This window comes from Paraflavitalea pollutisoli, from assembly GCF_029360705.1.
GTDB classification, from domain to species: Bacteria; Bacteroidota; Bacteroidia; order Chitinophagales; family Chitinophagaceae; genus Paraflavitalea; species Paraflavitalea pollutisoli.
This window is the reverse complement of record NZ_JARKMX010000008.1, coordinates 1,040,962-1,098,632: the sequence shown is the minus strand read 5'-3', so window position 1 is coordinate 1,098,632 and position 57,671 is coordinate 1,040,962. Positions and strand designations below refer to the sequence as shown.

Annotated in this window: 44 protein-coding genes (2 of these 44 only partly in view); 21 read left to right on the top strand and 23 right to left on the bottom strand. The window is 52.8% G+C overall.

The window, feature by feature from the left end:
• A protein-coding gene (locus P2W70_RS18265) for a DUF3857 domain-containing protein (protein ID WP_276482946.1) crosses the window boundary here: on the bottom strand, positions 1-765 show its start. The gene continues 1,185 nt to the left of window position 1, outside the view; the window shows 765 of its 1,950 coding nt (coding positions 1-765); it begins with the start codon at positions 763-765; its stop codon lies beyond the left edge, outside the window.
• A gap of 5 nt (positions 766-770) precedes the next feature.
• Positions 771-2,705, bottom strand: a complete 1,935-nt coding sequence (locus P2W70_RS18260; protein WP_276482945.1) for a DUF3857 domain-containing protein — start codon at positions 2,703-2,705, stop codon at positions 771-773.
• A gap of 326 nt (positions 2,706-3,031) precedes the next feature.
• Between P2W70_RS18260 and P2W70_RS18255 the strand changes: the two genes are divergently transcribed.
• Positions 3,032-3,967, top strand: a complete 936-nt coding sequence (locus tag P2W70_RS18255; protein ID WP_276482944.1) for a TraB/GumN family protein — start codon at positions 3,032-3,034, stop codon at positions 3,965-3,967.
• Positions 3,968-4,048: 81 nt separating this feature from the next.
• Here P2W70_RS18255 and P2W70_RS18250 read toward each other — a convergent pair whose 3' ends face one another.
• Positions 4,049-4,465, bottom strand: a complete 417-nt coding sequence (locus P2W70_RS18250) for a nucleoside-diphosphate kinase (RefSeq protein WP_276482943.1) — start codon at positions 4,463-4,465, stop codon at positions 4,049-4,051.
• A gap of 89 nt (positions 4,466-4,554) precedes the next feature.
• Here P2W70_RS18250 and P2W70_RS18245 point away from each other — a divergent pair, with 89 nt between their 5' ends.
• Positions 4,555-5,565: a DHH family phosphoesterase gene (locus P2W70_RS18245; protein ID WP_276482942.1), complete on the top strand. Its 1,011-nt coding sequence runs from the start codon at positions 4,555-4,557 to the stop codon at positions 5,563-5,565.
• Positions 5,566-5,646: 81 nt separating this feature from the next.
• Positions 5,647-6,621, top strand: a complete 975-nt coding sequence (locus P2W70_RS18240) for an FKBP-type peptidyl-prolyl cis-trans isomerase (RefSeq protein ID WP_276482941.1) — start codon at positions 5,647-5,649, stop codon at positions 6,619-6,621.
• 69 nt (positions 6,622-6,690) lie between these two features.
• Here the strand turns inward: P2W70_RS18240 and P2W70_RS18235 are convergent, their stop codons facing one another.
• From P2W70_RS18235 to P2W70_RS18215, 5 genes are all read right to left on the bottom strand, one after another.
• The gene (locus tag P2W70_RS18235) at positions 6,691-7,137 is read right to left on the bottom strand and encodes a GNAT family N-acetyltransferase (RefSeq protein WP_276482940.1); all 447 of its coding nucleotides are present in this window, start codon (positions 7,135-7,137) and stop codon (positions 6,691-6,693) included.
• A gap of 84 nt (positions 7,138-7,221) precedes the next feature.
• Complete coding sequence (locus P2W70_RS18230; RefSeq protein WP_276482939.1) at positions 7,222-8,103, bottom strand: retropepsin-like aspartic protease; 882 nt, start codon at positions 8,101-8,103, stop codon at positions 7,222-7,224.
• A gap of 125 nt (positions 8,104-8,228) precedes the next feature.
• A complete protein-coding gene (locus tag P2W70_RS18225; protein ID WP_276482938.1) occupies positions 8,229-9,479 on the bottom strand; it encodes an ankyrin repeat domain-containing protein in 1,251 nt (416 codons plus the stop codon).
• A 14-nt stretch (positions 9,480-9,493) separates the two neighbouring features.
• The gene (locus P2W70_RS18220; RefSeq protein WP_276482937.1) at positions 9,494-10,474 is read right to left on the bottom strand and encodes an ankyrin repeat domain-containing protein; all 981 of its coding nucleotides are present in this window, start codon (positions 10,472-10,474) and stop codon (positions 9,494-9,496) included.
• Between the two features lie 11 nt (positions 10,475-10,485).
• Positions 10,486-11,157 (bottom strand): GNAT family N-acetyltransferase, encoded by a 672-nt coding sequence (locus P2W70_RS18215; protein WP_276482936.1) that lies wholly within the window; start codon positions 11,155-11,157, stop codon positions 10,486-10,488.
• A 46-nt stretch (positions 11,158-11,203) separates the two neighbouring features.
• Here P2W70_RS18215 and P2W70_RS18210 point away from each other — a divergent pair, with 46 nt between their 5' ends.
• Both P2W70_RS18210 and P2W70_RS18205 read left to right on the top strand, forming a co-directional pair.
• Entirely contained in the window at positions 11,204-12,493 is a 1,290-nt protein-coding gene (locus P2W70_RS18210) for a GNAT family N-acetyltransferase (RefSeq protein ID WP_276482935.1), read from the top strand.
• A 137-nt stretch (positions 12,494-12,630) separates the two neighbouring features.
• Positions 12,631-13,527: a hypothetical protein gene (locus P2W70_RS18205; protein WP_276482934.1), complete on the top strand. Its 897-nt coding sequence runs from the start codon at positions 12,631-12,633 to the stop codon at positions 13,525-13,527.
• Positions 13,528-13,613: 86 nt separating this feature from the next.
• Here the strand turns inward: P2W70_RS18205 and P2W70_RS18200 are convergent, their stop codons facing one another.
• Complete coding sequence (locus P2W70_RS18200; protein ID WP_276482933.1) at positions 13,614-14,876, bottom strand: DUF1501 domain-containing protein; 1,263 nt, start codon at positions 14,874-14,876, stop codon at positions 13,614-13,616.
• A 13-nt stretch (positions 14,877-14,889) separates the two neighbouring features.
• A complete protein-coding gene (locus tag P2W70_RS18195) occupies positions 14,890-16,905 on the bottom strand; it encodes a DUF1800 domain-containing protein (protein ID WP_276482932.1) in 2,016 nt (671 codons plus the stop codon).
• A gap of 327 nt (positions 16,906-17,232) precedes the next feature.
• Here P2W70_RS18195 and moaA point away from each other — a divergent pair, with 327 nt between their 5' ends.
• The 7 genes from moaA to moaCB are packed head-to-tail and all read left to right on the top strand — an operon-like array spanning position 17,233 to position 22,149.
• On the top strand, positions 17,233-18,213 hold the full coding sequence (gene moaA / locus P2W70_RS18190; protein ID WP_276482931.1) for a GTP 3',8-cyclase MoaA: 981 nt from the start codon (positions 17,233-17,235) through the stop codon (positions 18,211-18,213).
• A gap of 37 nt (positions 18,214-18,250) precedes the next feature.
• Positions 18,251-18,529: an Rdx family protein gene (locus tag P2W70_RS18185; RefSeq protein WP_276482930.1), complete on the top strand. Its 279-nt coding sequence runs from the start codon at positions 18,251-18,253 to the stop codon at positions 18,527-18,529.
• A gap of 26 nt (positions 18,530-18,555) precedes the next feature.
• Positions 18,556-19,743 (top strand): molybdopterin molybdotransferase MoeA, encoded by a 1,188-nt coding sequence (locus P2W70_RS18180; protein ID WP_276482929.1) that lies wholly within the window; start codon positions 18,556-18,558, stop codon positions 19,741-19,743.
• 6 nt (positions 19,744-19,749) lie between these two features.
• Entirely contained in the window at positions 19,750-20,493 is a 744-nt protein-coding gene (locus P2W70_RS18175; protein WP_276482928.1) for a sulfite exporter TauE/SafE family protein, read from the top strand.
• A 43-nt stretch (positions 20,494-20,536) separates the two neighbouring features.
• The gene (locus tag P2W70_RS18170) at positions 20,537-20,770 is read left to right on the top strand and encodes a MoaD/ThiS family protein (protein ID WP_276482927.1); all 234 of its coding nucleotides are present in this window, start codon (positions 20,537-20,539) and stop codon (positions 20,768-20,770) included.
• Positions 20,771-20,788: 18 nt separating this feature from the next.
• Positions 20,789-21,235 (top strand): molybdenum cofactor biosynthesis protein MoaE, encoded by a 447-nt coding sequence (locus tag P2W70_RS18165; RefSeq protein ID WP_276482926.1) that lies wholly within the window; start codon positions 20,789-20,791, stop codon positions 21,233-21,235.
• 2 nt (positions 21,236-21,237) lie between these two features.
• Positions 21,238-22,149, top strand: a complete 912-nt coding sequence (gene moaCB, locus P2W70_RS18160) for a bifunctional molybdenum cofactor biosynthesis protein MoaC/MoaB (protein ID WP_276482925.1) — start codon at positions 21,238-21,240, stop codon at positions 22,147-22,149.
• Between the two features lie 15 nt (positions 22,150-22,164).
• On the opposite strand, the gene P2W70_RS18155 is transcribed toward moaCB, so the two are convergent.
• Positions 22,165-22,752, bottom strand: a complete 588-nt coding sequence (locus tag P2W70_RS18155) for a TetR/AcrR family transcriptional regulator (RefSeq protein ID WP_276482924.1) — start codon at positions 22,750-22,752, stop codon at positions 22,165-22,167.
• A gap of 111 nt (positions 22,753-22,863) precedes the next feature.
• Between P2W70_RS18155 and P2W70_RS18150 the strand changes: the two genes are divergently transcribed.
• Complete coding sequence (locus tag P2W70_RS18150; protein WP_276482923.1) at positions 22,864-23,445, top strand: molybdenum cofactor guanylyltransferase; 582 nt, start codon at positions 22,864-22,866, stop codon at positions 23,443-23,445.
• A gap of 7 nt (positions 23,446-23,452) precedes the next feature.
• Here P2W70_RS18150 and P2W70_RS18145 read toward each other — a convergent pair whose 3' ends face one another.
• The 6 genes from P2W70_RS18145 to nirB form a co-directional block, all read right to left on the bottom strand.
• Positions 23,453-24,955 carry a rubredoxin gene (locus P2W70_RS18145; protein WP_338119857.1) on the bottom strand — a complete coding sequence of 501 codons (1,503 nt, stop codon included), beginning with the start codon at positions 24,953-24,955 and terminating at the stop codon, positions 23,453-23,455.
• A complete protein-coding gene (locus P2W70_RS18140; RefSeq protein ID WP_276482922.1) occupies positions 24,952-28,467 on the bottom strand; it encodes a nitrate reductase in 3,516 nt (1,171 codons plus the stop codon). The genes P2W70_RS18145 and P2W70_RS18140 overlap by 4 nt, the downstream gene beginning before the upstream one ends.
• Positions 28,468-28,509: 42 nt before the next feature.
• The gene (locus tag P2W70_RS18135; protein ID WP_276482921.1) at positions 28,510-29,805 is read right to left on the bottom strand and encodes a NarK family nitrate/nitrite MFS transporter; all 1,296 of its coding nucleotides are present in this window, start codon (positions 29,803-29,805) and stop codon (positions 28,510-28,512) included.
• A 56-nt stretch (positions 29,806-29,861) separates the two neighbouring features.
• Entirely contained in the window at positions 29,862-31,436 is a 1,575-nt protein-coding gene (locus P2W70_RS18130; RefSeq protein WP_276482920.1) for an alginate export family protein, read from the bottom strand.
• A 125-nt stretch (positions 31,437-31,561) separates the two neighbouring features.
• Complete coding sequence (gene nirD / locus P2W70_RS18125; protein ID WP_276482919.1) at positions 31,562-31,912, bottom strand: nitrite reductase small subunit NirD; 351 nt, start codon at positions 31,910-31,912, stop codon at positions 31,562-31,564.
• Positions 31,913-32,054: 142 nt separating this feature from the next.
• Positions 32,055-34,556, bottom strand: coding sequence for a nitrite reductase large subunit NirB (gene nirB / locus P2W70_RS18120; protein ID WP_276482918.1), 2,502 nt, complete (start codon positions 34,554-34,556; stop codon positions 32,055-32,057).
• 189 nt (positions 34,557-34,745) lie between these two features.
• Between nirB and cobA the strand changes: the two genes are divergently transcribed.
• Together cobA and P2W70_RS18110 are read left to right on the top strand one after the other, a co-directional pair.
• A complete protein-coding gene (cobA, locus tag P2W70_RS18115) occupies positions 34,746-35,510 on the top strand; it encodes a uroporphyrinogen-III C-methyltransferase (protein ID WP_276482917.1) in 765 nt (254 codons plus the stop codon).
• 63 nt (positions 35,511-35,573) lie between these two features.
• Complete coding sequence (locus P2W70_RS18110) at positions 35,574-36,233, top strand: Crp/Fnr family transcriptional regulator (protein WP_276482916.1); 660 nt, start codon at positions 35,574-35,576, stop codon at positions 36,231-36,233.
• A 100-nt stretch (positions 36,234-36,333) separates the two neighbouring features.
• On the opposite strand, the gene P2W70_RS18105 is transcribed toward P2W70_RS18110, so the two are convergent.
• The 6 genes from P2W70_RS18105 to P2W70_RS18080 form a co-directional block, all read right to left on the bottom strand.
• Positions 36,334-41,586, bottom strand: a complete 5,253-nt coding sequence (locus tag P2W70_RS18105) for an FG-GAP-like repeat-containing protein (protein ID WP_276482915.1) — start codon at positions 41,584-41,586, stop codon at positions 36,334-36,336.
• Between the two features lie 164 nt (positions 41,587-41,750).
• Complete coding sequence (locus P2W70_RS18100; protein ID WP_276482914.1) at positions 41,751-42,428, bottom strand: ATP-binding protein; 678 nt, start codon at positions 42,426-42,428, stop codon at positions 41,751-41,753.
• Entirely contained in the window at positions 42,386-43,297 is a 912-nt protein-coding gene (locus tag P2W70_RS18095; RefSeq protein WP_276482913.1) for a tetratricopeptide repeat protein, read from the bottom strand. Before P2W70_RS18095 ends, P2W70_RS18100 begins: the two co-directional genes overlap by 43 nt.
• Positions 43,298-43,509: 212 nt before the next feature.
• Positions 43,510-44,196, bottom strand: a complete 687-nt coding sequence (locus P2W70_RS18090) for a type 1 glutamine amidotransferase domain-containing protein (RefSeq protein WP_276482912.1) — start codon at positions 44,194-44,196, stop codon at positions 43,510-43,512.
• 207 nt (positions 44,197-44,403) lie between these two features.
• A complete protein-coding gene (locus tag P2W70_RS18085) occupies positions 44,404-44,970 on the bottom strand; it encodes a Crp/Fnr family transcriptional regulator (protein ID WP_276482911.1) in 567 nt (188 codons plus the stop codon).
• A gap of 24 nt (positions 44,971-44,994) precedes the next feature.
• A complete protein-coding gene (locus P2W70_RS18080; protein WP_276482910.1) occupies positions 44,995-46,167 on the bottom strand; it encodes an MFS transporter in 1,173 nt (390 codons plus the stop codon).
• Positions 46,168-46,354: 187 nt separating this feature from the next.
• Between P2W70_RS18080 and P2W70_RS18075 the strand changes: the two genes are divergently transcribed.
• The 6 genes from P2W70_RS18075 to P2W70_RS18050 all read left to right on the top strand — a co-directional run.
• Positions 46,355-46,954 carry an RNA polymerase sigma-70 factor gene (locus P2W70_RS18075; protein WP_276482909.1) on the top strand — a complete coding sequence of 200 codons (600 nt, stop codon included), beginning with the start codon at positions 46,355-46,357 and terminating at the stop codon, positions 46,952-46,954.
• Positions 46,955-47,013: 59 nt separating this feature from the next.
• Positions 47,014-48,144 carry a FecR family protein gene (locus P2W70_RS18070; protein ID WP_276482908.1) on the top strand — a complete coding sequence of 377 codons (1,131 nt, stop codon included), beginning with the start codon at positions 47,014-47,016 and terminating at the stop codon, positions 48,142-48,144.
• Between the two features lie 77 nt (positions 48,145-48,221).
• On the top strand, positions 48,222-51,392 hold the full coding sequence (locus P2W70_RS18065; protein WP_276482907.1) for a SusC/RagA family TonB-linked outer membrane protein: 3,171 nt from the start codon (positions 48,222-48,224) through the stop codon (positions 51,390-51,392).
• 25 nt (positions 51,393-51,417) lie between these two features.
• Positions 51,418-53,388 carry a RagB/SusD family nutrient uptake outer membrane protein gene (locus P2W70_RS18060; RefSeq protein ID WP_276482906.1) on the top strand — a complete coding sequence of 657 codons (1,971 nt, stop codon included), beginning with the start codon at positions 51,418-51,420 and terminating at the stop codon, positions 53,386-53,388.
• Positions 53,389-53,476: 88 nt separating this feature from the next.
• Entirely contained in the window at positions 53,477-57,148 is a 3,672-nt protein-coding gene (locus P2W70_RS18055; protein ID WP_276482905.1) for a rhamnogalacturonan lyase family protein, read from the top strand.
• Between the two features lie 278 nt (positions 57,149-57,426).
• Positions 57,427-57,671, top strand: the 5' portion of a protein-coding gene (locus P2W70_RS18050) for a SusC/RagA family TonB-linked outer membrane protein (protein WP_276482904.1). It continues 2,737 nt past the right edge of the window; only the first 245 of its 2,982 coding nucleotides appear in the window; the start codon lies at positions 57,427-57,429; its stop codon lies beyond the right edge, outside the window.

Here is a 57,671-nt window from a genome sequence, read left to right as displayed (position 1 = left end):
GTACCCGGAAAGCTGGAAGGTGACACGCTGCAGGTAATCCTTGCGCGCGTCCATATAGGGTTCATCCCGCAGACCGGGAATATTATTCATTTCGAAATAGATCTTTCCGTCGTTCGAATTGGGTTTTACCACAACCTGCATCTGGTCGCTTTTGTGCACCATATAGGCAAACTCGTAGTTGGGCGGTATCGCCAGGTCGAATTTGCTTTTGACGACAGGCAGGTCTCGTTGAAACTCCCAATCTTCCAGGGCTGCGATGCTCTTCATCTCGCTCCGGTATTTGTATTCAATGATGGTGCCGGGCTTCACATCCGGAAAAGCAAACTTCTTCTGGGACCACAGTTCATTGCGCGGCTGTGTATAGATCGACTTGCGGTCTACCGCCTGCGACACCAGCTGGCCTGCAGCGTTGACAGAAAAGGCAACGGCTTCCAGGTCATCGATCCGTTGAAAATCATCACGGGTATAAAAAGGGATCTCGATATCGCTGTAGCCCACCCCTTTTTCTTTCAGGATCTTGATGCGGATATGCCGGTAAGTGATCAGGTGCCTTTCGTCGTTGTAGTCATTGATGGCTTCATCGATCAATACAACCGCTACGGCCTCACTGTCAAAAGCACAAACGGTAAGGGCCCGCTCTTCTGGTGTAATCTTGCCCCAGGTCTCGAAATCGGGTTGCGCCTGCGCCATACCCAGCGAACAAAGGAGGATCAGTAGCACCAGCAACCGCGGCAACCACTTGCATTTCACCACATCAACGATCATGTATGTTAGGATTTAGCTTTTTTGCGAATCGCATACTGCTCATTCAGCAATGCGTACAATTGCTTGTAAAATTCCTTAAAATCCGGATATTCTTCAGGCGTATAAAAAGGTTTTGAAAATTCGAGTGAAATGCGTACTGCCATCACGTTCTTTTCGGCATTGACCCGTCGGGTGATGGAAATGCTGGTGTCGGGCATGATCATTCGGACACTCTTGGGCAAGGTTTCAAACTCATACGACTCGGGGATGGTGACGTTGGCTACGATCTGGTAATTCTGGTTGGTGCCAAAAAATACATCCGAGAAGCGGTTGTCGGCGACAAACGGGTTCTTTTCAAGACCGGTAAACAGGTTGACCGAGAAATACCGGTAGTCGCCGGAGCTGTTGACGGGTTGCGTAAAGGCGAAGCTTTGGTTGAGGGGCAGGGAGTCGATCGCCTCGTTTTCGATAGCAATGCTATCGATCTTTACACCGGCATTGGTCGAGGTGAAAAACTTCTCGATGAATTTGTCTTTACCGAGCTTCAGGGTCGGCATCCTGTTGACGCGGGAGTAGTCGTAACTGGTCACGCTGGCATTGCCGTTCATCACACCCTGCTCGTCGATATTGGCCCGCAGGATGATCGTTTCGCGGAAATGCGGCTTCTGGTCCCACAATACCTTCCAGCCCCAGGCCCAGGTATCGATCTTTTCGATGGCCAGCCCTTCGGAATACATGAGGTCGTAAGGGATCAGGTTGGAGGGGGTATATTTTTCCGTGGCATCCAGCACGTATACCTGTTCGCCAATCGTCACATGTGCCACTACTTTATTGAAAACACGCGAGCTGGCAAAGGAGGTATTGACGCGGCCGTTATCGCGTGTACTCACCAAGAGGGGAGAAGCCTTGAGGCCGGCATCCTTCAGGAGGTTGACGAGTATCAGGTTGATCTCACCGGAAGTCCCTTTTTTATCTTTCCAGGCAGCGCGAACACCATCAAAAGCCCCGATGCCCCGAATATTGTTCCATTCCATGTTTTTTCGAACATACTGGTGCACGGTCGACATGCGCTGGTAGGGATCGGGTTGTTTCTTCAGCATGCTGTCGAGTTCCGTGGTGCGCGGAATATCCCGTTTCATCTGTACCCCGAAATTCTCATCTTCCGCCAGGGCTTTGATTACCTGGGGCCAGTTGAGCAGCAGGCTTCTGCGGGGCATACCAGGGTTGTTGACGGCGATCAGCTTGGTTTCGATCCGTTGCAGGTAATCGTCCTCACAAGTGATAAAGGGTTCATCGCGCAAGGCCGGTACGTTGGTCATGGACATGGTCTTGACGGTACGGCGTCCCTTGTTTTCGGTTTTTTGCTCTACTGGCAGAACGGCCAGGGCATTGCAGGTAAATTCGATCTCTTCGGGCAGGTCAACGCGGTAGCGGCTGTATTTGACGGGAATGGAGCGTTGAAAATACCAGCTGGCCAATCCCAGATTTGAATGGGTGTATTTGTATTCGATGATGCTGCCGGCCTTTACATCAGGAAAGGTAAAGACCTGCTCGCTGTTGTACTTGTTGAGTGCTTTTTCGTAGATCAGCTTTTTATCTACTTTGGTGGCCACCACATTGCCTCCGGCGTCGAGGTTATAGGTTTGCGCGGTAAGGCCTTTGATGCTTTCATCGTTGCGGTAAGAGAAATAGGGAATACGGATATCGGCAGCTTTCAGCCCCTTATCCTTTAAAATCTTAATACGTATATGCCGTACCAGTTCGATCTGGCCCATCATATCTGCATAGGCTTCAGCAGCGTCGAAAAGTACCACGGCTTCAGCCTCTTTGTCAAAATCGCATTCCCGGGCAAGCAGATCGGCCTTTTCTACGGTACCGAATGCAGGAATGTCTTTATCGCGCTGTGCCAGTACAGGCACAGCAAGCCCCATCAGGGCGATCAGGGTAATCGTCTTTCTCATGTCGGAGGTTTAGTTTTTTTGAACCTGGGAGGTTCGCCGGGCAGCTATAGTCCTGCTCCTTAACGCAGGATCGGGCAACCTATTATACCGGAACCGCCTACAGGAATAATAAATAATTTAGTAGCATATTTGACTACGGGAAGTTAGATTTGCCAGTGGAGGTGGTTGGTTGGAGACGTATACGTGCAGCATGCCGGGCACGCAAGACCGGAGGTTTTGGAGGGGTTGCATATCAGGGGTTATTTGGTGACAATGATAAGGAAAAAAATAAACCAACAAGTATTAAAAAATAAAAGCACTTGATCATGTTCGTGAAAACATCTTTTATGGCAGTTTGTTGGGTGGCCCTGGCAGGATTCGGGTATTCGCAAACGAAGAAGCCCACCCCGGTGAAGACGATGTCGGCCAAGCCGGCGACTGCCAAATCCAATACAGCCGCAAAGCCGCGCCCCACCGAGAATACACTGCTGTGGGAGATCACCGGCAACTACCTGAAACAGCCTTCTTACCTTTTCGGTACTATGCATATTCTTTGCGATAAGGATGCAACGTTGAGCCCTAACCTTAAAAAGGCGATCAAGGACGTTCAGATCATCTATTTTGAGCTGGATATGGACGATATGGGTGAGTTGATGGGCGCCATGAAATACCTGCGCATGACCGATGGTAGAAAACTGCAGGATCTGCTCACGGCCCAGGAGTATGCGCGCGTGGAAAAGTATTTCAAAGAACACAAGACCCCATTGCCGCTTTCTTTCATGACCCGATTTAAGCCTTTTTTTGTATCCAGCCTGATCGGCGAGCAGGTCATGACCTGCGAAAATGGCAAGAAGAACGGCATGGAGAGCAAGATCATGGAAGAGAATAAGCAATACAACCATGAGATCAAAGGCCTGGAAACGGCTGAGTATCAGGCTGGTTTGTTTGATAGTATCCCCTACGAAGACCAGGCGAAGGAATTGGTAGCGTACATCGACAGCATCGATACCTACAAAAAAACGACCCTGGAAATGGTCGATGTATACCTCAAGCAGGATCTGAAGCGGATGGATTCGCTGGTGGCTAAAAGCGACCCTAGCATGGAGAAATATATGGATCTGTTGTTATATCAGCGCAACCGCAATTGGGTCAATATCATGCCCAACCTGATGGGGCCAGCCCCTGCCTTGTTTGCCGTTGGTGCAGGGCACCTAACCGGCGATCAGGGCGTCATCAACCTGTTGCGCAAGCGGGGCTTTACCGTAAAGCCGTTGGTGAATTAAAGGCGACGGGTATACCGAATGAATACTAAAAAGGGGCAGCGTACCAGTACGCTGCCCCTTTTTAATAGAGAAATATCGATCTTAGAATTGCTCCAGGCCGCTGAAGAAGAAGCTGCCTTCGATGGCTGCATTCTCATCGCTGTCGCTGCCGTGTACAGCATTCTCGCCCAATGAAGTGGCAAATAATTTACGGATAGTACCTTCCTCCGCCTGAGCAGGGTTGGTAGCACCAATCAGTTTGCGGAAAGCTGCTACTGCATTCTCCTTTTCGAGGATAGCTGCAATGATCACACCGCTGCTCATGAAAGACACCAGCTCGCCATAGAAGGGGCGCTCTTTGTGCACAGCATAGAATTCGCCGGCTTTTTCAGCGCTCAGCTTTGTTTGTTTTAAAGCTACGACCCGGAAACCTTCTTTAATGAAGCGGTCCAGGATTGCTCCGGCATGACCATTTTTCATTGCATCCGGCTTGATCATCGTAAACGTGCGATTGCTCATATAGTTTAACTCAATTTTGGCCGCAAAGATAGGGCGAGATTTCGGATTTGGCTATTGGACTTTATTTCTGCAACTTTGCCAACATTTTTATGCAACCCATCCAGGAAATATACCCATTACTTACTACGCCCCGCCGAGTGGTCATCACCATGCACCAAAAACCCGATGCCGATGCAATGGGTTCGGCCCTGGGCCTCTATCATTTTTTGAAACAGTTTGGCCATGAGGTGACCGTCGTATCACCCACCAACTGGGCCAGGTGGCTCAACTGGATGCCCGGTTGCAATACCGTCGTGGATTTTGAACTGAACCGCGACAAGGCGGAGAAGATCATGGATGCCGCAGAATGGTTCTTTTGCCTGGATTTCAATGTGTTGCTGCGTACCAAAAACATGGCGCCCAAACTAAGGTCGCTGAATTGTACCCGAATCCTCATCGATCACCACCAGCAACCCGAAGAGGCCAGTTTTGCTTACGGTGTCAGCGATACCAGCAAAAGCTCCACCTGCGAAATGATCTATGATTTCATCAAAGGATCGGGGCACCTGGACAAGATCAATATTGAGATCGCTGAATGCCTGTACGCCGGGGTGATGGCCGATACGGGTTCTTTCCGTTTCCCGGCAGCCAGCGCCGCTGTACACGAAATGGTGTCATACCTCAAGGCCCGCGGCCTCAACCATACGCAGGTACATGAAAACGTGTACGATAACTTCCTCGAGAACAGGCTTCGCTTTATCGGGCACGTGCTGTTGCACCGCATGGAAGTGTATTACGAATACAATACGGCGCTGATCGCCATCAGCAAAAAAGACCTGCTGCGTTTTGAGATCAAGACCGGCGATTCCGACGGACTGGTGAATTATCCCCTGAGCATACAGGGTATCAAAATGGCGGCCCTGGTAATCGATCGCGATGAAGAAAGAAAATGGAGCTTCCGCAGCAAAGGTGATTTCGACGTCAATACCTTTGCCCGTAAATATTTTGAAGGAGGCGGCCATTACAATGCAGCCGGTGGGCGCAGCAGCGCTTCACTCGATCAAACGGTAGAAGACTTCCATAGAGCCATGGAAGAAAGTGCGGCAGCCCTGCAAGATTGATAGCTCAAACAGCAAAGAAATCAACAATCAATATAATTGCCCCTGAAAAGTGGCAGGAGACCTATAAAACAAATAACTCAAATGAAAAGAACAAAGTTTCTTCTTGGTAGCCTGGCAATGGCGCTGCTGCTGGCGGCCTGTTCCGGCGGTGGATACAAAAAAACAAAGAGCGGCCTCTTGTACAAGGTGATTTCCGACGGAAAAGGTAAACCTGCTGAGAGGGGCCATATTCTGAAGTTTCACGTTGCACAACGCATCAAGAGTGGTTCCAAAGACAGCCTGTTGGGTGAAACATTCGGTAAAATGCCTTCTTACGCAAAAGTAGACAGCGTAGGATCTACCTACAATCCTGCCGAGATCTTCCCCTTGCTGCGCAAAGGTGACAGTGCGGTAGTGGTGCTGATGGCCGATACCCTGTTTGCCAAGAACCCCGGTGGTTTGCCACCCTTCATCAAGAAGAAAGACCAGATCATCATCTCCTTCAAAGTGATCGATGTATTTACTTCCGATAGCACTGCACAGGCAGATAATATGGCGGAAGGTTCTAAGGAACAAGCCCGTCAGATGGCAGAACAGCAAAAAGCAGCTGCTGAAGGCGAAAAGCTTCGTGGTCCTGCTGTAAAAGAGATCGAAGACTACCTGGCCAAAAACAATATCAAGACCGAAAAGACCCTCAATGGTACTTTCGTTCAGATCAAGGAACTCGGTACTGGTCCTCAGGCCGATTCCGGTAAGAAAGTAATGGTGAAATACACCGGTAAACTGTTCCCTTCCGGTAAAGAATTTGAAAGCAATATGGATGGCAGCCGTCCGCCACTCGACGTAGTAGTAGGTACAGGCTCTGTGATCCGTGGATGGGATGAAGGCCTCGCCAAGTTCAAAAAAGGTGGCAAGGGTACCCTCTACATTCCTTTCTTTGAAGCTTATGGCGACCGTCCCGGTCCTGGTCAAAAGCCTCATGAAAGTCTGATCTTCGACATCGAGATCGTTGACGTGACAGACGCAAACGCGCCACAAGCGAATATGCCTCCGCCACCACCACCAGCCAACAGATAATCACTGGCTATCGATAAGCAAGAAGGCAGTCCCGCGAGACTGCCTTCTTGCATTTATGGGTAGTTGTTGCTACCTGTCTCCCAGTATCATTTGCAGGATTGGGAAGTCTTTTCCTTCACCGTCTTTCTCCAGCCTGTTCACAACCCGAAATCCCCTGGCCAGGTAAAACGCCAGGGCGCCGGGATTGTCTTCATTCACGTCCACCTGCGTCACGCCACACTGCCCGATTGCATAATCGGCCAGCAGACTGCCGTATCCCAGGCGGAAAAACCCAGGATGAATGAATAGCATTTCTATCTTTCCTTCAGCCAGGCCCAGCAAACCAGCCGGTTCACCGGCCTCGGGCAGCAAGTAATACAGATGGACCGCATCGAAATAATCTTCCAGTATCTTTTTACGGAAATAGACGATATCATCCTCGGTGAGGAAATGATGCGTGGCCCGCACGGACGCCTCCCAGATATCGATCAGGGCAGCATAATGCGAACGGTCGGCGCGAAGTATTTGAACAGACATTGCGCAAAAATAAGCCGTCGGCAACTGATGTTGGCCGTTGCGGGTATCAATGGCGCATTCCGGTGTTTGAATTGCCGGGCGCGATTATTTACGGGGTAGCAACAGCCTTTTACGGGGTATATCGATGGTGATGCGGTCGCCCAGCCAGTTGATGCTGGTAATGCCTTCCCAGATCAGGCCATCGATAAAGGTGGTCTTGATGTTCTTGACCCCTGCACCCGGTGTAGTCGTGCGCAGTTCCTGTAGCGTGGTACTGTAATAGTGATTGCCTTTCGTGGTGTCGAAGGGACTGCGCGCGTATACGTTGGTCGTTTGCGTGGTATCGATACCCAGTTGTTTCATATAACGTGCACTGAAGCGGAATACATTCCAGCCGGCGCCGCAGTCGAGTGAGATCTGTGCGGTGACCTTGTTGTTAAGTTGCACATAGGTGGCGATCTCGAGCGAGATATCGCGATCATCGACCACCTGCAGGGGCAGGCTGTAGCTGGCAACCGCCATGGTTTGCAGCGCGGCAGGCGACTCCACGATCAGATGGCTTTGCGCATAGTCGATCGTGAGCGCCCCATGCTTAAAAGGCATCAGCGAAATGAGTCCATCGATGGGGAACTCCATATCTAGCACGGCCGTCTTTTGATTGGCTGCCTGAAAGTTGCCGAGTTGCAGGTCCTTTATGATCCAGATATCCGTTTCGATGGCCTCACCGGTGGCACGGTGTCCTACAAAAAAACCGTCTGTCTTTTGCAGCGAAGCGACCTTGTCCGCAAATTTTTTCGTCAGCAGGTTGAGACCAGCGCCGGTATCGAATATGAAGGTGCCTTCAACTCCATTCACATGAGCTTTGACGAGAATGTGCCCCTGCCCGGTTTTGGTGAACGGAATCACGATGGGCGTTTTGACTTGTGCAGTGGCGATCGCCCATCCGGCAACCGTACAAAACAGGATAGATAGAAGGGGTGATTTCATAGTGGGTGATTTTGCTGCCGCAAATTACTGCGTGTAGTGGCTACAGCAAAATGATAATGCCCCAATCACTGAAGCTGCCCGACCGAAGGTGTACGGAAGTTGGAATGGGTTGTTGAGCAGTGGAATCATGTTGTAGTGCCGTATTGCCTGAATAGTTGATCGAGCTGCTCGAGGCTTGCAGGCGCAAAACCGCTTTCCTGCTGCAACCAGGTTACCGTACCAGGATCCACCGGAGCTCCCTGTTGCAACAGGTAACGGATCGTAGCCAGGTGGTCGACGGTTTTGGCTGGCCATCGGTACACCTCGCTGCTGTTGCCAATGGCCCATAAGGTGCAGCCGATGGCATTGCCGCCGTAATGATTCCGGGTCGCCATCGAGGTACCCCGACTCACTAGCAGTTCGATAACTTCCGGATGGTTGCCTATGATAGCCCAGTGAAGACCGGGTAATCCATGGGTATAAGCATCGGGAAGCGCTCCCTGTTGTAAAAGATATTCCACGACGGGTGCGTGATCGTACGCGCAGGCCCAGGAAAAACCGAGTTGTAGTTGGTGCAGCGTAGCCCCTTCCGCCAGTTGGCCGGGTGTGGTGAAGAAGGCCTGCACACGGTCCAGTCGTCCCACACCGGATGCAGCTTCCAGGTTGAGCAGGGCACCACGGCCGGCCAGGTAGTGTGCTGCTTCCGGGCGGCCATTGTGCAGGCAACCCAATACAACGCCTTGTCCATTGCCCGAAGCCTGCGGGTGGTCGATGGTGGCGCCGGCAGTGAGCAGCAGGTCTAGTAGCGGGATCAATACACCCGCCTGAGCAGGGTGAATACTGGTGGCCACCAGGCCCAGTGTGGTACTACCGCCGTACATATCGGCCAGTGCATCGACGTCTGCGCCGGCAACCAGTAATAGTTGCGTGATAGTGGTGATATTGGAGGGGGAGATCTGCCGGTAATTTTCGACCCCGTTGGCGCCGGCATAATGCAATAGCTGCGCATGATGGGCACGCATCGACCTGGTATGCACAATGGCAGGGTTCGTAGCTATAATAGCACGCAGTGTATCGGTATCACCTTGTACAACGGCATCGGCCGCTGCCTCGAATTGGGCTGTTTCGGAGCCCGATGGCAAAACCGCTGTAACCCAGGTTTCGAGGGCTGTCCAGGTATCGAATGCATAATACCAGGCCACCGTGTTGGCGATGGCGGTACGATCGACGCGCTTTTGCAAGAACTCCTGGGGCGATAATCGCCACCATCCCGGGTGGCCCTGGTGTACCTGTTGCATGGCTGCACGGTCACCGCGTTCAAAAGCAGCCAACAGTTGATCTACTTGTGCGTCATAAGCAGCAAGTCCGGCGGTCAGTGGAAGTGGTGAAAGCGTCATGGTCATTTTTTGAGTTAATGGGTGGCACCGGCAGCACGCAGTACGGCTATTAACGGTGTCCATTGTTTTTTGATGGCCCAGGCCAGGGGCGTGGACCAGGGGGCGCCGCTCAATTGCGGATTGGCTCCACGGTCGAGCAGCAGGTGCACCATGTCTGTATGCCCCCAACGCACGGCCATACCCAGCGGGGTAGACTGATATTCTTCATCGATGGCGTCGATATCGGCGCCATAATCCAGCAACAGGGTGGCCTTGTCGGTATAGCCCTTTTGGGCCATATCATGCAGCAACGTGACATGGTGCCAGCTCATGGTATTGGCATCCATACCAGCTTGCAGCATAAAAGCGGCGTGATCGTATTGTTCAAAATAATAGTATTGCGCCCATTTAAGCAGCGTGGGAACCGTGGCGCCATAGTGCATCAACAGTTGCACCAACGCACGGTTGCCCTCCTTGGCGGGCATACACAAAATACCTTCCGACCAGAAAAAACTATTGTCTGTTGCCAGCGACGGCTTGTCTTGTAACAGGCGTTCCACCAGGTGGAGGTCTTCCTCGTCTACTGCCTGCTCAAACGCTTTTTCTTCGTCCGATCGTTGGTAGTGGATGGCACCATAGTCACCCTGGTATTTTGAACGTTCTGGTGTAGCGAGGAATTTTTCCAGCATCGCAGCGATGTGGTGGTGTTCTCTGTCGCGGGCGATGGTCAACAAGGAGTCACCAAACGGATAGGTGCGGTAATCGGGGGCCAGGGCTCCCCGCTGCAGCAACCAGTCGACCAACTCTTCATGGCCTTCCCGTACTGCCAGGTGAATGGGTGGGGTATAGTTGTACTGTGCATACACCAACCCGGGTGCTGCTGCCGTCATGGCCGCCAGCTGCGTCGTTGCGCCTGCTGCTGCCGCTTGCAGTACTTCCCATAGTTGGTGCGTAGTAGACAGTCCTCCGGGTATCGTGACAGATACGGGTAGCGTTAATTCAGGTGGTTGCAACACAATATTGTTGTTTAATCGATGGGGCAAATAGCGGCTAACTTTTCCAGGTCTTTCCAGCCATAGCCACCGTGAAAATCGCCTTTTTTGTCGTAGAGCCGTTCGCCATGCAGGGTTTCGTAAAAGCGGTTGGAGGGGTTTTGTGGTACCCCGAAGCACAGCATGGACCGTATGCCCTGGCCGAGAAATTTTCGGGCGATATGGCCGATCAGTAAGCGGCCAAGGCCCAGGCGCTGGTATTCGAGCAGCAGGTAGATCTTGCTCAGTTCGCCCTCAAACCCGGGCATATCCGGGTGGCTGTAATGCACCCCATGGGCAAAGCCGATCAGTTTGCCCGCCCGGTTTTGCACCACGAAACAACACCAGCTGCCGTCTTGCTGCTTGAATACCTCCCGCCATTGGCGCTCCCGGGTCTCGTGCGTGGGCGGTTGCTTGACCGTCCAATACGTATCGGCCCAGGTTTGAACATGGAGATCGACCAGCGGCAACAGGTCCTGATCGGTCACTTCGCGGATGGTGAAAGATTCCAGGGTTTCGCCCCATTCGCGGAGGCGGCGCCTGTTGGTACTGCGCGAAGGCCGCTTGAGGCCCATTATAAAGCGCCCGATGGTCAATTGAAAGCTGTTCATGGCATACTGCTTGAAGAGGTGCAAAAAAGCGAACCCGTGTACTATAAAGTTAATCAATTGGCAGGTTTTTCCGAGTAGCTTTACCATCACTTAATTCTTCCCCATGAGCAATTCCGACAAACAAGGTGAAGCATTGCGGCAGGCAACGGATGAGCAGCTGGAGCAGGCTGTCGCAGCCAACCACCAGCAACTGTTCGTATCCAATGCCACGGCGCTGGGCGGCACGGTATACCGCGATCAGGGCCTGGTATACACGCATACTGCCAACAACGGAGCAGAAGTGGCTTTTCCGAAATTCAACGGAGCTGAGATCGGAGTGCAGCTCGACCGGATGATGCAGCATTACCGCCACCTCGAGGCTGGACACATCGGGTTTTGGTCGTTGTATCCGGCCCAGCCGCCCGACCTGGGCGCTTATCTCCTCGCCAGGGGCTTTCAACCCGGTTGGTGGCCCTACTGGATGGTGCTGGAGCCTTCAACCCTGCGGGAAGGATTCAATACTCCAGGTGCATTAGCAATAACACCCGACAATGATACGGCGATCGTCTCCATCGCCGGACTGCCCTATGGAGACGGCGGAGCCTTTACACCGGCTCTGTTAGGGGTTTATCCCGTCCAGGCGCAGCGTTTCCTGGCCAGGATCAATGGGCAGGTCGTGGGGCAAACCTGTTTATTCTTTACCGAAGGTTTGCTGGGCATTGCCGGTATGTACAATGTAGGAGTGTTGCCTACCCATCAACGGCAGGGTATCGGCAAGGCGTTGGTGATCGCCGCCAGTCAGTTTGCTTTTGCGAAAGGGTATCGGTATGTGATGCTCAATGCCAACCACATTGGCAGACGTACGTACGAGCAGGTGGGGTTTCGCTTTGTGGGCATGGGGCGTACCTGGTGGATCGTCAACAAAAACTACCTGCGCCAAACTGTATCACCAGGTTTGACAGCCCTGGCAGAAGCTACCGGCCGTGGAGCCATTGCTGCCATGGAAAAAGCGTATGATGCGTTAACGAAGGAAGAGCTCGATCAGGCGCTACCGAATGGCATGACGGTGATGCAGGTGGCGGCTTATTTCAAACAACAGGCAGCCGCCCAATGGCTGATCGATCGGCAGGCCACCTGCTCACCGCTGGACGCGTGGGACCTCGGGTGGCATCAGCAGGCAGCTGATATACTGCGACAGCAACCCGGTATCGTCAATCGTACGTACCTTGATTACCGGGGAACCTTGTTACATGTGGCAGCCGATCGCAACGATATGGCGCTGGCCAGGCTGGCACTGGATGCCGGCATTGACCTCCAAATCCTGGATGCACAATACCAGGCTACCGGACTCGGCTGGGCGCAGCACCTCGGGCGCTTTGCCCTCATCACCCTGATCAAGGAAAAAATGAGCTGATGAAACAGCCCTTCCTGGCCGTTTCCTGCATTTTGTCCGCAAATGAAAACAACACGTGTAAAAATGGGCATTCATACCTGGCTTCCCGGTAGTTTTATAAAAAACAGATCATGCAACACCACCGGCTATGTCATTGTATGAGCAAACTGTTGCTCTTGTTCTTATCTCCTGTTGCTTGTCAGGGGCAGCCTGGTCGTGCGACGGTTACCTATAGGGCGACCACACCGGGTGTGGCAGACCAGCGGTCTTTCTTTGCGATACCGGATACCGGTCGTTGCGATTTCATGAAATGGAAATTGACCTTGCATAGCGATGCGGCCGGCAACCGGCCTGCCAGCTTTACCCTTTGGCGGGAGTACGGCTACTATTTCGATAACCGTACCGACCGGTCGATGGGAGAAACCACCCTGCAGGGAAATTGGGATAGTGTATATCTGCAAACAGTCAGTAGAAGCGGCGTTGTATACCGGCTTTGGCATGAGAAGGATAGTATTTTGCTGTGGCGCCTGAATGACAACCTGCTACACCTCGTGGGCACCGACCTGCAATTGCTGGCGGGGTCCGCGGCGCAGAGCTTTACCCTCAGCCGTATGCCGTTGTTACCCGCAACAATCGCGACAGCAGCCTGGCAAACGGCCGACGCCGGGTTGCTGCCAGGTAAAGACACCATCGAGTTTCAGGGGCGTACGCCTTGCCAGGAGCTGATGGCCGATCAGCGGATAGCGGCGTCGGCCGATTGTTTTAAACTGAAATGGAAGATCCTCCTGTTCCGCGATCCACAATCGGGTAAACCAGCCGGCTTTTCCATGCGCCGCGTCATGAGCCAGGCCAATGATCTTACCGGCAGCTGGTCGTTATTACGCGGTACGGCAAGCGACCAGAATGCCCTGGTGGTAAAGTTGGTGAGCCCGGCGCTGGCCGTTCCCTCGTACGGACAATTGGGAGATGGCCAGGTGCTGTTTTTGCTGGATCAGGAAGGCCATCTGCTACCCGGTAATAGTGAGTTTAGTTACACCCTCAATCGTATACGGTAGCACTGCTTGTTGATGAGGGCGAAAAAAAGCGCCAGGCTGGATGAGCCATGGCGCCATTGCCGACGTATTGGATATGGTTGGGTAAATTAACTCATCACACCGATCTTTTGCCCCTTCCAATCGGGAAACAGCAAGGTATCGTTGTTCAGTGCGAGGTGCTTATCGGCCACCTCGCTGAATACTGCCCGGAAGTCGGTGGTCACCGCCAGGTCACGGCCATCTTCGAGGTTCTCGGGGGCCAATGGTTGCATGTTTCCATGAACCTGCCCACCGCTCACCTTGTTACCGAGAATGAAATTGCAGGAGCCGCGGCCATGGTCCGTGCCACCGGTACCATTCTGCTTGACGGTACGGCCAAATTCGGTCATGGTCATTACCGTTACTTCATCCTGGTAAGCCTCCAGGTCATTCCAAAAAGCCGTCATGCTCGTACTCAGGTCAAGTACATGGCGGGAAAAAACACCGGTCACCGCACCCTGGTTGAAATGCGTATCCCAGCCGCCAGACTCGGCAAAAGCTACTTCCAGCCCAACATCCATTTTGATTAGCTGGGCGATCTGCTTCAACGAATTGCCCAGGGCACTGGTTGGATAGACTACGTTGTTGGCTGGTTTGTAATTGCGCACATCTGTTTTCTGCAACAGCTTGATGGCATCGAAACTTTCTTTACCGGTTTTATTGAGTAACGAGGAGGAGGTTTGGTCGTATAGGTCTTCAAAACTTTTAGCGGCGAGGTTGGTGCCAACTGGATTGCCGCGCATCTGGATGGCAAAGTCCTGCAGGTTACTGATCGATACCGAAGGATTTTCTCCATAAAACGAACGGGGCATCGAGCTGGTCAAACTTACCGCGCGGAAGGGCGAGGCTTCATGCCCCAGCAGGCCTACAGCCCGGTTGAGCCAACCACTGGAAGTGCCTTTGTTGAAAGGCGTACCCGATTCCATATAATCCTGCGCATCGAAATGCGAACGGGTATTGTTGGGTGAACCAATACCATGTACAATGGCCAGCCGTTTGTCGCGGAACAATGGTTCGAAACTCGCCATGGAAGGGTGCAGTCCAAAACGGCCATCGAGGTCGATGAGCTGTCCATTGTTATCACCCTTTGCTGCTGTCATGAACAGGGTAGGGCGTGCTGCTTTCAGGTATTCATCGGTGAAAGGCGTTACAGCCATCAGGCCGTCCATCGCCCCCCGTTGAAATATGCAAACGAGTATTTTGTTCTTTTTGTAAGGGGCAATGATCTTCCCGCTTTCTGCGGCCCTTGCCAGGAAGGTAGGCACACCACCCACACCAATGCCAAACAAGGCAAGGCCTCCCGATCTTAAGAATGCTCTTCTGGTAGACATAAGAAATGGTTTTTTATTTGCGTTGAAATTCGGGTGATCCGATAATGATACCCACCACCTGCGACAACATCGTGTTGTTGCCCTTGTTCATCGGCAGGGTGGCGTTGCCGTTCTTGTTGGGATTCTTCGGGATCTTATCGTTTTTCTTCTTTTGTTTTTCTTTCCGGGCTGTCATCAGGCCTGCCGTTTCGTCCATCAAACCGGTATCGTTGGCCGCATCCATCATCGTGCTTTCGCGGGTTGGCGCTGCTTTGCCGGCGGCCTCATTGACCTTTTTGTCGAGGTCGGGCGCATTGAGCAAGGGGGTGAGCCGCTTGAGCGATGCTTCCAGGTCCCGTTCCGGCATGATCATTTTACCGTAAGTAGCCAGGGCAGCTTCAGCGCTCTCCGGCTCGTGGTGGTTGTTGAGGGCATACAGATCGACCGTAACCCCGGGAATGCGGTTGGATGCCAGCGCCAGTCCAAAGTTCATGCGGTTGAGCAGGGAGCCGGTATTGATCCAGTACTTGCCATTGTCTGGAAAACCGGTAGGTGCCTGATAGTAATACAACCTTTGTCCCATTTTATTGATCCAGTTGTACAACTGGGCGGGCTGCGTGATCTTCGCATCGAGGTTGCGCACCGAACTAATGGCCAGCTCGAAGGGCGACTTGGTTTTTTCCCGCAATGCTTCCTTACTCCAGAATTCCGGAGCACTTACCATCGTGAGCAACACTTCCCGGATATTGCCGTTTTTGGCCAGGAAAGTTTTGGCCATTTTATCGATGAGGCTGGGTGGTGGATTGTCGTTGACAAACCGCACGGCCAGTTTTTTCGAGATGAATTGGGCGGTCGAAGCGTGGTGCGCCAGCATGCGCAAGAGGTCAAGGCCTTCTTCAAAACCACCACCTGCTTTAAAGGTATGGCCCAATACAGTCTTGGCATTTTTATCGTGCCGGTTGGCGATGAAGAGGAAATCGCCATCGTGTACATAACCTTGCTTCACCATCTTTTCGGTACCCAGTTTTTCAAGCTGCTTACGCAGGGCATTGTTGCCATATTCCCGGAAGGGGTACACCGTCCAGCCGGTAAGTACACGCGCTGCATTGGTAACATCTTGCTGTGTATACCCACCATCTACCCCCAGGGTATGCAACTCCATCACCTCGCGGGCATAGTTCTCATTCAGTCCGCGTGTTTTGCGTTGCTGTTGAAGTTTTTTAAAAGCCATGGCTTTGGTCGAAGTATCGTCGGCATACCGTTGAGTCATCAGGTCGCGTACCGCGGCCGCTTTTGAATTGGGGGCGGGCGCGTCGTCACTCACGCTGGTAACATTGTCGAGGTAATACAACATGGCGGGCGACTTGGCGGTGGCGATCAGCAGGTTCTCGAAATCGCCCAATACATTGGCGCGGATGATGTCGCGTTCGTAAGGAAGTACGTATAAACCGCACTCGTTTTTCGTGAGGGAGACATTGAAATGGTTGAACCAGAAATCGGTCAGCACTTCCTGCAATTGGTTGTCGGAGTAAACAGCCCGTAATATTTTCTGGTTGAAGAGTTGCGAATACAGTTGTTGCGATGGGCGCAGGCCTTTGTCCTTCATGTATTGCTGCAACTGGTCGCGGTAGGCTTTCTGATCGACCGTGTTGACGGAATCTTTGTCGATATAACCATCGCGTATGGCCCAGCGTACCAGTTGCCCGCCACGGGGATAAATGTCAGAGATCTGGTCATTGGTCAATGTCAGTGCTTCGTAGGGCACCAGCAACTGCGAAAGCGTATCGCTGGGCAGGCTGGCCTCCAATTGCTGGCGAAACCATTTTTCAAGTCCTATGTCTACTACCCGGTCTACATCGCCGGGGCGGGGACCAAAGCTGAAGCGGTTAAGCAGGTGGGCGGCCGCCTGCCGATCGGTTAGTTTAGCTTTTTTGTAAGGAAAGTTGCTGTGCGCGCTGTTCTCTGGCGGAGCCAGCAGGAACGAACAAACGATGCTGCCCGCCACCAGCAAAAAGAAACTACGAGAAAAGATACTGACGAACTTTTTCATATGATGATTTATTGCACGGTGATCACGATGGGTACCGGTCGATGCGGTGACGTCTGCTTACCTGTGACAAAAAAACTGCCACAAATGCTCCTGCATCGTCGCATCAGGAATTGAGACGCAGATCCGCTGCTGAAGTTTAACGTGATTTTAAAATTAATAATGTACAAAACTGGTTAAGGATTGGTGAATATGACCTGCAATTGCCGTTTTTAAGCATGGTTACCCCGCAATAATGAGGTATCTTTATGGCATTGGGGGCAACTGCGCCGGCAGCCTCCCCGGTAATGTTCGAATAAAGACAATGGTTTTACAGTCAACCGATAGTGTATGCTGATAGATGGTTATAAGAGGGTTCATGACTACCTGCGGATCTCACTCACTGATAGTTGCAACCTTCGTTGTTTCTATTGTATGCCCGATGAGAAGATCAGCTGTATGCCGCACAAACACCTTATGCAACCGGAAGAGATCGACCAGATCGCGTCCCTGTTTGTGCGATTGGGGGTGAAGAAGATCCGGTTGACAGGTGGTGAGCCCCTGGTACGGAAAGAGGCGGCGGACATCATTCGCCGGCTGGGTAAATACCCCGTAGAACTCACCATGACCACCAATGGCATACGACTCCATGAGTTTGCCGATGTGTTGCAGGAGGCCGGCCTCCGGTCCGTCAACATCAGCCTCGATACGCTGCAACGCGACACCTTCCAGCACCTCACCCGCCGCGATCATTTTCAACAGGTATATGACAATATCCTGCTCGCTACGCGCCTTGGTATGCGGGTTAAAGTGAATGTGGTGGCCATGAAAGGCATCAATGATGGGGAGATCAATGATTTTGTAGCCCTTACCCAAGAGCTGCCTTTACATATCCGTTTTATTGAATTCATGCCTTTCACCGGTAACCATTGGGAATACGCCAGGGTGATCGGCTTGCAGGAGATACTCGATATCGTAGGCCAGCGCTTCCAGTTTGCGCCGATCGCGCACAAAAAACACGATACCGCCAAGAATTTTCAGGTGGAAGGGCATGCCGGCACTTTCGCCATCATCAGTACCATGACGAAACCGTTTTGCGATGATTGCAACCGGATGCGGCTGACGGCCGACGGTAAGATGAAGAACTGCCTTTTTTCCAGAACCGAGACAGATCTGTTGAGCGCCTTGCGGCAGGGACTTGACATCGACCCCCTGATCCGGGAATGTATAGCGACCAAAGCGGCCGAGCGGGGCGGGCAGATTACCGACGACTACACACACACCGACCCCCTGTTGATCGAGAACAGGTCGATGATCGCTATTGGCGGATAACAACCACTACGAATTTTTATAGTAACCACCACAAACCATGAAACCGACCATCACCATCGAATACTGTCCCAAATGCGGCTGGATGCTCCGGGCAGCTTATATGGCACAGGAGTTACTCACCACATTCGCCGATGATCTTAAAAGCGTTACCCTGCAACCTTCGGAGATTGCCGGAAGGTACACGATCTATATCGAAGATGCCATCGTTTTCGACCGCAAAGAGGCTGGTCATTTTCCGGAGATCAAAGAAATGAAGCAACTTGTACGCGACACCGTGAACCCGGCCAAAAGTCTTGGCCATTCTGATAAAAAATGATGACACAAAAGACTGAAACCCCAGGCATGCTTTCCGTACAGGAAGCCCGGCAACTGATATCTGCCAACACCGCCCTGCGTCCTGCTGTCAACACACCGCTGGAGCATACCCTTGGCAGGGTGTTGGCAACCACTCTGTATGCACCCATGTCCATTCCTGCATTCGTTCAATCGGCCATGGATGGGTATGCTATCAATTATGCCGGCTGGCAACATTACGGTGCGCTCTCGATCGATGGCGAAATGGCGGCAGGCGCTACCGATGCCCTCCGCATCCTGCCACACCAGGCAGCCCGCATTTTTACCGGAGCCCCTTTGCCCGAAGGTGCCGATGCTGTGGTGATGCAGGAAAAAGTGCAGGTCACGAACGATCAGCTGGTCATAGATGATAAAGAATTGCTGGTGGGTGCCAATGTGCGCGCCATTGGTTCGGAGATCACCCGTGGTGCTCTTGCCTTGCCGCAAGGCGCGCTGCTGACCCCGGCTGCTATCGGCTACCTGGCCGGTATGGGTATCCGTGAATTGCCGGTCTATCCTGCACCCCGGATCACTGTCATCGTAACGGGCAATGAATTGCAGGCGCCCGGACAACCATTGCAGTTTGGCCAGGTGTATGAAAGTAATTCCTATACCTTACGCACGGCCCTGCAACAAATGCATATTCCCGGCGTGCAGTTCCTGGCGGTAGAAGACGATTTCGATATGCTGGTAGAGGTCATTGCCAAAGCGTTGGGTGATGCAGACATGATCCTGCTGACCGGCGGTGTCAGTGTGGGCAATTATGATTACGTAAAGGAAGCCGCCGAAACCTGCGGTGTGTATCCGGTCTTTCATAAATTAAAACAGAAGCCGGGCAAGCCGTTGTTTTTCGGCACGCGTGAGCAACAACAGGTGTTTGGCCTGCCGGGCAATCCTTCTTCCGTGCTGACCTGTTTTTATGAATATGTGTATCCATGCATCCGCGAGCAGATGGGATATGGGCAAACCAGCCTTACCTCCGTCAAACTACCGCTGTTGGGTGATTATTCCAAGAAGGCAGGCCTTACGCACTACCTCAAAGGATATGTACAGGAGGGTACTGTAAAAGTGTTACAGGCTCAGGAGTCATACCGCATGCATTCCTTTGCCGTTTGTAATGCGCTTATTATGGTGCCGGATGAAGTGGAGAACCTGCACAAAGGTGATGTAGTAACCGTTCATTTATTACCACAGTAGCCATCTATGGGAGCCACCGAAATACTTTTTTACTGTCTTTTATTGCTTGTCGCCTTTCTATATGCCTCTGTGGGACACGGAGGAGCCAGTGGCTACCTGGCCCTGATGGCCTTGTTCGGAATAGCGCCTGCCGTGATGAAACCCACCGCCCTTGTGCTCAATCTTTTTGTGGCCGGCGTATCGTTCATTCAATATTACCGCGCCAAACATTTTCGCTTCGATATCTGCTGGCCATTGTTGGTGGCATCGATACCGTTGGCCTATGTAGGCAGTATGATCACGCTGGGCGATGCGATCTATAAAAAGATATTGGGTGTAGTCTTGCTGATCTCCGTAATCCGCTTTTTGTTGCCGGAGAAATTGGGCAAGGGTGGACTACAACCCGCCAGCCGGCCCTGGCTGTTCGTGATCGGCGGCGGCATCGGCCTATTGTCGGGCATGATCGGTATTGGCGGTGGCATCATCCTTTCGCCGGTATTGTTACTGTTGCGGTGGACCGACCTCAAGCAAACGGCGGCGCTCAGCGCCATCTTCATCTTTGTGAATTCGGTGTCGGGCCTGGTTGGCCTGGTGCAAAGTGGTAAGGCACAGTTTACCCCGTCGATGTATGTCTATATCGGGGTGGCATTTCTGGGTGGCCTGGCGGGTGCCTGGCTCGGCGCTGCCCGGTTTAAGAACAGTGTGTTGAAATACATCCTGGCAGCGGGTTTGCTCGTGGCAGTATTCAAACTCGTCTTTACGAGCGCTTAGCGCGGACCGCATGCAGCCTTTAAATTAATCGTACTTTTGCCCTATGGCCTATTCAATCCGGTTATTTGGACAGATCGCAGAGATGGCAGGAGCTACTACCCTGGAAGTGGATGCTGTAGCCGATGTGCAGTCCTTGCGTGCCACCGTGGAAGCACGGATACCGGGCTTGCAACAATTGCCCTATCTCGTGGCTGTCGATAAAGACATTGTAACCGGGAATGCCGTTTTGGAAAGCAGTGCCCTCATCGCTTTATTACCACCTTATTCCGGTGGTTAACCGATCACATCTACACGTATGGACAAGGAGAGAAAGATCAAAAACATATTTGTACAGGGTGCTGTGGCGCCTGCCTTCGTAGCAGAAAGCATTGCCAAACACAGCACTAAAACCGATATCGGCGCACACAGCATCTTTATGGGCCAGGTGCGGGCAGATGTCATCGATGGGAAAACGGTAGCGGCCATCGAGTATACCACTTACGAAGAAATGGCGCTGGAAAAGATGCACGAGATACGGGAAGCCATATTCCGCCAATACCCGCTCACCTGTATGCACATCCACCATAGCCTCGGTCGGATCGCTGCCGGTGATATCTGCCTATTCGTGTTCACCTCATCTGGTCACCGCAAAGCGGCCATCGATGCCTGTGCCGAGGTAGTAGAGCGCATCAAGAAAGAGTTGCCGGTGTGGGGCCGCGAAATATTTGACAACGAAACACATCAGTGGAAGGAAAATAAATAAGCATGGTCAACATTACGCACAAGGTGAGCAGTTTGCGGATCGCGGTAGCAGTGGCAAGGCTAACCGTATCCAAACCCGAAACCATAGAAGCCATACGTCTGCGGCAGGTGCCTAAAGGGGATGTGTTTGAGTTTGGCCGCGCGGCAGGATTGCTCGCCGTCAAGAAGACCAGCGACGTCATTCCCGATTGCCACCCCTTGCCGGTCGAGTTCACGGGGATTACCTACGCCATAGAAGACCTGACCGTGGTCATCTCGGTAGAAGTACACACCATTTATAAAACAGGGGTAGAAGTAGAAGCCATGCATGGCGCTTCTGTGGTGGCGCTCACGCTATACGATATGCTCAAGCCCATCGATAAAGGGGTGGAGATCACTTCGATTGCGCTGAAAGAAAAGAAGGGGGGTAAGACCGATTTCAAAGAAAGCCTTACCAGTTCCCTGCGCTGCGCGGTGATCGTGTGTTCCGATAGTGTAGCTGCCGGTTCCAAGCAGGATGCAGCGGGCAAAGCCATCATCGAAAAATTGCAACAAAACGGAGTAACCACTGCACAGTACGAGATCATACCCGACGAGTTCGCCTTGATCCAGGAGAAGGTTTCGCAGATCAGTAATGAAGGATACCACCTCGCCATCTTTACCGGCGGCACCGGCCTCTCACCAAGAGATGTAACGCCCGAAGCGATCACGCCCTTACTCGATCGCGAGGTGCCGGGCATCATGGAGGCTGCACGCGCTTACGGACAGCAACGTACGCCTTATGCGATGCTCAGCCGCGGCGTAGCCGGTTTTATCGGTAATACGCTTGTGTTGACCTTGCCGGGATCAACCCGTGGCGCCAGCGAAACGATGGATGCCCTGTTTCCCTATATCATACATATTTTTCGTGTGGCAGCAGGCATGCGCCACGACTAAACGGGTGCTACCGGATCAGTGCACCATATTGTCGATAAAATCCTTCAGCACTTTTTTATTGGTAGCGGGGTCGATGTCTTTGAGGAAGTAATTGGTCGACACCAGGCCGTGTAGCATGGAAATAAACGACAGGTACCTGCATTGTAATTGATCGGTCGCTTTTTTGCCCTTCGCGTCGAGGCCACCGATCCCTTCCCATACCAACTGCCGGAAGGTGACTAGCTCCGGAAACGTTTGTTGCACATTGTTGCAGCCCAGCCCCACCGAATACATGAGTTGGTACAGCTCCGGTTCTTTGGTCGCGAAGCCCCACATCGCTTTGACGATATTCTCCAGCCTGGCTCGCGGACTGGCATCCTCCTTATGGTTGTGGGCGATCTGCTTCACCATGGTGGCATAACCCTGCCGGCACAACTCGATGAGGATGGCGTCTTTGTTTTCAAAATGCTCGTAAATAATAGGGACTGCATATTCGATGCTGTCGGCGATCTTGCGCATGCTGAGCGCTTGTACCCCTTCTGTTTTGACGATCGTGAGCGCAGCATGGAGGATGTCCTCGCGGACCTTCAGCTTAGTTCGTTCTTTTCGCTCTCTGATTCCCATATAGGCGGCAATTTAATGAGGGGTCTGTACCCGCCTAAATTACGAATTGTAAAAATATCTCCGGTAAATGTTTTATACCTTTAACCTCAATCTAATGCAATCAGACACGATATGTTGGGAGTCGTATTGTCGGGCGGACAAAGTAGCCGGATGGGCACGGATAAAGGGCTGATCCGCCTCGAAGCCAGGAATTGGGCACAAACGGCAGGCGAAAAACTCACGGCACTTGACCTGCCGGTGATCATCTCGGTCAATGCACTGCAATATGATGGTTATTCGACAATATTCTCCACTACACAACTGGTAAAAGACGATGAGGGCCTGCAACTCAAAGGGCCGTTGCTCGGTGTGATGACCGCACATAGTGCTTTTCCCGACAAGGATCTGCTGGTGCTGGCCTGTGATATGCCCCTCATGGAAAAAACGGTATTGCAGCAACTGCTTACCACCTGGCAGCCTGCTGCCTACGAGGCATGCGCATTTCTTCACAACAATGAACCAGAGCCCCTTTGCGCTATTTACAAAGGGACAGCGCTCAAGCGCATACTGGCGTTACACCGGCAACAGACGTTGCCGCGCTTCAGCATGAAATACCTGTTGTCTCAACTGAACGTACTGTACCTGCCGGTACAGGCGGAGCAGGAGCGCGCCTTCCGCAATTTCAATGCACAGGCCGAATTGAATGGTTTGTAGCAGCTATCTAACTTCTCCCTGCTACGCGTTGCGCGGGCCTGGTCACTTGCGAAAAATCTTCTTTCTCCGCGTCACACACCGGGCAGGTGTAAGTGGCTGGCAGCTGGGCAAAGCGGGTGCCTTTTGCGATGCCGTTGCCGGGCTCGCCATACTCCTCATCGTATAGCGAAAAGCAGTGTTTACAGGCATATACCTTGTCGTCGCTGGCATGTACAACCGGTGTTTCTTTCTTTGTTGGTACGGCTGCTTTTTCGATGGCATTGATCGTGTTCAGTTGTTGTCGGTAGTATTGCAGAATGGCGCGGCGCAATTGCTCCGTCAGCAGGAAACGGGGATTGTTGCGGCTGAATACAAAACCCGTTCGCTCATTGGGGTTGAAGTCCTGGGCACAAAGTACATCGTACACATGCAACAGTTCGATCCCGGCAATGCGCACCAGTGGTCTGCGCCGCACGAGAATGCTGCTGAATACTTCACTCTTGCGCCTGGTTTTGATACCGATACAAATACCGAAGGTGCGGGTGTCTTCATTGTTCAAGCGGCGCAGCAGGTAGTGTTTCAACCGCAGGCCTTCCTGGCAATTGTCTTCCACCTGGAAGTTGAGCTCATTGGCCGCATGGCGCACATTGACCTGGAAGCGCGCCAGCAGGTTATTCCACAGTTGACGATCCTTCTCGGTAATGTTTTTGATGATGAGTGATTTCCAGGGAGTACTGCACAGCAGGCCGATCTTGGTTTGCAGACAAAGCCGGCAGATTGCTTTGAGAAAATCGATGGAGAACAATTCATCGCGACGGTAAATGCCCAGCCAGTATTTGTCGTGGTACCGGTTCAGTCCTTCGTAGTAGGGCAGGTTGAAGGCCGGCAAGAGGGCAGGGGCCTCCACTGGCTTGGTGATGAAATTGTCCTGCTTCACCAATGCGTACAGTGCATCGCCATTGGCAGCTGCATTGTCGTAAAACTGATCTGCCTGCTGAAAAATGATCGATTCTATTTTTTTCGACATGCGGGCCACATCATTGGTATACACCATTTCTTTCCATTCGTAGATCACATTTGTACGGGGAAAACGGATGAACAGGTGCCAGAAATGCTGGGCCTGGGCTGCAGCTACCCAGTTGATATTACCCGTCAGCAAGGGGGTAAAGCTTTGGTTACTGTCGGAGATATTGATCTTTAAACGGGGCTGGTAATCGACGAGGTCGAAGATGTCTTTGTACACACCTTCACTCAACCAGGTTTGCTGGATGAAGACTTCTTCGGCAGGGTACGAGCTCATGATATTAGGGTACATATCATTGTTGACCTCGTAGTCTACTCCCAGCTGTAGCAGCTCGGTTTCCAGCGCGGGGAAGTCTTCGCCAACGATATCAAACAACAGCTGCTGCCGTAAGCCGAAGCGCACATCGGTAATACCCGATCGGCCCGCGGCGATGAGGATATTCAACAGGTCACCGGGCGAGATGATACCGCCGCGGAAATTGATCTTGATGGTGTAGGTGTATTTCATGAGGGTACCGTAGCGGTTTGGTTGGTCTGCAATAGTTGACGCTCGAGAATAGCCTGTACTTCGGGCCGGCAACTGCCACAGCCCTGGCCCGCACCACTGGCCTGGCACAGCGCTTTCAGTTCTGTGCAGCCTTCCCGGATCTTGTTGACGATATTGCCTTCGCCGATATTGCCACAACTGCAGACCAGCTTACCAATTACAGCATCGGCCTTCTTGCCCGACCGCAGCAATTGCAGGCGTTTGTCGCTCAGCTCCATTTTGTTTTGGATAAGGTCGCGGAATTCGAGGAACTCCGATTTGTCGCCGATCAGGATGGCGCCTACCAGCCTGTCGTTGTGGATGATGCACTTCTTGTAATAGCGCTTGGCCTTATCGATAAAGACCACTTCTTCATAAGCGGGATCGGCCGGACTTTCGGCCAGGCCGAGTGAACACAGATCGGTGCCGTGCATCTTCAGGATATTCATCAGCAGGGAGCCTTCGTAGTAGTGTGCAATATCGCCGGCCAGGTAACGGGCTACGATCTCTGCCTGTTGCTCGGCTGCTGCGGTGATGCCATAGAGAAAGCCTTTGAACTCGGCAATTTCACCAATGGCGAAGACAGACGCGTCATTGGTGCGCAGGTATTCATCCACGACTACGCCGCGTTTGCAATCGAGCCCGGTGGCTCGTGCCAGTTCGATATTGGGTACGGTGCCGATGGCCATCACGATGGCCTGGCACTGGATCATGAGGCCGCTCTTGAGCCGGATGCCTTCAATCTGCTGCGTGCCCAGAAAACGTTCTATCTCGTCGTTGTAATAAAGTTCGATGCCTTTGTCGGCGAGTTCTTCGTGCAACAATTGACTGCCCAGCGGATCGAGCTGCCGGTCCATCAGGCGCGAGATCCGTTGTATGACCACTACCTCTACGTTCACTTCCCGCAACGAAGCAGCCAGCTCGATGCCCAGCAGGCCGCCACCAACGATGACTACCTTGCCATTGCCGGCCTGAACGTGATTTTTGAATTGGTCGGCATCCACCCGGCTGCGCATCGTAAAGATACCGGGCAGGCTGGGCACATCGCGCAGCATCGCGGCCCGGCTTCCGGTTGCCATGATCAGCAGGTCGTAGGTATGTACCTGTCCCTGGCTGTCGGTAACCGTCTTGGCGGTACGGTCAACCACCTCGACACTCGTACCGCGATGCAGCGTAATGTTATAATCGTATTCTTCCTGGTCAGTCATCTTCACCAGTTGGTGCCATTCCTGGGTGCCGCTGATATAATCGGGCAGCATGACGCGGTTGTAGAAGGGATAATTCTCTTTACTGAAAATGACGATCTCGTCGTCAGTATTTAAAGCCCGGTAGCTGCGTACAAAACCACAGGCACCTGCACCCGCTCCGATCACCACGATCTTTTGCCGGGGCTTGCGGTACCGTTGCACCTGCACCGCCGTATACTTGAAATCGGGCTCCTTGCTTTTGGGGTCGACCAGGTTGTTGGTCAGGTTATTGGCGCGGTTGAGATCACTTTGCAATACTTTACCCCAATGCATAGGCATAAACACCACCCCGGGTTTGATGTCCGTAGTGAGTTTGGCTTTTACCCGTACCTCTCCACGGCGGCTATTGATCACCACCACGTCCCCTTCTTTGATCTGCCGGGCATCGGCATCGTCGGGATGTATTTCGAGGAAGGAGGCCGGAAGGTGTTGCCGCAGTTTATTGACCTTGCCTGTCTTGCTCATCGTATGCCACTGGTCGCGTATACGGCCGGTGGTCAGGATCAACGGATAATCATCCCCCGGCTGTTCGGATTCGTTAATATCGCTGACCGTATGGATGATCGCTTTTCGGGAAGGGGTATAGAATTGATGGTCGGTAAACAACCGTGGGGTACCATAACCATCGGTAGCGGTGGTATACGGCCATTGTACGCTGCGTTTTTCCTGCAGTATTTCGTAGTTGAGCGCACTGATATCGATGCGCGTACCAGCGGTAAGGGTGGCATGTTCGCGGTAGATATCGGCAAAGCTGGCATAGTCGAATCCCTGATAGCCCATCTTGCGGGCAAAGCGACAAATGATCTCCGCATCGGGCAGGGCTTCACCCGGTGCAGGCACTACCTGCTGCAGGTAACTGATGCGCCGTTCCGAATTGGTCATGGTGCCTTCTTTTTCCGTCCAGGCGGCAGCCGGTAAAACCACGTCGGCGTAGGCGAGGGTTTCCGGGCGATGGCTGATCTCCTGCACCACGACAAACCTGGCTTTCTTCAATCCTTCCTCTGCCATGCGCACATCGGGCAAACTGATCAGGGGATTGGTGCACAATATCCAGATAGCTTTCAACCGACCGTCGTTCAGCGCTTCAAACATCTCCGTAGCCGTTAGTCCGGGTTTGGGTGCGATCTTGCCGCCACCCCAGAAGCGTTCAACTTCGGCACGGTCTTGCGCATTGAGCAGGTCGCGGTGCGCCGGCAGCAGGTTCGAGAGGCCACCTACTTCGCGGCCGCCCATCGCGTTGGGCTGGCCCGTCAGTGAAAAAGGGCCGGAGCCTGGTTTGCCGATATGCCCGGTAATGAGGTTGAGGTTGATGAGGCTCAGGTTCTTGTTGACACCGATCACGCTTTGGTTGAGGCCCATCGTCCACATGGTGATAAAACCTTTGGCCTTACCGATATAGTGAGCCGCCTGCCGTATGTCGGCAGCAGCTACACCGCAGATCACCGCTGCCTCATCGATGCTGCGTTCGAATACGGAATGGCGGTATTGTTCAAAGCCTTCCGCATGTTGCGTGATAAAGGCATGATCTATCTGGTCAGCTTCGATGAGGCAGCGACCAATGGCGTGGTGCAGCACGACATCGGTTCCGGGGTTCAATTGCAGGTGTACGTTGGCGAGCGAGCAGGTCTGCGTTTTACGCGGATCGCTCACGATGATCTTCAGTTGTGGGTTAGCGGCTTTGGCAGCCTCCACGCGCCGCCACAGGATGGGATGACACCAGGCGGGGTTGGCGCCTGCGACCAGGATACAGTCCGCCAGTTCGATATCGTCATAACAGATCGGTACACTGTCTTCGCCCAGCGCCATCTTGTAACCAACGACGGCGCTGCTCATACACAACCGGGAGTTGGTATCGATGTTGTTGCTGCCGATAAACCCTTTGATCAGTTTATTGAGAACATAGTATTCTTCCGTGAGGCATTGCCCCGACGCGTAGAAGGCGACGGAGTCGGGGCCATACTTCTCGATAAAAGTTTTGAACACAGCAGCCGTACGGTCCAGCGCTTCGTCCCAGCTGACCCGCTGACGCGGCTGGTGCCGGCTGTAGCGCATCTCGGGATACAGCAACCGGTCGTGGTTATCGTTCACGGTATAATGCAGATTCATGCCCTTGCTGCACAGCATACCCTTGTTGACGGGGTGTTGAGCATCACCTTCCACCCGGATGGTGCCGTTCTTTTCCTTGTGCACTACGATACCGCAGCCTACACCACAATAACAACAGGTCGTCTTGAATGATTCAGTCATAAGTATTATTCGTTTCCCGGTTCGCTGTACATCCCCGGTTGCTTATTTGGCGGGTTGCAGAGCAGCAGCCACCGTTCCTTCCGCCTCGGGTTTGTTCACCAGGCGATAGATTAAAATAACGACACCTACTGCCAGTACACCTACGCCGAGGTAAAAGAAGGCATCGGCATAGGGCATGGACTTGAACAGGAAGCCGATACCCATGGCGCCTACATTGCCACCTGCCCCTACGATGCCGGCTACACTGCCCACAGCTTTGGGATTGATAAATGGCACAATGCTATAGGTGGCTCCATTCGCCATTTTGAGACAAAGGCCAAAAAAGAACATCAGGGTAATGGCCAGGGTCAGGTTACCCGCCTTGGCAAAAAAGATGATGCCGATCCCTTCCAGGAGCAAGAGTATGGTGAGCAGGTTTACCTTACCGGTAAAACCAAAGCGGTTGCCCACCTTATCACTCACGATGCCACCCACCGCGCGGGCAAAGATGTTGAGCCAGCCAAAAATGCTCGCCATGAGGCCGGCCATGATGAGGCTGGCGCTGTATTCGTCGTGGAAATAAGTAGCAGCAAAATTGTCGATGGTGATCTCTACACCAAAACAGGCGGCGTAAGCGATCGTCAGGATCCAGGTGCGGTAGTCTTTAGCGGCCAGCAGGAACGTGTTTTCTTTTTTGCCGGTGTTTCTTTCGATCTCATCGAAATTTCCCTGCGGCGTATCCTTGGTGTACCGGAAATACAGGAAGGCCATCACCAGCAGCAGAAAACCAGGTATCACCATGGCATAGCGCCAGCTGTCTTCCTTACTGACCCAGCCGAGCCCTACAAAAGCCGCAGCGATCAGTGGCATGATGATCTGGGTGGCACCACCACCCGTATTACCCCAGCCACCGGCCACGGCGTTGGCCGTGCCTTTAATATTGGGCGCAAACATCACCGAAGTATGAAACTGCGTCAATACAAACGATGCACCGATCACGCCGATAGCCAGGCGGAATAGCAGAAAACTGGTATAGCTGTTGGCCAGGCCGATCAGCATGACTGGAATGGAACACAGGATCAGTAAGGCAGTATAGGTTCTGCGTGGCCCCCAGGCGTCACACAAACGACCTACAATAAGGCGGGCGATAATAGTGGCTGAAACAGAGGCAATACCGATATTGCCTTTCTGTGCCTTGGTGAGGTGCAATTGTTCGCTCACCAGCGGCATCAGTGGAGCGATACCGAACCAAGCGAAGAAACAAAAGAAGAAGGTGAGCCACGTAATATGGAAAGTGCGCATCTGCACGCCTTTGGCGGAGAAGATGTTCAGTTTGGTTAATGGTTGGTTGTTGAACATGGAAATGCGTTTATGATTCGTTGATGAATAATGTCTCTATCTATTCCCTCGTTGCCTTACTTTCTCGGAAAAATCCACTCTGGCCTGATATTGATCATCGCATAGAACCAGGTACTCGTTTTGCGATAACTATCAGCCACCGCATCGGTGGTGGCCTGTCCTTTGGCAAAGGGCATACTGGCGGTGGCCTTCATGAGCGAGTAACCCAGCTCGATGTTGGTGATCTTGTTCAGGTTGTAACTCAGCTGCACATCTACTTCCGTCCCCAGCTTTTTACCGATCACGGTGCCATCGGCTTTTTTCATGTCCTTGTTGATCCAGAAACCGTGCACATCCAACCCGGCGCTCCAGCGGGTGTCGGTATATTTCAGTTTGCCATACAGGTTACTCAGCCCCCCAACGGGTGACCCAGTACCGACATAGAAGTAATCCATGTAACCCCAGTGCCGGTGCGGCGTGCCATAGAGCGGATCAAAGCGGTTGTTCTTGCCAGACGGCGATACGGCGTCATTGCCCGACAATACATCGTAACCGGGGCCAATGCTCCATTTGCCTTTTTGGTACAAGCCAGAGACGGTATAATGATAGGCGTCGAGCGAAACACCATCGCGGTCTTTGCCCGATTGACCATAGTAAGCCGCCTGTAGCAGCACCTTACCAAACCCTTGGCCACTGCCGATCGTTTGGTTCACCATCAGTCCATAAGTGTAGCGGCTGCTGGTGCCGGTATAGTCAAATCCATCTTCCTTACCGGCCGTGACAAAGCGACGACCATATACATAACCGCCGTTGACGGTGATCGAGTCGATCTTGTATTTACCAAAATGGTCATTAAAGAAGAGGGCAGACAGCTTGGTTTGTTTGAACTGTTTGCTGATGTACAGGCTCGCGAATGACTTGTAGTTTTGCGTAGCGCCGTTGGTATTCGGCGGGTTCGTGAAAAGGGGAGTGCCATTGCGGACACTGTTATTGGCGGCACTGCCACCGGCGGCCAGCGGAATGATGCCGGCCGGGGTAGGTACAAGTGTGCCGGCTGAGTTTTTTACATAGGCCGGGATATTGCCGGGCACATAACTGGTGCCGGTAACACCAAAGGCATCGGCGTTTTGGTTGAAGGCATAGCCCAGGTCCACTTTCCAACCTTTGTGTAGCAGCTTGACCAGTACCATATCATGGCGGCGCCCTTGCTGCAGCCAATCGAGGTTGCCGATGAGGCGTACATCATCGTACGAAAGTTCCTGTCGGCCGATCTTTACCGATAGTTGATCCACCAGCCGGAAGCGGATGGAGCTGTCGGCCTTGTTGGCCAGTGTGATATCGGCCCAGCCTTCGTGCAGCATCAGGCGGTTGCCGTCGGCAGGGGAGATGGACGAGGCGTCTTGTCCCCATACCCGGATGTCCTGGATCGAAAGGCCGAAGCTGACCTTGTCCCATTTGTAGCCTATGTTCAGGCGTGTGCGCTGCGAAGTAAAAGCAGCGGCTTTCGAACCGGTGGGCGTCAGGTTGCCCAGTCCGTTACGCACTTCTGTGCGCATGCGCAGCTGCCCGGAAAGCGTCAGCTGTGCCTCAGCAGTCAGGTACAGCAATCCCAGGCAACTCAGCAGGGTGCATTTGGCAATGAAATTCTTCATAGCTTTGTTTTGGTTTTAGATTGTTTGCGATGTAAGACCACTGCCCGTGAGCGACTCCAATCTCCACGGGCTTTATTTTTGAACAGGTAGGTGCATTTTCTCCTGGTAAATTCCGCAAACACTCGTTATTCTTCCATGCCGATATAAACAAAGCCATCTTCCACCTTCACCGGGTAGGTTTTGATCACATAATCATCGCCACTCAGGCATTTACCCGATTGCAGCGAAAAGGTTTTCTTGTGAAAGGGGCAGGCCACTTTCGGTTCTTCGTCTTGTGAGCCGATCATACCGCGGCTCAATGCCATCTGCTGGCGATGGGGGCATTCGTTCTGTGTGGCGTACCAGGCCCCCCGTCGGGTAAAATGAAACAAAGCGATCTGCTCGTCTTTGTATTTTACACAAACACCGCCGTTTTCCGGTACATCTTCTACCCGGCAGGCGGTAAACCAGGTCATCGTTTGTTCAAGTGTGAGCATCGTGCAATAGTTTGGTCAATAAAAAAGCTTGTACACCGCAAAAGGGCATACTGTCTGGCAGGCTGGCAATCATCAGAGGAAAAATATAGGAACGGGCTGCAGGCGGGAAGATCTGAAAGAGCCTGCAGCCGTTATTATGAGCTTATTTCCATTCGGCGGCGCGCTTCTGCTCGCGCATCGGTTGAAACTGAACACTGGGATCCTTTTCAGCCGGTGCATTCACAAAATGGTTGAAGCGCTTGCGCAGTTCCGGGTTGTCGACTACCTCTTTCCATTCACACTTGTAATTATCGACCAGCAACTGCATTTCCGCCTCCAATTGGGCAGCGATCCCAAGGCTGTCATTCACCACCACATTGCGCAGGTAATTGATGCCACCTTCCATCTTGTTGAGCCAGGTGGCGGTACGCGTTAGCGGGTCGGCCGTTTTGATGTAGAACATCAGGAAGCGGTCGATGTATTGAATACAGGTGTCGCTGTCGATATCGGTAGCGAGCAACAACGCATGCTGCGGTTTTGAGCCGCCATTGCCGCACACGTAGAGGTTCCAGCCCTTTTCGGTGGCAATGATGCCGAAGTCTTTCGATTGTGCTTCGGCGCATTCGCGGATGCATCCCGATACGGCTGATTTCAGTTTGTGGGGAGCGCGCAGGCCGCGGTATCGTTCTTCAATACGGATGGCGTAGCTCACGCTATCGTGCAGACCAAAACGGCACCAGGTGCTGCCTACACAACTTTTTACGGTGCGCAGGGCTTTGCCATAGGCGTGTCCGCTCTCGAACCCGGCAGCAATCAGTTCTTCCCAAATGAGGGGCAGGTCGCTGACGTGGGCACCAAACAGGTCGATACGCTGGCCACCAGTGATCTTGGTGTACAGGTTGTATTTCACAGCCACCTGGCCAATCACGATGAGCTTTTCGGGCGTGATTTCTCCGCCGGGAATGCGGGGCACTACCGAGTAGGTACCCCCTTTTTGTATATTGGCGAGGTAGCGATCGTTCGAATCTTGTGCGGTGGCATTGCCTTTCTGCAGGATCATTTCATTCCACAGGCTGGCGATGATGGAGGCTACGGCTGGTTTACAGGTTTCGCAACCATCTCCTTTGCCGAGCTTGTCCAATACGGCTTCGTAACTTTTGAGGTCATGCACCTTTACCAGGTCGAAGAGTTCCTGACGGCTATACGCAAAGTGTTCGCATAGCACATTGCGTACATATTTACCGTTGGCCTTCAGGGTATGGTTGACGAGGTCTTTGACCATAGGCACACAACCTCCACAACCGGTACCTGCCTTCGTGCATTTCTTGATAGCGTCTACCGTTTCACATCCTTTCTCGCTCACGGCCTGGCAGATATCCAGTTTGGTAATACTTTCGCAGCTGCAGATAAGGGCGTCATCGGGCAAGCTTGTTACGCCGGCACCGCTATCCGCTGCTCCGCCGCGGGCACCCAGGATCACATCTTCCGGGTTGGGCGGCAACACCACTTTGTTCTTACAGGTCTGCAGCAACATATTGTATTGATCGGCATCGCCCACCAGGATACCACCCAGCAGGTGCTTGCCATCGGGACTTACGTTGATGCGTTTGTACACGCCTTTGTGGGTATCCTCCCAGGTGATGGAGCGTCCTTCGTGGGCGTTGATAAATGGATCACCAAAGCTGGCGACATCCACTCCGATCAGCTTGAGCTTGGTGCTCATGTCGAAGCCGGTAAATGATTTGGAACCGCCGCAAAGATTGGCGGCTACTACATCGGCCATTTCGTAGCCGGGTGCCACGAGGCCATAGATCATACCCTTGTGTAGGGCACATTCGCCAATGGCGAAGATATGAGGATCGTTGGTAGACAGTTGATCGTTCACGACAATGCCGCCACGGTGCCCGGTTTCCAGGCCGCACAACTTTGCCAGCTCGTCTCTTGGTTTGATGCCGGCTGAGATCACCAGCATATCCACCTCGATGGTCGAGTCGTCGGCAAATTGCATGGCAGTGATGTGTTCATCACCCAGGATGGCCGTGGTATTGGTATTCGTGCGAATGTGAAGACCCAGCGCTTCCAGTTTGGTGCGTAGGGTATGCGAGCCCGCGTCATCGATCTGCCGGGGCATCAGCCGGGGAGCAAACTCGATCACCTGGGTATCGGTAATGCCCAGGTCGAGCATGGCCTTGGCTGCTTCGAGACCCAGCAGGCCACCACCAATAACAGCGCCCTTTTTCGCGTGGCGCGCATAATCGGTCATCATCTCCAGGTCTTCGATGGTGCGGTAAATGAACACACCTTGTTTTTCCACGCCTGGGATGGGTGGCACGAAGGCCGCCGAACCAGTAGCCAGTACCAGGTAGTCGTAGTGTTCGGTAATCCCCTTAAAAGAATGAACCGTTTGGTGAACCCGGTCGATGCTTTGTACCGGATCGCCCAGGTGAAGTGTGATTCCATTGTCGGCATACCAGGCAGCAGGAGCGAGTGTCAGTTCGTCCGCCGACTTGCCGGCAAAGTATTCACTGAGGTGTACCCTGTCATAGGCGGGCCTCATTTCTTCTCCGAAAACGACCAGCTCAGCAGTACCGGTCCCTTTTTTGGCGAGCAGTTTTTCGCAAAACTTGTAGCCCACCATTCCATTGCCAATAATGACGATTTTCATGCAGTGCCCTGATTTTAAGTGTTAACAGCAACTGACAAACAAGCATTAGAAAAATAAACATGTAATAATATGGCAAGAAATCGTCAAAGAACTTTATGAAATATCTGACTTCTGTCATAAATTTATGAATAATAAATCATCATTTCCAAGAAAAATGTTGCATAAAACATATAAATAATCATTCGATATATGTCTTTACCCCATTTATCCCTCGTTGGTGCGGGTCCCGGAGATCCGGAACTGATTACGTTGAAAGCCATTAAATCCCTTCAGCAGGCTGATGTTATATTATATGATGCACTCGCCAACGACGACCTGTTGGGGTATGCCCGTCCGGGTGCTATTACCCGGTTTGTGGGGAAGCGGTATGGCTGCCACGCCCTGTCGCAGCAGGAGATCAATCACCTGATCATTGAAATGGCCACCGCCCATGGGCATGTGGTACGGCTTAAAGGCGGCGATCCTTTTGTATTTGGAAGGGCCCAGGAAGAGATCGAGGCCGCCCGCACGGCAGGTATTCCCGTCACCATCGTGCCCGGTATCACCAGCGCTATCGCAGTACCGGCCAGTCAACAAATCCCCTTAACCTGCCGGGGCATCAATGAAAGCTTCTGGGTGACCACGGGTACCACCCAGTCTGGCGAAATCTCGGCCGATATTCAACTGGCTGCCCAATCTTCTGCCACCGTCGTGATCCTGATGGCCATGAGCAAGCTGGAAGCGATCATGGACATTTTTGCTGCCTGTGGCAAAAGCCATACGCCTGTAGCAATTATCCAGGATGGTACTACGCTTAAAGAAAAAATAGTGGTGGGCAATGTGCGTGACATTTCCTTCAAGGCACAGTATGCGGGGCTCAGCAATCCGGCCATTATTATAGTAGGAGAAGTAGTGCGTCTGCAACCGGCCCTTTTACAGGAGCAAGTACGTCAGGAGCTGATACGGGTGTCGTAACAATGAATTATCTTCACCGCCATGAAGGCTGTTAAGATTACCTGCGATCAGCAAAGGTGTTTTTTGTGCAAGCGATGTTTGAAAGAGTGGATTCCCGCTATCGAAGCCAACAAAAAAACGTACCAGTTCAAGAAAGGTGAATTGATCTTCCGCGAGGGAGAACCCGTTACCGGAATTTTTTTCCTCTATGAGGGAAAAGTAAAGGTGCACAAGAAATGGGGCGAAGAAAAGGAACTCAATATCCGGTTTGCCAAATCGGGGGATATTATCGGCCACCGTGGCCTGGGCAAAGACACCGTGTATCCGGTTTCCGCCACCGCACTTGAAACAAGCATCGTTTGTTTCATAGACCTGCCTTTCTTTAAGACCACCCTCAAGGTCAATACCGATTTCTCGTACGACCTGCTGATGTTTTATGCCGAAGAGTTGCAGGAGTCGGAGAAGCGCATGCGCAACCTGGCCCATATGCCGGTGAAAGGCCGCATTGCTTATGCCTTACTCATCCTGAAAGAGAAATTTGGGCTTACCCCCGATGGATTTATCGATATATCGCTGACCCGGCAAGACCTGGCTTCTTATGCCGGTACCACCTACGAAACGGTATTCCGGATCATTACGGAACTCACACAGTCGAATATCATTACTGTCGATAATAAAGAGATCACCATTATCGATGATGATGCTTTACGCCGCATCATGCAGGAAGCAGAATTGGGTGGGTAAATTCGATTACCCGATGACATTCTGAACTGGCTTTCAATCGGTATAGACAAAAAAATGGCGCGCCACACCGGCGCGCCATTTTTTTGTCTGGTAGATTGATTTATTGTTTCATCAACTTGATAATGCTTCTGCCCTGGGCCGATTCTACCATCAGGAAGTAGAGGCCTGGAGCCAGGTTGCTTTGTCCGAAACTGACCGATGAGCCGGCTGGTAATGTACTATACTGTTGGGTACGCACTACTTTGCCATTCATGTTGGTGAGGGTGAACCGCGCACCGTTCAGCGATTGCCCTGTACGCACCGTTACACTGGAGGTAAACGGATTGGGTGAGGACAGGAGCGCGAGTTGTGGTGGCGCCTGATCGGGGTTATTGGCCTGAGGGGGCAACAGGTTCAGCAGGATGTTGACACCACCGGTAGCGGTGTAAGATCCGGAGATTCTGTTGGCGGTTACTACGTCGGGACGTCCATCGCCGTTCATATCGCAGGCCAATACACGCACGGGCTCGGTGCCGCTCACATAATGCGCAGGATTGGCAAGGCTGATACCGCCGGCAGACGTATTGCGGAACATGGATACCCTGGAGTTATAAGTACCATTAGCTGCCAGCAGGTCGGGCTTGCTGTCTCCGTTGATGTCGGTGATGGCCAGGCCGTACACTTCATAGGCCATGTCGTAGTCGCCGGCAGGGATAAAGCTCAGGGTATTACCGCTGCTTGCGTTCTTGAATACAGTAAGTGCAAACTTGGCCGTCGTCTTCAGTTTCGAGATCACCAGGTCGGGCAGGTTGTCGCCATCCAGGTCGCCTGCTGCTACGGCCAGTGAGTAACCGTACAGCGGGATGGGGTGCGCCGCCGCAAAGGAAATGCTGGTTGTGCTGGTGTTACGGTACACATTGGCTTGCAGGCCGTAGTAATCTGTGATCACCAGTTCTGCCTTGCCATCATTGTTGAGGTCGGTCGCCACGATATCGAGCGCTCGTTTGCCGGTTAGGGCCGGGCCGTTGATCGCCACGAAACCGACCGTGCCTGCGGTGGTGGTATTGCGCAATATTTCAACCGAAGCGGTAAAGGTGCTGGCGAATGCGATATCCGGACGTTTGTCGCCGTCGAAGTCCGCAACTGCCAGGCGGGTTGCATCTGTGCCACCATTCACGATCAGGGCTGGTTCAAAGCTGATAGCGCTACCGGTGGTATTATTCACGAAGATCGCTACAGTGCCAAGGCCGCCGTTGGCGGCGCTGTTGCCCGCAACAATGTCCAGTTTGCCATCCATGTTCACATCGGAGACAACGAGTGCATAGGGCTTGTTGCCGGTGGCCAGGTTGATCCTGGAGCCAAAGCTCAGGTTGCCGCTGGCGGTGTTGTTGGCATATACGGCGATACGGTTATTAGCCCCATCGATACCTGCTATGTCGGGATTACCATCGTTGTTGAAATCGCCTACTGCAACACCTTCCATAGATATCCGGGAGTTCAGTTCCAGGCGGGCGGAGAAAGAGGCAGAATCCAGCTCGTTCGTACCACCAAATGATAAAATGAAAGGCGCTTTGCTGTAAGCGGTAGAACGGAAAGCAGTCACTGTGATTGGCTGCCAGCTAACACCGCTGGGTACTGTCACAGTGAGGCTGGTAGTGCTGGCACCTGTTACGGTAGCTTTCGCTGCGCCAAAATAAACAATATTGTTGTTGGCTACGGTGCTGAAATTTTCACCGGTAATGGTTACAGAAGAGCCAGCAGGACCGAACGCTGGAGAGAAGGAGGTGATCAGCGGTTTCATAAAGGTGAATCCGGTAAAGACACTTTCTCCTGTAGAACTGGTTACCCGGATGGCGCCATCATTGCCTTCACCGGCAATAGCCCTGATCTCTGTAGCTGAGATAACGGTATAGGAGGCCGCAGGCAAACCACCAAAGTATACGCCGGTGATATTCGTAAAGTTTACTCCGGTGATGGTTACTTCCGTGCCAGGGCCGCCAACTGTTGGCGATAGGCCTGTGATGGTGGCATTCTGAAGATTGCTGCGGAACACAGAAACTGCAGGCTGATCTTTGTAGTTGACGGCCAGGTCGGTTTGTCCATCGCCGTCGAAGTCGGCAGTATTGATGGTCAGCGCAGCGCCGGTACCCACAAAGTCGATGGGTGCAGCTAGCGTGATCGCCGAGCCTGACGTTTTGTTGCGTAATACAGCAATTACATTGGCGCCGATATCTGCCATGAGCAGGTCTGGCTTGCCATCCATATTGATATCTTCGATAGATAGATCGGTCGTTTCGCGGGCCAGCGTTGTTTCGTCGATAGGCAGGAAACTAAAAACGTTACCGTTCTGCGTGCCACGCAAAATACCCAGCTTACCTTTTTTATCACTGCTGCGGTAAACTAGTGCCAGGTCGGTAAGGCCATCATTGTTAAGATCACCGGCGGCAATGCCACGGTTGGTAGTACCGGATGCGATAGGGTATACTGTTTCTGTACCAAATTGTACATTGCCCAGGGTACTGGTATTGTTGAATACTGATACGCCCAGGCTGGTAAGTACTACGAGGTCGGGGCGGCTGTCGGCGTCCAGGCGGCCGGCCAGCAAGCGAATGTTCTTGGCGCTGTTCCCCAGCGTCCAGGTTTGCGCTGTGGCAAATGAAAGTGTATTGATATCTCCGGTATTACGAATAAGTGAAATGGTCGAAGTTTTATCATTGATACTGGCAATGTCCAGTCGGCCATCACCATCAAAATCCTCGATGACCACCGAAATGGGCGTTTGACCCGGGAATACAGGTACAAACTCGGTAAAGGAAATGTTACCTGGTGTGCTGGTGTTTTTAAAGATCACCAATGGCTGGGCGGTCGTCTGGTGTTTTACAAGCACAAAATCCAGTTTGCCATCTCCGTTGATATCACCGGATACAATCTTGCGCATGTTGTTGCCTGTGGCTATGCTGCTGGCAGCAAATGATACATTGGCAGGTGTGCCGGTGTTTCGGAATATGGAGAACGAATTGGTGATATTGGCTACAATCATATCGGTCTTGCCGTCACCGTCAAAATCGCCGGTGACAACAGATCCCGGTAGGGTGCCGACAGGATAATCCTGTTTAGGCATCAAAGAGCCGCTGTAAAGGGTGTCGGGTGCGGTTGCACTGGTAGGGTTAAAATATGTAAGACTTTTTCCCGAAACGCCATTGACCAACACCGAAACTGGCTGGTAAAGGGCGCCTACCGGTACAGTCACCGTAAGGCTGCTACCGGTAGCAGCCGTAACGGTTGCCTGTGCAGGTCCAAAATACACTCTGTTGTTGGCAGCGGTGCTGCTGAAATTGCTGCCTGCGATCGTCACGGTGCTGCCGATAGCTGCTTTGGCCGGGTTGATCGAATTGATGACCGGAGCACTTGTATAACTAAAGCCCGCGAGGGAGCCACTGCCCAATGGGGTTGTGACATTGACAGCGCCTGTTGCACCACCGGCTAATACGGCTGTAATCTGCGTAGAGGAGTTGACAGTAAAAGAAGCCGCAGCCACACCTCCAAAACTTACGGCGGTGGCGCCCGTGAAGAAATTACCGGTAATGACTACTTCCGCACCGATCACACCGCTGGTGGGTGTGAACGAACTGATCGTGGGTGCGTATGAAAAAGTGAATGTTGCCAATGAGTCGCCCCCAACGGGGCTTTTGATGGCTACCTTGCCACTGGCGCCCATTCCTACAACTGCCTGGATCAATTCAGGAGAAACGATCTCGAATGAACTGGCCGCTACACCGCCAAATTGAACGTTCGTCACTTTGTCGAGGAAGTCGCCATGGATGCTCACTGTCTGGCCCAGGGTAGCTGTGGCGGGTGTAAAAGACGTGATGGCAGGTTTGCCCACACCGTTCTGGAAAACGGAAACCCGGGGAGCACCCAGGTGGGCAAACACCAATTCTGGTTTGCCATCTCCGTTAAGGTCTCCTGCGGTAACCATTTCTTTGGTGAGTGGCTGTGCGAACGCTACATTCTGTGCAAACGAAATGCTGCCAACACTGCTGGTATTGGTTATAATATGAAAAGGCTGACCATTCCAGGCTGAATAGATCAGGTCGGGTTTGCCATCACCATTTACATCGGTCAATGCGCCCGTCAATGGATTAGTAGCCAGTGCCATGGCTGCACTTGAGTCGAGCTGGAAACTACCCGGCGAACTTTGGTTGGTCAGTTTATAACAGTAATTATTGGATACGTCGAGCCCCAGGATGTCGGTCTTGCCATTCCCGTCGAGATCGCCCGCTAGAATCCGCCAGATCCTGTCGGTGTGGCGGTAATGGCCGCTGCCCGCTGCGAAAGAAAGGCTGCTGCCGGTCGAGGTGTTCCTGTATACCCAAATGGATCCGTTGACGAGGATAATATCTTGTTTATCATCGCCGTCGATGTCTGCTACTTCAACGGATTTCATATTTAAAAGGAAGGGCACTACCACGGTGCTGGTTTCGAATGCCAGGTTGCCGGGAGTGCTGATGTTGCGGGTAACATTTACGCCATACATGCTGATGCCGATAATATCGATGTGCCCGTCATTGTCCATATCGGCGAATGTTCCATTGCCGCTGACGGCATTCGTGGAAAATGAACTGGCAAAGGAGATGTTGCCAGGTGTGCTGGTGTTCCGGAAGATATAAGTGGGACCTCCGCCGATGATGATGTCTGGCAGTCCGTCGTTATCCATATCCCGGCATTCGAGCCTGTTCGGATCAGCGCCGCCTACAGGATGGGTACCCACTTTAAGTTGGATCGCCGCTGCAAACGACAGGTTGTTGCCGGTGCCGGTATTGCGGAAAATGGAAAGCGCGAACGAATCGGATATTACTTGCTGACTGCTGGCATTACCCGCTACGATATCGGCTTTGCCATCCCCGTCGAGATCGCAGAGGGTTACTCTTGATAGCCCGGTTTCACGTTGTACCGATAAACTGGGTATGGAGTCAAAGGCATTGCGAAATACCTTGCCTCCGCCTGTGAACGAAACGATAAAAGGCATCCTTGTCCAGACCGCCAGGTTGGTGGTGGTGTTCAAAATCGAAATCGGAGCGTAGGTGGCACCTACGGGTACTGTTACCACGAGTGACGTGCTGCTGGCACTGGTGACAGTGGCCCTGGTTGCACCGAAGTACACCACGTTGGCCGATGGTGTCGTGGCAAAGCCGGTTCCCTGGATCGTTACCGCGCTGCCCACCGGAGCCGAAGCTGGTGAAAAGCTGGTAATGGTGGGTTGCGCCCAGGCAGCCAGTTGCAGGCATAAGGCAGTTAGCAATACACAAATTGCCTTGGCCAGGACAGGCGAAATCGCCTTCCCGGTGGGGCAGGATTTGGGGTTTGGTTTCATGATTCTTACAGGATTGGACGGTAAAAGAATGTGTTTGTGTAGTAACGTTAAATGCTGACCGATAGTATTGCAGCGCCGGGCGGGATGGCTGAATAGATCGCGGGGTCCCGATCCTGCAATAAATCGGGATTAAAATTTGACTGGCCGACAATAAATAAAAACGGTTAAAGGTTTATGCTGGTTGCTGTAGTCCGGGTCTTTCGCAGGAGAACAGGATCGGGGTGAAAATCGATCACCACCGAAGTGCCCGCGCGGGAAGTGTCGATTTGGACATTACCGTTGAATGCGTCCATGCGTTCCTGGAGATCATACAGGCCAAGCCCGGTTCCAGCCTTCAATACGGCTGTGTCAAATCCCCTTCCATTGTCTTCAACAGTCATACTGAACATGTCTTCATGCAGTGACAGTTGTACCAGCGGCTCCTGCTCTTCACCCTGCATCATAGCCTGCAATACGCCGACCTCCTGCTCCCGTTGAAGCGTCAGTATTTTTTGTGCCTGCAGCAATTGTTTTTGCCGGTAGCTCATCCAACCCCATCCTCCGGTCACCAGCAACACCAATATGCTGCCCAGGGAGAAGTAGATCCACGTATTTTTCTTTTTTAGCTCCAGGTCTTTTTGTGCCAGCGTCAGTTCTTTTGCTTTGATGGCTTTGTCTTTTTCCAGCGTCCTGAACCTTGTTTCAAGAGCGTTGACCTTGGTTGCGAGTTCATCATTGCGGACACTGTCGTTGTAGAGTATATAGTTTTTGAATGCATCATTGCTGGCTTCCGCCTCGTTCATCCGGGCATAGACGATCGTCAGCAGGTCGTAGGCACTGGCGAGGTTGCTCTTGTGTCGCAATGCTTCGATACGGCTATTACTTTCAGGGCATAATCCCGTGCCAGTGTATGCTGGTGGAGGTCGGCGTATACCCGGGCGTAGGTCATGTACAGTCCACTGAGGTAGTAAGGATCACCGGTACGGCGCGCCAGCGGCGCCGCCGCCTGCAAATAATACAAGGCCGAATCGTACTGTTGGCGGCCCGTCAGGTCATCAGCCAGGTTTTGCCGGGTTACCTGGCTACCGATCAGGTAACCGATCCGGTCACTGAGTCGCATCGCTTCCAGGGTGGATTGGTAAGAGGCTGCTGCCTGGTGCAGGTTGTGCTGGCCTACCGACCGCGAAATAAGTACGTTCACCAGCCTTTCCGAATCGCCATAACGACGGGCGATTGCTTCTGCTTTATCGGTATAGGTCAATCCTTTCTCGTATTGCTTCAACGACTGGAATACATTGGCGATATTGGTATAGATGGCAGCCAGGTAGTGGCTGGCCGATGCGCGCTCGAGGGCCGCCGCCGATTGCAGGTACAACGCCATCGCTTCCTGCAGCATCTCCTGGAAATGATAGACGTTGCCCAGGTTGTTGTACACCTTGCCGATCTCGAGGTCGTTGCGCAGCGCCTGAAAATAAGAGAGCGCTTGTTCATACAACAGAATGGCAGAATCGTACTGCCCGCGATCGCTGTATACCATTCCCCGGAGGGTGACCGTTCTGCCTTTGCCGAAGGCGTACTGGAGTTGCTGGCTGAGTTGTGCCGCCCGGTCGATCAACCGCAGCGCACTGTCGCCGTCCAGCGGCAGCAGGTCATAACAATAGTCGAGCAGCCGGTTGATGGACGGGGTATCGGCCGCTGTAGCGTTTGCATAGCGCCGGTATTTTTCGTGCACGGCTCCTGGTTGGTGGGCAACGGCGGGAGCTTGCCCAAAAAACAAAACCCATAGCAGGAGGAATCTCCCTGCTATGGGTGGCCACGGATGAAGGTTGTATGCGCACATGGCTGCAAGATACCTTTCACGCAGGCGGATCTGCTGAACAGGTGACTGAGCTGCCAGGAATGACTACTGAACTTGCGGGTGAGCCGGATGAAGTGTAGTGATACTTAAGATCCGGGTTGACTTTTCAGCCCTACGACCAGTGCTTCCCCCACAGCCTTGGCCGATTGCGGATTCTGCCCGGTGATCAGTCGCTGGTCGACGGTAACATGTGGCTGCCAAAGTCCCGACTTTTCATACAGACCTCCGCGTTCGATCAGTTTGTCCTCCATCAGGAAGGGAACGACGTTTTGCAACTTCACCGCAGTTTCTTCTTCATTGCTGAAGCCGTTTACCTTTTTACCCTTCACCAGGTAGTCTCCATTGCTGAGTTTGACATTGACGAGGCCGGCCGGGCCGTGACATACGCCTGCTACGAGACCGCCACGCTCATAGATGGTGGCCGCGATCCGGGCGAGCGCGCCATTGTCGGCCAGGTCCCACATGGCGCCATGGCCCCCTGCGTAGTAAATGGCTGCATATTGGGCGGCGTCTACCTGGCTGGGATTCATCGAATGATCGATCTTGTTATGGTACACTTTATCTTCCCAGAATTTTTTATTGGCGGCATCGTCGAGGTTGAACCCATCTACCGGTGGTGTTCCGCCTTTCGGGCTCACGAAGTCGATCTCGTAACCTGCTTCGTGTAATACTTCCCAGGGATGCGATACTTCTCCAAGATAATAGCCGGTTGGCTCACCGGTGCTGCCTTTTTTGTCGTGGCTGGTAACCACAAATAAGATTTTCTTTTTCATTGTACCTGATTGAATGGTTTGCGCAGTAGTAGTTTGACTGAACATGGCCAGGAGGGCTACTGCGATCCACCTGGTTGTTGGTACGATGTGTTGCATGGTTTACTGTTGATGAACACCACAAAGTTTCATCACAGCAGGCTCCTGGCACAGGAGCTGGCGCACGAATAAAAAGTGATATAGATCACACCGGCGGCAGTAAAAAACGATTTATAGGGCGTAGAGGCGGCTGAGGGTTTCACGGGATACGCCGAGGTAAGCGGCGATGAGCGTTTTGGGCAGGCGCTGGGTAAGGGTAGGGTACTGCTGTATAAACTGCTCATACCGCTCCCGGGCGTTGCTGTCGAGCAGGCTGAGGATGCGGCGTTGCAGGGCTACATACCCGGCGCTGGTCTTTACCCGGAAGCAGTGTTCGATCTTGTGCAGTTCCGAACAGAGTTTCTCGCGGTTGTACAGCGAGAGGCTCAGTACTTCCGTAGCCTCTATGCAGTCGATATTGATGGTGGCCGCGCTTTGCTGGTGAAAGGCCTGGTAATCGGTGATCCACCAGTCCTCCATGGCAAACTGCAGGATATGCTCCTTGCCGTCGGGTGATACATGGGTGGCTTTCAAAAGGCCCTTCAATACAAAATGATCATTCGGCACTGCGTTGCCCTCCTGCACCAGGAACTGGTGTTTCTTCAGCTTTTTGGGGGTGAAGTGCGACAGCACATAGTCAAACTCCGCGTCGGAGAACGGGGTGATGGTGGAGAGGTGCTGTCGTAAAAGATGGCTCATGGCGGTATAAGTTACGAAAATAGGTTATACGCGCTGCGGTGCGGGTTGTTCGATCGCCAGTTTACCTACCATCCACAAAATAAGCAAACCCAACAGGGCCATCAGGCCAAAGGACCAGCGCAGGTTCAATGCTTCCGCGACAAAACCCACCACCGGTGGTACGATGAGAAAGCCAAAATACCCGACGGTCGATACCGCGGCAATGGCCGGCCCGCCACTCATGTTGGGCACCTTGCCCGCCATACTAAAGGTCATCGGTACCACACAGGCTACGCCAAAGCCTACGAGGATAAAGCCCAGCATCGCAATATAGGTATTGGGTACCAAGGCAGCCAGTAACAGGCCGGTCAGCATCAGGGCACCGCTATAGGTAAGCATGCTGCGAATGCCAATACGGCTGGCTACCTGGTCGCCGGAAAAACGACCCAGTGTCATGGCTGCCATATAGATCGCATATCCCGCAGTTGCCAGGCCAGGCGCCGCGCCGGTGGCTTTGCGCAGGTAGATAGCTGCCCAGTCGTACATGGTGCCTTCGCAGGCCATCGAGGCAAAGCACACCAGGCCAAATTTCAACATGGTGCGGTTGGGCAACACAAAACTGCCTTTGCGCTCATGTGGAGCAGGTAGTTGATGGACACTATTCTTGAAAAAATAACAGCACAGGCTCGTTAATACCACACTCACGCCCAGCAGGTGCCAGTGGGTCGACAGGCCGGCAGAAATGGCCAGGGTGCCCAATGCGCCGGCGGCAAACCCGGCCGTACTCCAGATGCCGTGCAGGGAAGCGATGATCGTACGGTCAAACATTGCCTGCACCGCGATCGATTGGGCATTGGCCGAAATATTGAACAGGTTGCGGGATGAGCCAAAGAAGAAAAGCACCGTGACCAGTTGCCAGGTGTGCTCCACAAAACCTACCAGGCACATCATTAAGTTGAACAGCATGGCCCCTCCAAACATCACATAGCGGCTGCTGAAGCGCCGCAGCAGAAAGCCGGTCAGCGGCAACGTCAGCATCAGTCCGGCAGGCATGGCAAACAGCACCGCCCCCAACTCCGCTTCATTCAGCTGCAAATGCTGCTGGATCGAAGGGATGCGGGAAGCCCAGGACGCAAAGCCAAAACCAGACACGAAGAAAAATACGGCAATGGCGATGCGCGCATTGCGGGGAGAAAGTTTTGCCGGGACGTCATCCATAGCGTAATCAGCTTATTATGAAGTCGCAAAGGTAACCAAATCGGATTAGCGCTGGTGGCGAAATTGTCTCTTTCGCAATGCACCCGCAACGGGACAGTACAGCACAGATAATACTTGGCAATCACCTATTTTGCGACGACTAAGAATACTGCTGATCCTTTTCTTGCTTTAACGTGAGCGCTTGCAGATGAATTGCTATACACCAGAACACCGCCAGGAAGGCTTGCACTTCGGTGATCTTCGACAAGAAGCCAGCTTCGGGGCTTTTTTCAAGACCCATTACGCACGCCTGTGTGTGTACTGCCGTTTCAAATACGGGTTCGATAAGGCCGCTGCAGAAGACATTGTCAACACCAGCTTCGGTAAATTATGGGAAGCCCGCCAAACACTCGACCCACACCTTCCAGCTACACCTTATCTCTACAGGATTGTCGACAACCAAAGCCTTAACCAGCTTAAGCATGTCCGCATACAAAACCGCTATGCGGAGCATGTGCTGCGGGGCGCGGGCGTGGACCTCGCCAGCCCCAGCTTTCACAGTGTGGACCTCAAACAGCTAAGGTCCGCCATCGATGGGGCCATCGCCGCCATGCCAGAACAGATGCGCCGTGTTTTCCAGCTCAGCCGAATCGAGGGACTTAAATACACAGAGATCGCCAGCCAGTTGGCCATTTCCGTCAAAACAGTGGAGACGCAAATGACACGCGCCCTGGCCCGGTTGCGCCTTCAATTGGCCAATTACCTCACGCTCTTGCTGCTCATCATCAACGTTTTAGTCAATCACTAAAAAAAACTTTATCCGCTTGTCGGGGTAAAGGCAACAACAGTTGTATTACCATCCAGTACATGGAAACAACCATCACCGACGCACTGCTCACCCGCTTTCTGACCAACGACCTTTCTGCAGCAGAACAGGAGATGGTGCAGCAATGGATGGCCGCCAACGATGAAAATAGAAGGTATTTCCTGGAAATACAGCAAGCGTGGCAACTGGCCGGTATGAAAGAAGTTCTTGACCACGCGCTGGATGAGATCAATGTCGAAGAACGCTGGGCCAGTTTCCGCCAGTCAGTCGCGTCCGATGAACCTGTCACCGCAGAAGAGCTGGGCTGTTCCCAATATGTGGAGTTGGATAATGTCCGTTCAAGAAATCGTTACCGGGTGCCTGCTATCGCAGCCACGGTGCTGGTGGTATTGGGGCTGGGCTGGTGGTTATTACGAAATGATACTGGGAATTCTGTCGCAGAAATGCAGGAGCCTGAACGGGAAATACTGTATACGGTACAACATGCCGTCAATAACACCGGCAAAGATAAAATAATACTGCTGCCAGACAGTTCCATCATTACACTGTCCGACAGCAGCGAGATCACCTACCGCACGCCCTTTGTGCATAGGCGCGACATCACGCTGGTAGGTAAAGCACGTTTCAAGGTGACACACGATACTTCGAGGCCATTTACAGTATTCAGCAAGGAAATTTCGACGACGGATCTCGGTACCGAGTTTACCGTCACTGCCTGGAAGGCGGGTCGCCTGGTAAGTGTTCGTTTGTACGAAGGCGCCATAGTGATCAGGCCGAACAATGCTACACGCACACCCATGAAGAAAGAGGTTTTCCTGGTGCCCGGTCAGGAATTTGTATTTGATGGAACCGCCCGCGTGAGCTGGTTCCGGAAGAAGCAATTGTTGGCGGTGCCGGATCAGGACAATCGTTCTGAGGAAGATCCGCTGATTCCCGACGATGCAGGAAATACCTGGTATATGTTCAATAACCAGCCCCTTGACCAGGTTTTAAACCAGTTGTCGGCACTCTATGCCGTGAAAATCGTATACAACAAGCGCGATGTTCGCAACAGTTATTTCACTGCGAAATACAGGTCGACAGACTCGCTTGGTACTATCCTGGACAGAATAGCCAGATTAAACAAACTAACGGTTACCCTCGACGATAACGGATACAAATTGACGAAGTAAACATAATGAAAACGGATGCCGGTGAAGCGCGAGGCGTAAGCAGGCATCCACTAACCAACACTAAAATTGCACGCCGTATGAAAGAGAAGCTACCCCGATGGCAGGGTATTGCTGCGTTGTTGCTATTCATTGCGCAGCTATTACTCCCTGGTTCTACACAGGCCCAGGAAAGTCTCAGCACCGTAAAGGGCATTGTACATGGAGCCGATAACGCTCCGATTCCCGGAGCCTCGGTCGTGATCAGAAACACTTCCTCCAATTTTACATCAGGTACCAAAACCGACAGTACAGGTTTGTTTACAGCCAGCGTGCCGTCAGGTGGGCCGTATCGCTTTACCATTACTACGGTGGGATTTCAGGAGCAGGTCTTGTCGGGTTATAACCTGAAGGCCGGTACCATCTTTACGCTCGATGTGTCGATGAAGTCAACAAGCCTGGATCTCGACCAGGTGATCGTGATCGGTTATGGAAGCCGTAAAAAATCCGACGTGTCCAGTGCTATCGTGAGTATCGATGCCGAAGAGATTCGTTCCCGTCCCGTGCAGAATGCATTGCAGGCCTTGCAAGGCAAGGCTGCGGGTGTAGATATCACTTCCAACGAGCGGCCCGGCGAAGCTGGCGGCATCCTGATCCGGGGTGTGCGCTCGCTGTCTGCCACCAATGCACCGCTGTATGTGGTGGACGGCGTACCCCTCAATTTTGGAGGTATCAATGCCGTGAACCCCAATGACATCGAGACCATCAACGTATTGAAGGATGCCTCTGCAACTGCTGTGTATGGTTCGCGTGGCGCCAACGGTGTCGTCCTCATCAATACGAAAAAAGGGAAGAACGGAAAGATCTCTCTTGACTACGTAGGCACGGTTACGGTTGAGCAATTGCAAGATCGTACCGAAATGATGAATGCGGCCCAATACATAGAATTCCGCCGCGACGCTTATCGCCGGGTAAAATACCTCAACCCCCTCGCAGCTGCCAATACCACGTATCCCCTGGTGCCCACGCTTGCCGACGATCAGCGCATTTTTGGCCAGGACCCTCTGGCCTGGGCCAACGTGCAAAAGGGATGGGTGAATGGTCAATGGGATGGTAGTCTTGTGGGTACTACCGATTGGACTGACCTGGTAACACAAACCGGTGTCACGCAAGACCACACCATCAGCGTCAGCGGTGGAACACAAAAAGTAAAGACCTACGCCTCTTTTGGTTACCTCAACCAGGATGGTACCCAGCTGGGCCAGGATTATACCCGGTATTCGGCGAAGTTCAATATCGAGATCAACCCGGTCAAATGGTTTACCATGGGTAGCGTGATCACCGCTTCGTACGGCATTCAGAATTTCGGATTTTCGACCACCAATGCCACCGGTCCTGGCACCATCTACGCTGCAGCACAGGGCATGCTGCCTTACGCGATACCGTACAATGAAAACGGACAACGCATCAACCTGCCCGGTGGTGACGTCAATATACTTAACCCGGTGGGCGAAGAAAACTACAACGTCAATCAGCGCAATACGCTGCGTACACTCGGCGCCTTTCACATCGAACTGGCGCCCATCAAAGGATTGCGTTACCGCCTCACCTTTGGGCCCGATTTCAACAACTACAAGAACGGTCGGTACATGGATGCCAAATCCATCAACCGTGGCGCAGGAGAGCCTGGCTCCAGCAACTATGCCCAACTCAACCAAACACAGAGTTTCTCCTGGACATTGGACAATCTGCTTACTTACAATACTTCCATCGGTGGCCTGCATGAAATAGGGGCTACCTTCCTGTACAGCGCTACCGCCGTACGGCAGGAAACCTCTTCCATGACAGCCAGCAAATTGCCCTGGGACAGTCAGAAATGGTACCAGTTGGGTTCGGTAGCAGCGTTGGATAATTTCAGCACCGGCCTTACCGAGAACTCGCTGTTGTCGTATATGGGGCGTGTCAACTACAGCTATGCCAATAAATACTTCCTCGATGCCTATGCCCGTTGGGATGGTGCTTCTCCATTGGCGCCTGGTCATAAATGGGATGTGTTTCCTGCTGCGTCCATTGCCTGGCGCATTGACCAGGAGAAGTTCATGAAGACGGCCGGCTGGCTCGATCAACTGAAACTGCGGGTAGGTGTGGGTGCCGTGGGCAACGCGGCCATCGGACCTTATACGACGAAGGGCGCGGTGCAAACGCTGTATTATTCCTGGGGTAATATCATCGAACCAGGTTATGTGTCATCCGATCCTTCTTCGGCCAATCCGGTTACCATGCCTAACCAAAGTCTTGGCTGGGAGCGTACGACACAAACGGATGTGGGCCTGGAGTTCAGCTTGCTGAAAGGGCGTATCAGCGGCTCATTCGATGTCTATTTTTCCAAAACCAAAGACTTGCTGCTTACCCGGTCGATCCCAACACTTACCGGTTATACCCGCACGCTGGATAATATCGGGGTAACGTCCAACCAGGGCCTGGAAGTGGTATTGAATACCGTAAACGTGCAGACACGTGACTTCAGCTGGACTTCCACGATCAACTTCGCCACCAACCGCGACCGGATCGTAGAACTGTCGCAGGGAAAGATCGATGACATCAATAACGGGTGGTTCATCGGTAAGCGCCTCAACGTGTATTACGACTATGAAAAATTGGGCATCTGGCAGGATAATGAGGCCGATAAAAAAGAGATGGATCTCTTCAATGCGAATATTGCGGCCGTCAACAGCAAGTTTGCCCCTGGGATGATCAAAGTAAAAGACCAGAACGGTGATTATAAGATCGATGCCAACAACGATCGCGTGATCGTTGGCAATCCGCAACCCAAATGGAATGGCGGGCTCATCAACGAGTTCACCTACAAAAACTGGAGCATGAACATCTTTATTTTCTCGCGCTGGGGCTTTACTGCCAATACTGGTGCAGAAGTATTACAGGGTCGTTATGCCCAGCGTCAACTCAGCTATTGGACACCTACTAATGCCTCCAATGTTTATCCGGCGCCGAATTACAACAGTGCTGCCGGCGATGTGTATCGCACTTCGATGAACTACCAGGATGGCTCTTTCGTCAAGGTTCGCAACATTACCCTGGCGTACCGCTTGCCCAATGCACTCGCCACCCGCTTCAAGATGAACAATGCCCGCATCTATGCACAGGTGCTCAATCCCGGCTTACTGTATTCCGGCATCGACTGGACCGACCCCGACCTCGGCACCTCGCAGTTTAACCGCGGTGTGGTAGTAGGCGTAAACGTGGGTTTCTAATTGCTTAACGATTCAAAATGGTTATATGAACAGTTTAAAAAAACTAATCTATATAGGTGCTACAGGTAGCTTGCTCTGCATGACTGCCTGTAAAAAGGATTTTCTCGACGAAAACCTGGTCACGGCCAGAAGCACACAGGACTTCGAGACCAAAGTTGGCCTAGATGGCCTCGTGATCGGTATGTATCAATCGCTGCGCTTCCATTTTAATTACGAATGGGCATATACGACCACCAATTACGGCGTAGATGAATTTACGGTGGGTGGAGACCGTACCATGCAGATGTGGAACTCATACGATGGAAACCTCAATTCGCTTACTGGTGATGCGGCGAGCGTATGGGACAATATGTATGGTGCCATCAACTCGGCGAATATTGTGATCCAGAATGTGCCTTTGTTTTATGACGATGCGAGTACCAAGGATGTCAGGCTGGGAGAGGGGTACTTTATGCGGGCATTCAATTATTTCAAACTGGTAAAACAGTTTGGTGGAGTGCCCATCAAGCTGATCCCTTCCACCACGGTCGAATTTGAATTCCCCCGCAATACCATCCAGGAAGTGTACGAGCAGGTGATCGGCGACTTTAAAAAAGCGTTCGAATTGTTGCCGCCTGCACCCGCCCAAAGAGGTCGAATCACCAAGTGGGCTGCCGCTCACTTCCTGGCAAAGGTATACCTGAACCGTGCCAGTGAGATCAATGCGTCCTGGAACACCGGTACGAAAGCCGCCGACCTCGATGCCGTGATCAACTATGGTAACCAGGTCATCAACAGCGGAGCGCATGTACTGGCGCCCGATTTCAAGGACCTGTGGAATTATACAGGGCCCAACTCTGCCAACGAAGCCCTGACAGAGATCATACTCTCGGCCCAGTTCTCGGACAATACGGCTACGCAAGGTCGCTATGGGAACCAGATGCACCTGTATTTTCCTTCCATTTATCAGACCCTGGCTGGCATGGTGCGGGATATTCCTGGTGGTCGTGAGTTTCAGCGTTGCCGTACCACGGATTATGCCGTCGATGTATACGACCGCGTAAACGACTCAAGGTTCTGGAAGAGCTTTAAAACAAGGTACCTGTGCAACAATCCCAACGGAGCGCCGAAATGGGAAGCGACCAATGCGCCCGATCCCTCCCAGGTCGGTAAAGTAAGATTTACAGGTGGCCAGGAAGCGGTGTTGTACATTGCCAACAATGCAGGCGATACACGCTACACGGCAGACAATATCAAATTGCGCGCGCCGCATATGTTTATTCGCTACTATGCAGGACAGGCAGAAGATCCGAAAGGCAATCACGGCAACTACGATGCTTCCCGCTTTATTACGATGTCGAAGTATTCGGATGGGTCACGCGAAACCGTGGCTTCGCAATTTGGCCGCCGCGACGGCATCCTGGCGCGCCTTGCCGAAACCTATCTCTTAGTAGCTGAGGCTCACGGCCGTAAAGGCGATTACGATGCAGCGTTGCCGCTGATCAACAAGGTACGCGACCGCGCTGCCTTCAAAACGGGTGAAGACCGTTCTTTGCAGGTAGACGGTGGTATCTCCTACAAGAACAATGCGGTTGCCAATACGGCTGCCTGGGTATCCTATTCGGATAAGAATACGTACTACGAATCCAATAACAATATGCCTGTCACCACTGCCAGTACGCTTACAGATATGCATATTAATACCATCGCGGAGATCTTCAGCTCCAACAAAGAGTTTTACGCCAAGTTGGGCATCGCGAGCGACGCCGACAAGTTTGTCAATTTTATCCTCAATGAACGTTCGCGTGAGTTGATGGGAGAATTGCACCGCTGGGAAGACCTGGCGCGTACCAAAACACTGGTAGCGCGTTGCGAGGTGTTCAACAATGAAGCCAAACCGCAGCCCAACAAACATTACCTGCGGCCCATTCCGCAGTCTTTCCTGGATGCGATCAAAAAGAACGGATTGCCACTTACCGGTGAAGAAAAGTCTGCAATGCAGAACCCAAACTGGTAGTAGCTGATAACGGAAAAAACATAGGGCTGGCGCCATCGCCGGCCCTTCTTGTTCAAACACTAACGAACATAAACCAAACACTTGTCGTATGAACAAAACACTACATGCATGGTGCTTGTTGTGGCTATGCCTATGGTCCATGCAGGGCTTTGCACAACAACCCGCTTCCGCTTCCTGGCCGCTCACGTCAGCTGCCGGCAGAACAGCCACCACCAACGGTGCCATCAGCGCCTTTGCCCAAACCACGGGCCCTGCGTTTGGGGCGCCCAGTTACAACAACCGCACCATCAATGGCGGCTCTTCCGTCAGTACACAAAACTCCATTGTGAACCCGAATGCGGTAGGCACCAATACCACCACGGCGCATGCCAATGGCGGGTATGTGGAATTCTCCCTGACGCCTCAAGAGGGAGTGGAGTTTGAGATCAACAGTCTTTCCTTTTACATGGGCGCAGGCAATGCCAATTCAAATGGCACTTCCATTGAGTACTCACTCAGCCCCGATTTTGCAACGCCCGTTGTGGTCGCGGCGCCTGGTGGCGCTACCGCCTTTCCGGCGCGGGATGTATTGTACCCCTTCAATTATTCACTCGGCCTCACGGTGTTTTCGGGTCAAACGCTGTACCTGCGTATTTACAGTTGGAATGGCAGTACCACCAACCGGTTGCTGTTGCTGCATAACCTCGTGGTGAGTGGCAATACGTTTTCACCCAGGCCATCGGTCAGTACTACACCCATCAGTAACCTGACGTTCAACAGCGTTACGGCCGGTGGCAACGTGACCAGCGATGCCGGCAATACCGTAACAGAACGCGGTGTGGTCTATGGCACACAGGTAAATCCCACGGTAGACGATAACAAACGCGCCGATAGTACCGGTGGCACCGGTCCGTACAGCCTCACGATCACCGGCCTCGCAGAATACACCAACTACCATCTACGCGCTTATGCGATCAACAGTGCCGGCGTGTCTTATGGCGACGATATAGCCTTCTTTACACCAGCCATACCGGATATGACCGTAACGGCTCCCAAACAACTGGAGCGGCTCGACCGGGGTCTGGTAGCGGTACGCACCAGTGGTGACCAGGTGTTTCTATCCTGGCGTTTACTCGGTACCGACCCGGCAGGTACAGCCTTCAACCTGTACCGCGATGGCCTTAAGCTCAATACGTCACCCATCACCGGCGCTACCAACTATATTGACTCAACGACGACTGGGACGAATTATATAGTAAGACCCATTTTCAACGGCGTAGAGCAACCGGGCGGTCGTGTCACCAGCATTTGGGCTCAGCAGTACCTCGATATCCCACTGCAGAAACCAGCCGATGGCGTTACGCCGGCGGGCAATGCCTACAGCTACGATGCCAATGATTGTAGTGTGGGTGACCTCGATGGCGATGGCGAATACGAGATCATCCTGAAATGGGACCCAACCAATGCGCAGGATAATTCCAATGGCGGTTATACCGGTAACGTGTACCTCGACGCCTATAAGTTGAACGGCACCCGCCTCTGGCGTATCGATCTCGGTCGCAATATCCGCGCCGGCGCACACTATACGCAGTTCATGGTGTATGACCTCGATGGAGATGGCAAGGCCGAGCTGGCCTGCAAAACGGCCGATGGTACGGTAGATGGGGCAGGGGTGACGATTGGTGATCCGCTGGCCGATTACCGCAATGTAAATGGGTATGTGCTCGATGGACCCGAGTTCCTTACCATCTTCAACGGGCAAACAGGCGCGGCCATGGCGACCACCAACTATGTACCGGCCAGGGGCAATGTAGGCGCCTGGGGCGATACCTATGGTAACCGGGTCGACCGCTTTATTGCCGCCATCGCTTACCTGGATGGCGAACGTCCCAGCCTGGTGATGGGCCGTGGTTATTACACCCGGCTGGTGCGTGCCGCGTGGGACTGGCGTAATGGCCAATTGACGCTGCGCTGGGTCTTCGATTCCAACGATCCCGTACATAGCAACTATGCCGGTCAGGGAAATCACCAGATGACGATTGGCGATGTAGACGGCGATGGTAAACAGGAGATCATCAATGGTTCGAGCGCACAGAACGACAATGGTCGAGGGTTGTGGAGCAACCGGATGGGCCATGGCGATGCGTTGCACATGAGTGATCTGGACCCCGACCGTCCGGGGCTCGAAATATGGCAGCCGTATGAAAGTCCGGGTAGCAATGGTCAGGTAGGCGCAGCACTCGTGGATGCCAAAACAGGCGAGCGTCTATTTACGGTACCAGTGGCCTCCGATGATGTGGGTCGTGGCCTGGCGGCCGATATCGATCCGCGTCACAAAGGCTATGAGTTATGGGCTTCGCGGGGCGCCTTGTACAATGCGAAAGGGCAGGAGATCTCCACCAGCCGTCCATCGATCAATTTTGCCATCTGGTGGGATGGTGATCTGTCGCGCGAGTTGCTTGACAACATCACCATCTCTAAATGGGATACAGCGATCAACCGGGCCAATGCGATCTTTACAGCCGTAGGCATGGCTTCGAACAATACGACCAAGGCCACACCGGGTGTGAGTGCGGACATCCTGGGCGATTGGCGCGAAGAAGTGGTGTTACGCTCCGCCGATAATAGTGTGCTCCGCTTGTTCACGACCACGATCCCTACACAACACCGCATTTATACCCTGATGCACGATCCGCAATACCGTGTGGCGATCGCCTGGCAGAATGCAGCCTACAACCAGCCACCGCATCCCGGCTTTTACCTCGGCACGGATATGGATTCGCTGCCCAACCCAAATATTGGTTACGGTGTCGACAGCATCGCACCCGTGGCGATAGCTAAGAATCTCACGGTAACCTTAAAAAATGGTCAGGTTGTCATTGCTCCCGATCAGGTGGATGACGGCAGCTATGATGCGGCGGGCATCGCCAGTATCACGCTGAGCCAAACCAGCTTCGATTGTCGCCATATTGGGGACAACCGTGTTGTGTTGCTGGTGACCGATGTCAATGGCAACCAGGATACGGCCACGGCGATCATCACCGTGATCGGCGCTGTTACTGCCAAGCCATCCGTTGCAGTGACGCGTACCAACAATACCCCAACAGGTGGTGATGCCAACACGGTATTCCTGGGTTATGGCGCGCAGCAATTGCAGTTGACCGCTATTTCAAGCGATACCACGGCGCTCAGCTGGCAGTGGTCGCCCGCTACCGCCCTGAGCAGTACGACGACGGCTGCTACTACCTTCCAGCCGACGCTTGAAGGGGTCTACACTTATTCGGTGGTAGCCACCAACCAATATGGTTGCCCGGCGGTGTCAGATACGGTGACGCTGAAGGTGGTGGACGTACGCTGCAGCAACAACAAGGTGGTCGTTTGCCACAATGGTAATTCCTTGTGCGTGTCGGCAAATGCAGTGGCTGCCCACCTCAATCATGGTGATGAGCTGGGTGATTGCACCGTGCCTCGTCCTTCGCTGGTAGATCTTATCAAGAGCTGGTTGAGCGATTACCAATCGACGGCGGCTTCATTTGTAATAGCACCGAACCCTGCCACCACGCAGGCGAGAATTACCGTGTCATTTAAAACGAAATGCCAATATACACTGGTATTGTACGGTGTGCGGGGCGACCTGGTAAAAGTGATCGCCCGCGGCGACGCCCTTGCCGGCAGCCAGGTCAGCTACGACCTCACGGCACAAAACCTGGTCAAGGGCACTTACTATGTGCAATTGATAACCGGACTACAGGTGGTGACGAAGAAGTTGGTAGTGCAGTAGCATAAAGACTTAATGATTTATGTAAAAGGCAGGCTGTAGCAGTCTGCCTTTTGCTTTTTGCCCCTGTCCGCGCAACCGTTTGAACATATGACACAATCGCAAATCCGTAAAATTTGCGCACACGGTTGTACACCCATATCAATCGTTTGCATAAGCGTTACGCCCAACCTGTCATGCCCTGCGAGCCGGTATTACCACTAAATTCAGGTCGTATTTAAAAGAATAGCAGCGCAAAATCGGATTTCATCAACACTGCTATCAGCCAAATAAAAAAGCTTATGAGATTACAGTCGCTCATGCCAGCGAAAAGCATTGCTTTTTGCGTATTACTCGTTTTGCAGGGCCGCCACAGCGCATTCGCTATCGACGGCTACCAGGCTCCACCCCAGTCCGCAGCACCTGCTAAAGACACCATCCCCGCCGACACGGCCATTACCGATGCTCCTAAACAGGTAGAAGCCCTCTCCGCCTTCCGCAAAGACGGCAAAGCCAATATCCGGGCGCTCGGCTTTACTCCCTTTAT

Coding starts and splice junctions, on each gene's coding strand:
- P2W70_RS18175 (WP_276482928.1), top strand. CDS start 19,750: ATGGGAGCCACCGAAATACTTTTTTACTGTCTTTTATTGCTTGTCGCC.
- P2W70_RS18145 (WP_338119857.1), bottom strand. CDS start 24,955: ATGAAATACACCTACACCATCAAGATCAATTTCCGCGGCGGTATCATC.
- P2W70_RS18225 (WP_276482938.1), bottom strand. CDS start 9,479: ATGACGCTTTCACCACTTCCACTGACCGCCGGACTTGCTGCTTATGAC.
- P2W70_RS18150 (WP_276482923.1), top strand. CDS start 22,864: ATGTTGGGAGTCGTATTGTCGGGCGGACAAAGTAGCCGGATGGGCACG.
- P2W70_RS18085 (WP_276482911.1), bottom strand. CDS start 44,970: ATGAGCCATCTTTTACGACAGCACCTCTCCACCATCACCCCGTTCTCC.
- P2W70_RS18195 (WP_276482932.1), bottom strand. CDS start 16,905: ATGAAAAAGTTCGTCAGTATCTTTTCTCGTAGTTTCTTTTTGCTGGTG.
- P2W70_RS18250 (WP_276482943.1), bottom strand. CDS start 4,465: ATGAGCAATCGCACGTTTACGATGATCAAGCCGGATGCAATGAAAAAT.
- P2W70_RS18200 (WP_276482933.1), bottom strand. CDS start 14,876: ATGTCTACCAGAAGAGCATTCTTAAGATCGGGAGGCCTTGCCTTGTTT.
- P2W70_RS18080 (WP_276482910.1), bottom strand. CDS start 46,167: ATGGATGACGTCCCGGCAAAACTTTCTCCCCGCAATGCGCGCATCGCC.
- P2W70_RS18180 (WP_276482929.1), top strand. CDS start 18,556: ATGCTTTCCGTACAGGAAGCCCGGCAACTGATATCTGCCAACACCGCC.
- P2W70_RS18060 (WP_276482906.1), top strand. CDS start 51,418: ATGAACAGTTTAAAAAAACTAATCTATATAGGTGCTACAGGTAGCTTG.
- cobA (WP_276482917.1), top strand. CDS start 34,746: ATGTCTTTACCCCATTTATCCCTCGTTGGTGCGGGTCCCGGAGATCCG.
- P2W70_RS18185 (WP_276482930.1), top strand. CDS start 18,251: ATGAAACCGACCATCACCATCGAATACTGTCCCAAATGCGGCTGGATG.
- P2W70_RS18245 (WP_276482942.1), top strand. CDS start 4,555: ATGCAACCCATCCAGGAAATATACCCATTACTTACTACGCCCCGCCGA.
- nirB (WP_276482918.1), bottom strand. CDS start 34,556: ATGAAAATCGTCATTATTGGCAATGGAATGGTGGGCTACAAGTTTTGC.
- moaCB (WP_276482925.1), top strand. CDS start 21,238: ATGGTCAACATTACGCACAAGGTGAGCAGTTTGCGGATCGCGGTAGCA.
- P2W70_RS18075 (WP_276482909.1), top strand. CDS start 46,355: ATGAATTGCTATACACCAGAACACCGCCAGGAAGGCTTGCACTTCGGT.
- P2W70_RS18235 (WP_276482940.1), bottom strand. CDS start 7,137: ATGTCTGTTCAAATACTTCGCGCCGACCGTTCGCATTATGCTGCCCTG.
- nirD (WP_276482919.1), bottom strand. CDS start 31,912: ATGCTCACACTTGAACAAACGATGACCTGGTTTACCGCCTGCCGGGTA.
- P2W70_RS18155 (WP_276482924.1), bottom strand. CDS start 22,752: ATGGGAATCAGAGAGCGAAAAGAACGAACTAAGCTGAAGGTCCGCGAG.
- P2W70_RS18230 (WP_276482939.1), bottom strand. CDS start 8,103: ATGAAATCACCCCTTCTATCTATCCTGTTTTGTACGGTTGCCGGATGG.
- P2W70_RS18055 (WP_276482905.1), top strand. CDS start 53,477: ATGAACAAAACACTACATGCATGGTGCTTGTTGTGGCTATGCCTATGG.
- P2W70_RS18090 (WP_276482912.1), bottom strand. CDS start 44,196: ATGAAAAAGAAAATCTTATTTGTGGTTACCAGCCACGACAAAAAAGGC.
- P2W70_RS18205 (WP_276482934.1), top strand. CDS start 12,631: ATGAGCAAACTGTTGCTCTTGTTCTTATCTCCTGTTGCTTGTCAGGGG.
- P2W70_RS18240 (WP_276482941.1), top strand. CDS start 5,647: ATGAAAAGAACAAAGTTTCTTCTTGGTAGCCTGGCAATGGCGCTGCTG.
- P2W70_RS18255 (WP_276482944.1), top strand. CDS start 3,032: ATGGCAGTTTGTTGGGTGGCCCTGGCAGGATTCGGGTATTCGCAAACG.
- P2W70_RS18065 (WP_276482907.1), top strand. CDS start 48,222: ATGAAAGAGAAGCTACCCCGATGGCAGGGTATTGCTGCGTTGTTGCTA.
- P2W70_RS18130 (WP_276482920.1), bottom strand. CDS start 31,436: ATGAAGAATTTCATTGCCAAATGCACCCTGCTGAGTTGCCTGGGATTG.
- P2W70_RS18105 (WP_276482915.1), bottom strand. CDS start 41,586: ATGAAACCAAACCCCAAATCCTGCCCCACCGGGAAGGCGATTTCGCCT.
- P2W70_RS18165 (WP_276482926.1), top strand. CDS start 20,789: ATGGACAAGGAGAGAAAGATCAAAAACATATTTGTACAGGGTGCTGTG.
- P2W70_RS18210 (WP_276482935.1), top strand. CDS start 11,204: ATGAGCAATTCCGACAAACAAGGTGAAGCATTGCGGCAGGCAACGGAT.
- P2W70_RS18135 (WP_276482921.1), bottom strand. CDS start 29,805: ATGTTCAACAACCAACCATTAACCAAACTGAACATCTTCTCCGCCAAA.
- P2W70_RS18140 (WP_276482922.1), bottom strand. CDS start 28,467: ATGACTGAATCATTCAAGACGACCTGTTGTTATTGTGGTGTAGGCTGC.
- P2W70_RS18070 (WP_276482908.1), top strand. CDS start 47,014: ATGGAAACAACCATCACCGACGCACTGCTCACCCGCTTTCTGACCAAC.
- moaA (WP_276482931.1), top strand. CDS start 17,233: ATGCTGATAGATGGTTATAAGAGGGTTCATGACTACCTGCGGATCTCA.
- P2W70_RS18170 (WP_276482927.1), top strand. CDS start 20,537: ATGGCCTATTCAATCCGGTTATTTGGACAGATCGCAGAGATGGCAGGA.
- P2W70_RS18260 (WP_276482945.1), bottom strand. CDS start 2,705: ATGAGAAAGACGATTACCCTGATCGCCCTGATGGGGCTTGCTGTGCCT.